Origin of the sequence: Sphaerisporangium sp. NPDC051017, from assembly GCF_040683095.1 — a bacterium.
Taxonomy (GTDB): Bacteria; Actinomycetota; Actinomycetes; order Streptosporangiales; family Streptosporangiaceae; genus Sphaerisporangium.
In genome coordinates this window covers 26332-82314 of the sequence record NZ_JBFBCI010000034.1, presented here as the reverse complement: position 1 = coordinate 82314, position 55983 = coordinate 26332, and the positions used below count along the sequence as shown (strand labels likewise).

The window sequence follows — 55983 nt, the reverse complement described above, 5'->3', positions numbered from 1 at the left end:
TACGGAATCGGTGGTTGCTTGGCCACAGGGGACCTCCGATGAAAGGACGTTCTCGAACTCGAACGTCCCCATCTTGCCCTGGCTATGACCGAGCCTCCGGTACAGCGCCCCGAACCGCCGCGCCGGAGGCGCGGCCATAGGCACAGCTAGGCGTTGTAGGCCGCGAGGACCGCCGTGGGGTCGCCGTCCATCTTGATCTGGCCCTTGTGCAGCCAGATGACGCGGTTGCAGGTCTCTTCGATGACGTCCAGGTTGTGGGCGACCAGGAACACCGTGCCGGCCTCCTCGCGCATCTGGTGGATGCGCTCCTGGCTCTTGCGCTTGAAGTCGCGGTCGCCGGTGGCGAGGGCCTCGTCGATCAGCAGGACGTTGTGGGTCTTGGCCGAGGCGATGGCGAACCGCAGCCGGGCGCCCATGCCCGAGGAGTAGGTGGACATCGGGAACTGGACGAACTCGCCGATGCCGGAGAACTCGACGATCTCGTCGTAGCGCTCCCTGACCTGGGCGGGCGTCATGCCCATCGCGTAGCAGCCGAGCACGATGTTGCGCTCGCCGGTCAGCTCCTTCATCAGCGCGGCGTTGACGCCGAGCAGCGACGGCTGGCCGTCGGTGTAGACCGAGCCCTTGTGCGGGGGCAGCAGGCCGGCGATGGCCCGCAGCAGGGTGGACTTGCCCGAGCCGTTGCGGCCGATGATGCCGATCGCGTCGCCGTGGCGGGCGATGAAGCTCACGCCCTTGACGGCGTGGACCTCCTTCATCTGCGGCCGGCCCTGGCGGCGGACGATGCGCATCAGGGCGTTGGCGGCGTTGCCCTTCTCGGCCTCGCTGGCCGCGCCGAATACGCGGTAGATGATGTGGAGGTCGTCGACGATGACCGTGGGCGCGCCTGGCTCGGCGGCGTCCTGCGGCACGGCGCCCGCCTGGGTCGCCTGCTCGTTGGCCATCTGGGACAGCTCCTTGGTCAGCTCAGCCACGGCCGTACCTCTCTTCGGCCCGCCAGAAGTACCAGAAGCCGCCGATCAGGGCCACCGCGGCCCAGAAGGCAGCGTATAGCCACAGCTGGCCCAGGCTGCTGTGCGGGTAGCCGAACTTGTCGAGATCGCGAGGATACGTCGCGAGGAGCAGGTGCCGCATCAGGTCGATGAAGACGGACGGCGGGTTGAACTCCAGCAGGAAGCGGGCCCAGTCCGGGTTGTCCTTCATCTTCGCCGGGATGCTGTAGAAGACGCCCGAGGTGTAGAGCCAGGTGCGCAGGACGAAGGGCAGCAACTGGTTCATGTCGCGGACGAACGCGCCCACGCGGGCGAGCAGCAGGCTCATGCCGACGTTGAAGATCGTCTGTAGGAGCAGGGCGAACGGGATCAGCAGCCACGCCCACACGAGCGGCTCGCCCGTGACCAGGACGATGACCGCCAGGACGCCCATGGAGATGGCGAGCTGCTGGAACTCCTGGATCGTGTACGCCAGGGGGAGCGCCGCGCGCGGGAAGTGGAGCGCGCGGATCAGCGAGAGGTTCCCCGAGATCGACTTGGCGCCGCCCGTGATCGACCGCTGGGTGTAGGAGTACACGAACACACCGGTGATGAGGAACGCGGTGTAGTTGGTGATGTCCTTCTTCTGCCCCAGGATCAGGCCGAACATGAGGTAGTAGACGCCCGCGTTCAGCAGCGGCGTGAGCACCTGCCACAGCTGGCCCAGCATCGAGTCGGAGTACTTCGAGACGTTACGCGACGTGGCGTACGTCAGGACGAAGTGCCGCCGCTCCCACAATTGACGCAGGTAGACGGGCAGACTGGGGCGCGCGATGGCGCGTCGCAACCCGTGGCGCTCGGCGAGCGCGGACAGCGATTCCTTCCCGTTCTGGGAGGAGCCGCGAGCCCGGTCGCCCGCTCGGGAGTCCGCGACGGCGGTTTCCGGCTGACTCATGGCATGGACTCTATTGGATCCGGGTGAATGACATGCCTACGGTGCCATTCGATCAGGGCGCAGGTCTGGTACACGGGTGCGCGCGGGGGCCTGACGCCGGTCATGCGAGGCATGTCCGCGCAGGTGGGAGCCGGAAGGGGGGATGCCCAGTAGAGATGCCCTGGGTGCGACCATTGCCCAATTGTGTGTACCTTAGTGAGGACTTTGTGCCATATCAAGGCATTGTTGATGGCCTAGATGGTATGCGTGTGACGCCGGACAGGGCCACGTGTGACCGAACTGCAATGCGCCAGAGACTCGCTGGTGAGAAGTAGTGAGGGATGCTCGCGGTCGACTGGCAGGGCGTCAACTGACTTGACCGTGTCCGCGAATTCCAGGGCCGGATCCCCTGGGAGGTGCACGACACGGCGTGGTTCAGTGTCAACGCCCACCTTAGAGGGAGGATTAATCCACGATGCGTGTGACCAAGGGCGCACAGATCGTAACGGCGACCGCGTTGCTCGCGCTGGCGGTTGCGGCGTGTGGCGGTAGCAGTGACAACACCAGCACCAACTCCAGCTCCGCCGCCGGCGGTGGCGCCGCGGGTGCGGTCCGGGTCGAGATCTCTGAGCCCCAGCACGACCTCGTCCCGGGCAACACGACCGAAACGAGCGGCGCCGAGGTGCTGAACGCCCTCTTCGTCGGACTTGTTGACTACGACGCGGACAAGAAGCCGTTCAACCGCGTCGCCGAGTCCATCGAGTCCCCGGACTCCACGACGTGGACGATCAAGCTCAAGGACGGGTACAAGTGGCACAACGGTGAACCCGTCGTGGCCCAGAACTTCGTCGACTCCTGGAACTTCTCGGCGAACGGCGCCAACGCCCAGGAGGGCAACTACTTCTTCGGGAGCATCGTCGGCTACGACGAGATGAACCCGGGCGAGGGCAAGACGCCGACGGCGACCACGCTCAGCGGGCTGAAGGTCGTCGACGACAAGACCTTCACCGTCCAGCTCAAGAACCCGTTCTCCGGCTTCCCGACGATGCTGGGCTACACCGCGTTCTACCCCCTGCCCAAGGCGGCCTTCGAGTCCGAGGGCAAGCTGAAGGCCGACTACGGCTCCAACCCGGTCGGCAACGGCCCCTTCAAGATGTCCAAGGCCTGGAAGCGCGGCACGGACCAGACCATCTCCATGGTCCGCAACGAGGACTTCAAGGAGGGCAAGGCCAAGATCGACGCGGTCGACTTCAAGATCTACACCGACCTCGCGACGGCCTTCAACGACCTGCGCGCCGGCAACCTGGACATCATGGACCAGCTGCCCGCCGAGGCGATCGCCACCGCCAAGACCGAGTTCGGCGACCGCTACATCGAGCAGCCGTCCTCGGGTGTCGGCTACATCGGCTTCCCGATCGAGAACGGCGCCAACTACGCCAAGAGCGCGGACGTCCGCAAGGCGATCTCCATGGCGATCGACCGCAAGACGATCACCGAGACCGTCTTCTCCGGCACCCGCGTCCCGGCCGACGACTTCATCAGCCCGGTCGTCTCCGGCTACCGCCAGGGCGCCTGCGGCGAGGCGTGCACCTACGACCCCGCCAAGGCCAAGGCCCTGTTCCAGCAGGCCGGCGGCGACAAGATGGACGAGATCGTCATCGGCTACAACGGTGACGGCGGCCACAAGGAGTGGATCGAGGCCATCGCCAACAACCTTCGCACCAACCTCGGTGCGAAGGTCACGCCGAAGCCGGTCGAGAAGTTCGCCACGATCCTCGACGACCTGGGCGCCAAGAAGTGGCCCGGCGCCTTCCGCATGGCGTGGATCATGGACTACCCGTCCCCCGAGAACTACCTGCGGCCGATCTTCGGCTCGGGCGGCAGCTCGAACTACTCCGGCTACAAGAGCAAGGAGTTCGACGACCTGCTGACCCAGGGCGACGCCGCCAAGACCCTCGACGAGGGCATCCAGTTCTACCAGAAGGCGGACGACCTGCTCATCCAGCAGCTGCCGTACATTCCGATCTACTTCTACCAGACCAACGGCGCCTACTCGCAGAACGTGAAGAACGTCAAGATTGACCCGTTCGAGCGGATCGACCTGTTCAACGTAGAGAAGGCCTGACGCCGACCACTCCGGGTGGTTCGATACATTCGAACCACCCGGGGTGGACGGCCACCCATGAGGGCAGCTCAGAGGTTGCGGCGGGCTGCCCTTTGTAATGATCGGGAGACTCAATGGGCCGCTACGTCCTACGGCGCCTGCTCCAGGCGATCCCTGTGTTGCTGGGCACCACCTTCCTCATCTTCGCCATCGTCTACGCCCTGCCGGGCGACCCCCTCCAAGCGCTGGCCGGCGAGAAGCGCGTCGACCCCGTCTTCGCGGCGGCGATGAGGGAACAGTTCCATCTGAACGAACCGCTGCTCGTGCGGTACGGGTACTACATCCGTGACATTCTCAGCGGCGACTTCGGAACCACGTTCCGCGGGCTTCCCGTCTCGACCATCTTCGAGGGCAAGTTCCAGGTCACGTTCAAGCTGTCGATGACCGCCCTCATCTTCGAGGCCGTCATCGGCGTCGGCCTCGGATTCTGGGCCGCGCTGCGGCGCGGCAAGTGGGAGGACAAGGTCGTCCTGGCCTTCACGCTGCTGCTCGTCTCGATCCCGACCCTGGTCAGCGGCTTCGTGCTCCAGCTCGTCCTCGGCGTCAAGCTGAAGCTCGGCACGGGCATCGACTTCTTCCCCGTCGCGGGCGTCCAGGACGGCATGCGCAGCTACCTGCTGCCGGGATTCGTGCTCGCCACCATCTCCATCGCCTACCTCACCCGCCTGACGCGGACGAGCCTGATGGAGACCCTGCGCGCGGACTACGTCCGGACGGCCGTCGCCAAGGGCATGCCACGAAGGCGCGTGCTGGGACGCCACGCGCTGCGCAACTCGCTGATCCCCCTGGTGACCTACCTGGGCGCCGACCTCGGCACGCTCATGGGCGGCGCGGTCATCACCGAGACCATCTTCAACCTGCCCGGAATCGGCCAGCAGCTCTTCCAGTCGGTCCACCTGCAGGAGAACTCTGTCGTGGTGGGCATCGTGACGGTACTGGTCCTGATCTACATCGTGGCCAACCTCGTGGTCGACCTGCTGTACGCCGTCCTCGATCCCAGGATCCGCTATGAGTAACGACACCCTGCCCGCGACGGCGCCCGCCGCGCCGCCCGCGAAGACCGCCAAGAAGGACAAACCCGCGAGCCTGTGGTCGGACGCGTGGTACGACCTGCGGCGCAACCCGGTGTTCATCATCGGCGCCGCCATGGTGGGGCTGCTCGTCGTGATCTCCACGGTCCCCGGTGTTTTCGACAGCGTGGGCGTGGACCCCTCCACCTGCAACCTGGCCAACGCGCGCAAGGGCATCACGTCCGAGCACTGGTTCGGCAGCGACAACCTGGGCTGTGACGTGTACTCCCGGGTCATCCACGGCGCGCGGGTGTCGATCCTGGTGGGCTTCATCAGCGCGGCCGTGACCGGCATCGTCGGCGGCGTCCTCGGCCTGCTGGCCGGCTTCTACGGACGCTGGGTCGACGTCATCCTCTCCCGCGTCGCCGAGATCTTCTTCGCCATCCCGTCGATCCTCGGCGCCGTGCTGATCCTGGCGGTGATCGGCCGCGACAACGCCGGCATCGGCACCGTCGTCCTGGCCCTGGCCCTGCTCGCGTGGCCGATGGTCCTGCGCATCATGCGCGCCGCGGTCATCACGGCCAAGCACCAGGACTACGTAGTGGCCGCCCGGGCGCTCGGCGCGGGGCCGTGGCGGATCATGCTCCGGCACATCCTGCCCAACGCGGTCGCGCCGGTGATCGTGGTGTCGACCATCAACCTCGGCGCGTTCATCGCCGCCGAGGCGGCCCTGTCCTTCCTGGGCCTCGGCATCCAGTCGCCGCAGATCTCCTGGGGCCTGATGATCGCGGACGCGCGCAACCGCTTCCTGGAGGCGCCGCTCCCGCTGCTCTTCCCCGCGCTGTTCCTGAGCCTGACCATCCTCAGTGTCGTCATGCTGGGTGACGCGGTTCGTGACGCGCTCGACCCCAAGCTGCGGTAGGAGAGGCACAGATGGTGAAGAACCCGTCAACCGACACGAGCCTGCTGCCCGCGGACACCGGGAACGAGCCCCTGCTCGCGGTGGACGACCTGCACGTCGAGTTCACGACCCGTCAGGGCCTGGTCAGGGCCGTCAACGGCGTGAGCTACACGGTGAACGCCGGCGAGTCGCTGGCCGTCCTCGGCGAGTCGGGCTCCGGCAAGTCGGTGACCGCCCAGGCGATCATGGGCATTCTGGACATGCCGCCCGCGCGGATCCCCAAGGGCGAGGTCCGCTTCCGCGGCACCGACCTGCTCAAGCTGTCGGACCAGGCGCGCAGCCAGATCCGCGGCCAGCGCATCGCCATGATCTTCCAGGACGCCCTCTCGGCGCTGAACCCGGTGTTCACCGTCGGCTGGCAGATCAGCGAGATGTTCCGGGTGCACCGCGGCATGTCCAAGCGCGACGCCATGAAGAAGGCCGTCGAGCTCATGGACCGCGTGCGCATCCCGGCCGCCAAGCAGCGCGTCAACGACTACCCGCACCAGTTCTCCGGCGGTATGCGCCAGCGCATCATGATCGCGATGTCGATCGCGCTGGACCCCGAGGTGCTGATCGCCGACGAGCCGACCACCGCGCTGGACGTGACCGTCCAGGCGCAGATCATGGAGCTGCTCGCCGAGCTTCAGCGCGAGAGCAACATGGGGCTCATCCTGATCACGCACGACCTCGGCGTGGTCGCGGACGTCGCCGACAAGATCGCGGTCATGTACGCCGGGCGGATCGTCGAGAACGCCCCCGTGCACGACCTCTACAAGACCCCCGCGCACCCCTACTCCAAGGGCCTTCTCGACTCGATCCCCCGGGTCGACCAGAAGGGCCAGGACCTGTACGCGATCAAGGGGCTGCCGCCGAACCTGCTCGACATGCCCTCGGGCTGTGCCTTCCACCCCCGCTGCCCGTACCGCCGCGACAACTGCGTGACCGACGTGCCCCCGCTGTACGAGATCAGCGGGACCCGCGGCAGCGCGTGCCACTACTACAGGGAGGTGCTCGATGGCTCCGTCGGCTGAGCCGATCCTCGAGGTCCGCGACCTGGTCAAGCACTTTCCGCTGAACCAGGGCATCGTCTTCAAGCGGCAGATCGGCGCGATCAAGGCGGTGGACGGCGTCTCCTTCGACCTGCACCGCGGCGAGACGCTCGGCGTCGTCGGCGAGTCCGGCTGCGGCAAGTCGACGCTGGCCAAGCTGCTGATGGCGCTGGAGCGGCCGACCTCGGGCCAGGCGAAGATCAAAGGGGTCGACCTGGCCAAGGCGCGCGGCTCCGAGCTCAAGCGGATGCGCCGCAACATCCAGATGGTCATGCAGGACCCGTACACCTCGCTGAACCCGCGGATGACCGTCGGCGACATCATCGGCGAGCCGTTCGAGATCCACGCCGAGGTGGCGCCCAAGGGCGACCGCCGCCGGAAGGTGCAGGAGCTGCTGGAGGTCGTCGGCCTCAACCCCGAGCACATCAACCGCTACCCGCACCAGTTCTCGGGCGGCCAGCGGCAGCGCATCGGCATCGCCCGCGGCCTGGCGCTCCAGCCCGAGATCATCATCTGCGACGAGCCCGTGTCGGCGCTGGACGTGTCGATCCAGGCGCAGGTGATGAACCTGCTGGAGAAGCTGCAGAACGAGTTCGACCTCGCGTACATCTTCATCGCGCACGACCTGTCGGTCGTCCGGCACATCTCCGACCGTGTCGCGGTGATGTACCTCGGCAAGATCGTGGAGCTCGGCAAGGACGCCGACATCTACGAGCGGCCCGCGCACCCGTACACCCAGGCGCTGCTGTCGGCCGTGCCGGTCCCCGACCCCGAGGGCCGGGAAGGACGCGAGCGGATCATCCTGCAGGGCGACCCGCCCTCGCCGGCCGACCCGCCGTCCGGCTGCCGGTTCCGCACGCGCTGCTGGAAGGCGCAGGACATCTGCGCCGAGCAGGAGCCGCTGCTGGAGATCCGCGCGGGCGGTCACCTGAGCGCCTGCCACTTCGCCGAGGCACACGACGTGATCAACGCCTAGACGGGCGCCCCGAACCCGCCATGCCGGAGGGCTCGGCCATGAACACAGCACAGGGCGGTGTCTCATGGCCCGGCCCCATGAGACACCGCCCTGTCGGTCATGCGCGCGAGGGTCAGAGGATGCTGATGTTCCCCACGCCGACGCCCACGAGGCCGCCGTTGCCGACGCCGACGTTCCCGCCGCCGTAACCGCCGCCGTAACCGCCGCCGCCGTAACCGCCGCCGCCGTAACCGCCGCCGCCGTAACCGCCGCCGTAGTAGCCGCCGCCGTAACCGCCGCCGATGAAGCCGCCGCCGTAGTAGCCGCCGCCGTAGCCGACGGCGTAGCCGCCGAAGCCCGGGCCGCACGGCACGACCGTGGCGGTGGGGATGAGAGCCGCGGCGGGGCCGCAGGGGCAGCAGCTGGCCTTGGAGGCCTTGGCGGGACGGGCCGACTTGGCGGAGTCAGCGGAGGCGGCGGCGACGGGGACGACCATGGCGATTCCGACGCATGCCGTAGTGACCAGAAGACGGCGAATCATTCGTACTTCTCCTTGAGAGGACCATCGGAGCATAGGGGCAGGTGTGTACCCGTGGTGCCCTGACAGTTACTTACTGTGACCGCTCAGACAGTACCGAACCCGCGAGCCGGATTGGCGACGTCGAATGGTCAGACGACAGCAATGATTGGCGGGCCTTTACGTGGTCGGGCCGCGCGTTTCCTCCCGCCCGCAGGGAAGAAACGCTAGGTCAGGGCACCTGCCGCCCAGGTCGCAGCCGTCCATGGAACGCTCGTGGAGCGGCTTCGGGCCCCTTCGGGGTTGACCGAAGTTTTGACCGCCGGGCTTTCCCGGCTCCGGGCGGGTCAGGACATTTGGTGCGGCGCCTGGGGCGTCGCCGGCCTCGTCAGCGCGACACCCGGGCGAGCCGCACGTGCGCGCCGGGTGGCAGGCCGAGGCGCTGCGCGGCGTCCCCGGAGTTGACCGCGACCGAGACCATGCCCGCGGAGTCGGTGAAGGCGACGAGGTTCCCGGGCGCGACGGCCGCGTAGGTGTCGCGGAAGGGCACCGTGATCTGCCGCCTGCCCATGGACACCGCCAGCGTGTCGCCGACCTGGATGCCGAGGGTCGCGAGGTCGTCGGCGGTCACGGAGAGCTGGACGTTGCCGTAGCGGTCCAGCGAGAGGACCTCTCCCTCGGCCGCGCCCTCCCCGATGCGGGCGGTCGGCGCGGGCAGCGACAGCAGCCGGTCGAGCGGAATGCGCGGCCCGAGTTCGTCGGGCCTGCGGCCGGCGACCAGGTGGGCCGCCACCGGCGCGTACACGTCGCGCCCGTGGAAGGTGGGCGAGACGGGCGTGAGGAACAACTCCTCGTTGGTGATCTCGTACGCGACCCGCGCGCCGCCCGAGGCGAGCAGGGCCCACGACAGCAGGCCGTTGTCCGGGCCGATGAAGACGCGCTGCCCGGCCTCGACGGCGATCGAGCGCCGGGCGCTCGCCGCCGACGGGTCGACCGCGGCGATGTGCACGCCGGCCGGCAGGTAGGGCAGAGTCTGGGCGAGGATCGCGGCGCCGCGGCGGATGTCCCCGGCGGGAACCAGGTGACAGACGTCGATGATGCGCGCCTCCGGGGCGATCCCGAGGATCACCCCGTGGCAGGACGCCACGAAGCCGTCTTCCAGCCCGTAGTCGGTGAGAAGCGTGATGACTGAGGTCACACTTGGTGACCTTACGTCGTGCGCTCGCGGTGTCATAGGGGCGGCCCACAGGTCTCCCGAAGTGTCATGAACAGCCGCGAATTCCCGACTACCATGGCCACGGGCCGCACGCGCGGCGCGGCCCAGGGTCGCGCTCGTCCGGGCGCACGTTCGCTGGTCTCCCGCTCTCCCCGCCCGGCCTGCCGTCCGCCTCTCCGCGTGCCCGACCGAGGAGGATCTGATGGACACCGCGCCGGATCCCGGTGACAGCGATCCCGAGGAAGGGCCGGCCCCCCGCGTCGCCGGGGAACTGACCGACCGGGAGCGCGAGCTCCTCGCCTTCGAGCGTCAGTGGTGGCGGTACGCGGGCGCCAAGGAGCAGGCGATCCGCGAGAGCTTCGAGATCTCCGCGACCCGCTACTACCAGCTTCTCGGGCAGCTCATCGACCAGCCCGAGGCGCTGGCCCACGACCCGATGACGGTGAAGCGGCTGAGGCGCCTGCGGGCCTCGCGTCAGCGCGAGCGCGCGGCGCGGCGTCTCGGTATGCGCCCCTGATCGATGGGGTAGTGCTCCCCGCGTGACTCATGACCTGTTGCCGGACAACGCCGGTTTAGCGGCCATCACGGCCGATCCCGAGGGGGCCGTGATCGGGCTCGACTTCGACGGCACGCTCGCCCCGATCGTCCCCGACCCCGCCGATGCCCGCGTCGCCCCCGAGGCGGCGGCCGCCCTGGCGCGCCTGGGCGGCCTGGTGCGGGCCGTCGTCATCGTGACGGGCCGCCCCGCGGCCACGGCCGTCGAGTACGGGCAGGTGGCGGGCGGGCCGGGCCTCGCGGACGTCCCCGGCCTGGTGGTGCTCGGCCAGTACGGCCTGGAACGCTGGGAGGCCGGACGGGTGACCTTGCCCCCACCGCCGCCGGAGATCGACCGCGTGCGCGCCGAGGTGCCCGCCCTGGTCGCCTCGCTCGGGTTCACCGTCACCGACGGAACCGAGCCCGGCGTGACGCTGGAGGACAAGGGACGGGCCGTCGCCGTCCACACCCGGCGGGCCCCCGACCCCGAGGGGACGCTGCGCGCGCTGCGCGAGCCGCTCGGCAAGCTCGCGGCGTCGGCGGGGCTGACCGTCGAACCCGGCCGGCTGGTGCTGGAGCTGCGGCCCACGGGCATGGACAAGGGGCACGCCCTCGGAGCCTTCCTCGCCGAGCGCGCCGCCAGGTCCGTGCTCTTCGCCGGGGACGACCTCGGCGACCTCGCGGCGTTCGAGGCCGTGCGCCTGTCGGGGCTGCCGGGCGTCACGGTGTGCAGCGCCTCGGCGGAGGTCACCGAGCTGGCCCGGCGCGCCGACGTGGTCGTGGACGGCCCGGCCGGGGTCGCGGCCCTGCTCACGTCGCTGGCGGACGCGATCACCCCTACCGGCGCGCGCTGAGCGCGATGCCCCCGATGGCGCAGGCGATCAGTACCGGCACCATCAGGAACGCCGTGTGGGTGCCGAAGCCGTCCGCCAGCGCCCCGAGCACGAACGGGCCCGCGCCGACCGCGACCGAGGACCAGATGGACGCGGCGGCGCTCGCCTCGGACGCCCGCCCGCCGGAGGAGGCGATGACCCGGGACAGGCCGAGCGGGAACTGCACCGCGACGCCGAGGCCGCTCAGCACCAGGCCCGCGTAGCACAACAGGGGCCGGTCGCCGAGCCAGAACACCGTCCAGCCCACGAGCGTCACCAGCAGCGCGCCGCCCAGCAGCCGCGTGGGGTCGATCCGCAGAGCCAGCCGCCCGGCCGCGAACCTGCCGGCGGCGATGCCGATGGTGAACGCCGTCAGCCCGGTGGCGGCGGCCGCGGGCGACATTCCCGTCTGGTCCGCCAGCAGTTTGGCGGCCCAGACGTTGAACAGGAACTCCATGGCCACCATGCAGAACAGCACCCCGCACGCGGCGTGGAACCGCCGGCCGTAGGGAGCCTTATGCGGGGCCGGGGCCGGGGCCAGGGCCGGGGCGGAGACCGGGTCCGGCCCGCCGCCGGGGGAGGGCGCGGGCACCCACACCCGGCCCATGAGCACGAGCAGCAGGAACGTCGCCACAGGGGTGACCAGGATGCCGGCGCGCCAGCCGAGCGAGGTGGGCGCCAGCGCGCTGATCAGGTAGGACATGCCGATGCCGGCAGTGACGGCGACCGCGTTGGCCTCGTTGATGGCCGCGGGCGCCGCCGTGCCGTGGTGGTCGCTCAGCACCGACATGCCGATGTACAGCGAGATCGAGCCGCCGCCGCTGGCCAGGCCGTACCCGAGCAGCGTGACGGGCAGCGCCGTCGTGGCCGCGACGAGCAGGACGCCGCAGGTCATCCCGGCGAGGCCGAGCCAGGTCGCCCTGCGCCTGCCCACCTTGGCGATCACGCGGGGTATGGCGAGCCCGGCGATGATGCCGCCCACGGCCATGGCCGTGCCGTGCAGCCCGGCGACGGCCTGCGACACGCCCTGGTCGATGCGCAGCAGCGGGAGCGCGGCCGACAGGCCGTACAGATAGGTCGCGAATGTGGCGAGCTGGAAGTAGATCAGCCAGGTCGGACGGTCACGGGCGAGCGAACGGACGACTGCGGTCGAGCTCACTGATCCCCCGCGCCTCGAAAGCCTCGAATGAGCACGAAAGTATCACCAGGCGGACCTTCGCCGTGATCCACCCAAAGGTCAGAAAGCCCCTACCCTCGGCTCGAACCCCCCTCTCGCCCATGCCGATGACCGCACCCGCCGAGCGGAGCGAGGAGGCCATAGGTACAGCTCAGGTGTCCAGGGCGGCGAGTTGGTCGGCGAACCAGCGGTGGGGCGGCAGGGCGGTCGCCGCCGCGCGCAGGCGGGCCCCGCGCTTGGCGCGCTCCTCCTCGGGGAGCACCAGCGCGTCGTGCAGGGCGTTCGCCGTGCCGGACACGTCGTAGGGGTTCACCATCAGCGCGTCGGCGCCCAGCTCGCTCGCCGCGCCGGCCTCGCGGGACAGCACCAGCGCGCAGTGCGGCGCGAGGATCGGGCCCTCCTTGGCGACGAGGTTCATGCCGTCCCGGATCGGGTTCACCAGCAGGACGTCCGCGATGCGGTAGGCCGCGAGCGAGCGGGCGTAGTCGTCGTTGACGTTGAGGATCAGCGGATCCCAGTCCTCGCCGCCGAACTCGTCCTCGATCTCGGTCGCGCAGCGCTGCACGGCCGCGGTGTACTCGCGGTATTCGGGCAGGTCGTGCCGGGAGGGATAGGCGAATGCCAGGTGCACGACCTTGCCGTGCCACTCCGGATGGTCGGTCAGGAACTGCTTGTAGGCGAGCAGGCCCCGGACGATGTTCTTCGACAGCTCCGTCCGGTCGATGCGCACGATGAGCTTCTTGTCGCCCACGCGCTCGCGCAGCGCCGTCATGTGCGACTCGACGTCCGGCTCCAGCGCGCGGGCCCACAGCGCGTCGCCGTCCACGCCGAGCGGGTGCACGCCGACGTGCGTCGTGCGGCCCTCGTACGCGATGGTGCGCGCGGCGCGGTCGACCCGGGCGCCGAGCAGCACCTCGCAGCAGTCCATGAACGCCGACGCCCACCGCGCGGTGAGGAAGCCGGCGCGGTCGGCGCCGAGGATGCCCGACAGCAGCTCGGCCGAGATGTCGTCGGGAAGCAGCGAGAAGTACTCCGGCGGGGCCCACGGCGTGTGCGAGAAGTGGGCCACGCGCAGGTCCGGGCGCTCCACGCGGAGCATCGCGGGGGCGAGGGTGAGGTGGTAGTCCTGGATCATGACGCGGGCGCCGTGCGCGGCCTCCTCGGCCAGGGCCAGCGCGAACGCGGCGTTGTAGTCCTGGTAGGACTCCCACTCGCGGCGGAAGCGGGTGTCGAACTGCGGAGAGTTCGGCGTGTCGTAGAGCAGGTGGTTGACGAACCACAGCGTGGAGTTGGCCACCGCGTTGTACGCGCGGTGGAAGGTGGCGGGCGGGATGTCCAGCATGCGCACCGCGCCGGTGTCGTAGCCCGCCTGGTCGAGCCGGCCGCCCGGGGCACGGCGCACGGCGCTGCGGTCGCCGTCGGAGAGCGCGGCGCACACCCACAGCACGTCGGCGGCCTTGGCGATCTCGGACAGGCCGGACACCATGCCACCTCCGCCCCTGCGCATGGTCAGCGTGCCGTCGTCGGCGAGCGTGAACGAGACCGGGCCCCGGTTGGAGGCCATGAGAACCGTGTTCATCCGCTTACCACTCCTCGTCCGCCGTGCGGCGGTCGTCCCGCGCCGTTCTTCTTCTCCGTTGGGATGCTCACCTGGCGGCAGATTATTTAAATTTAACGCTCCCAATAAGATGGGCCGGTGGTGGTGGTCAGGGCGAGGCGAGGGCCTCGCGGCCGAGGAGGGCTCCGACATGGCGCTTGACGAGACGACCGAGGAGCTTGCCCGTGCCGCGGCCCAAGGCGACCACCGGTCCCTCGGGGAGCTTCTCCGCCGCATCGAGCCCGACGTGCTTCGCCACTGCGCGCGGCTGCTGCCCTACCACCAGGACGCGGAAGAGGCTTGCCAGGATACTTTGCTGGCGGTCGCGCGCAACATCGGCAGGTTCGAGGGCAGGGCACGTTTTTCCACCTGGTTGCACATCGTCACGGCCAACTGCGCGCGCACGACGTACCGCTCGCTGAAGCGGCGGGCCGCCGAGCAGTCGTCGGAGGAACTGCCCGACCTTCGCGCCGACCCGCGCCGGGTGAGCGTCATCGCCGGGTCCAGGCTCGACCTGCTCGACGCGATGGAGGCGCTGGAGGCCGACAAGCCCGAGCTCGCGCAGGCGCTGGTGCTGCGCGACATCTGCGAGCTCGACTACAACCAGGTGGCCGACCAGCTCGGCATCCCGCTCGGCACCGCCAAGTCGCGCATCCACCAAGCCCGCAAGTACGTCCAGGGCGTCCTCGGCGACGAGTACGGCAGGTTCACCTGAACCGCCCCTCGGCCGTGAGACGTCTCGCCGTTTGAGACGCGGGGTCATCGTCGCTGGGCCGCGAGGTACAGTGATGTCGGCCTGCCTGTCATGACGGCGGGTTCACAACTGCATATTGCTCATCCAGAGGGGTGGAGGGACCGGCCCTGCGAAGCCCCGGCAACCCTCCCGGCTGTGGTCATCGCGTCTCCGAATGTCGCGGCACTAGACCAGTGAGACCGGCCGGGACAGGTGCCAATTCCGGCCCGTGACCAAGGTGGTCCGGGCGAAGATGAGGGAAAGGCCTCGCTTCATGGCGCTCGCAACAGCTGAGATCACCACCTCCAACTCCTTCGGTCCCGCCGTGGCCCTCTCTTGCCGCGAATGCGGTACCCGGTACGACCTCGGCCCCCACTTCGCCTGTATCGAGTGTTTCGGGCCACTCGAAGTGGCCTACACCTGGAACAGCCCGGACTTCGACGGCACCGCGCCGGTCACGCGGGAGCAGATCGCGGCCGGGCCCGCCAACATCTGGCGCTACCGGGCGCTGCTGCCGGTGCCCGTGGACGTCGGCGTCAAGCCCAACCTCGCCCCCGGCTGGACCAAGCTCGTCAAGGCCGAGAACCTGGCCCGCGAGCTGGGGCTGCGCAGCCTGCACGTCAAGGACGACTCCGGCAACCCGACCCACTCCTTCAAGGACCGGGTCGTCGCCATCGCCCTGGAGGCGGCGCGCACCTTCGGTTTCCACACCCTGTCGTGCTCGTCCACGGGCAACCTCGCCGGCGCCGTCACCGCCGCGGCCGCCCGCGCCGGGCTCGACGCCTGCGTCTTCATCCCGGCCGACCTGGAGCAGCCCAAGATCGTCATGGCCTCGGTGTACGGCGGCCGCCTGGTCGGGATCCAGGGCACCTACGACGAGGTCAACCGGTTCTGCTCCGAGCTCATCGGCGACCCGCTCGGCGACCGCTGGGGTTTCGTCAACGTGAACCTGCGGCCGTACTACGCCGAGGGTTCCAAGACGCTCGCCTACGAGATCGCCGAGCAGCTCGGGTGGCGCATTCCCGACCAGATCGTCATCCCGGTGGCGTCCGGCTCCCAACTCACCAAGGTGGACAAGGGCTTCAAGGAGCTGATCAAGCTCGGGCTCGTCGAGGACAGGCCGTACAAGATCTTTGGCGCGCAGGCCGAGGGCTGCTCGCCGGTGTCGGCCGCGTACAAGGACGGGCGCGACGTCGTGCAGCCGGTCAAGCCCGACACCATCGCCAAGTCGCTGGCCATCGGCAACCCCGCCGACGGGCCGTACGTGCTCGACATCGCGCGCCGCACGGGCGGCGCGGTCGAGGACGTCACCGACGCCGAGATCGTGGACTCCATCCGGCTGCTCGCGCGCACCGAGGGCATCTTCGCCGAGACGGCGGGCGGCGTCACCGTGGGAGTGCTGCGCAAACTGCTGGCCAAGGGGCTGCTGGACCCCGCCGCCGAGACGGTCGTGCTCAACACCGGCGACGGCCTGAAGACCCTGGACGCGGTCTCCGACGAGGCCCGGCCGACCGCGGTCATCCGCCCCTCTCTCGACGCATTCCGTACGGCTGTCGTCGAAAACTCCTGAAAGGTCCCGATAAATGAGCGTTTCTGTGCGGATTCCGACGATTCTCCGTACGTACACCGACGGTGCCGCCGAGGTGAAGGGTGAAGGCGCGACGCTTCGCGACGTGTTGCAGAAGCTCGATGCGGACTTCCCCGGAATCGGGGCCCGTATTCTGGACGAAACGGGCAACATCCGCCGTTTTGTCAACGTGTATGTCGGAGAAGAGGACGTCCGTTTCATCGACGGACTTGACACTGTGACGCCCGAGGGCGCCCAGGTCTCGGTGATCCCGGCGGTCGCCGGAGGCTGACCATCGGCGGTGCCGGACGCCCGCGTGTCCCTCGGGATGCGCGGGCGTTCGTGCGTTCTGGGCCCGTGAACGGCCCAGCTATCACAATAGAAGCCTTACTGGGCCATCCCAGTAGTGTAATTGTCAACTAACTAAACGCAAGTATGAAATAGTCACGTACTGCTTAGAGCGAACGTCAAGAAGTAGTTTGGTGTTTGACTCTGTTGCGCCAAGGCATGCCACAGGTATGGTCGAGAACGATCGACGTGGCCGAGGAGTTCGCATGCGTCTCGGTTCCGAAGGTCACGGGCCTCGCGGAGGAGTGGGCGGGGTCCGGAGCCCAGCAAGAGGAGTCGGAAAGTGGCGCAGGGCACCGTCAAATGGTTTAACGCGGACAAGGGCTACGGCTTCATCGCGGTAGACGGTGGTAAGGACGTGTTTGTCCACTACTCGGCGATCCTGTCGGAGGGATACCGTTCGCTCGAACAGGGTCAGCGGGTGGAGTTCGAGATCACACAGGGCCAGAAGGGTCCACAGGCAGAGTCCGTGCGGACTGTGTGACGCGGCCGGCGTAGTCCGGCCCGCGGCGGGAGATCCACTGGTCTACCCACAGTCACGAGTTGGAGGGCCCGGTCCGCGCTTCATCGCGGCCCGGGCCTTCTCTCATCCCGATACCTGCCCCGTCTGCGGATTCCCGCACATGCGATCCTCGCCGATGAGCGCAGATCCAATATTGGGCATACGGTCGGACAAATCGCTGTGCCTCCCAGGTCATAGGGGTGGTCGCTTGCACTCGACCGGGTAGAGTGCTAAACAGTTCGTTGGCACTCTCGTGTGGAGAGTGACAAACCTGGATCGAGGCGTCGGGGCCCGGCTGATCCACGGCGACAGGTGTCGTGGGAACCGGGTCTACATGCCGTCGCGGGCGTCGGCTCGATCCGCCGCAAGCCACCCTGTATCTGGGAGGTCTAGCCGTATGGCAGCCAAGATGATCGCGTTCAACGAGGACGCCCGGCGCGGTCTCGAGCGCGGTATGAACCAGCTCGCCGACGCCGTCAAGGTGACCCTTGGTCCCAAGGGCCGCAACGTCGTGCTGGAGAAGAAGTGGGGCGCTCCCACCATCACCAACGACGGTGTCTCCATCGCCAAGGAGATCGAGCTCGAGGACCCGTGGGAGAAGATCGGGGCCGAGCTCGTCAAGGAAGTCGCGAAGAAGACCGACGACGTCGCGGGTGACGGCACCACCACCGCCACCGTGCTCGCCCAGGCGCTCGTCCGCGAGGGCCTGCGCAACGTCGCCGCCGGCGCCAACCCGATGTCCCTGAAGAAGGGCATCGAGGCCGCCGTCGAGCGCGTCAGCGAGGAGCTCTCGAAGATCGCGAAGGACGTGGAGACGAAGGAGCAGATCGCCTCCACCGCCTCCATCTCCGCCGGCGACACCCAGATCGGCGAGATGATCGCCGAGGCGATGGACAAGGTCGGCAAGGAAGGCGTCATCACCGTCGAAGAGAGCAACGCCTTCGGCCTCGAGCTCGAGCTCACCGAGGGCATGCGCTTCGACAAGGGCTACATCTCCGGGTACTTCGTGACCGACCCGGAGCGCATGGAGGCCGTCCTCGACGACCCCTACATCCTGATCGTCAACTCCAAGGTCTCCGCGAACAAGGACCTGCTGCCGCTGCTCGACAAGGTCGTGCAGTCCGGCAAGCCGCTCGTGATCATCGCCGAGGACGTCGAGGGCGAGGCCCTGGCCACCCTGGTGGTCAACAAGATCCGCGGCCTGTTCAAGTCCGTCGCCGTCAAGGCCCCGGGCTTCGGTGACCGCCGCAAGGCCATGCTGAGCGACATCGCCACCCTCACCGGCGGCCAGGTCATCAGCGAGGACGTCGGCCTCAAGCTCGAGACCGCCACCCTGGACCTGCTCGGCCGCGCGCGCCAGGTCATCATCACCAAGGACGAGACCACCATCGTCGACGGCGCCGGCGACCCTGAGCAGATCGCGGGCCGCGTGAACCAGATCCGCGTCGAGATCGAGAACACCGACTCCGACTACGACCGCGAGAAGCTCCAGGAGCGTCTCGCCAAGCTGGCCGGCGGCGTCGCCGTCATCAAGGCCGGCGCGGCCACCGAGGTCGAGCTCAAGGAGCGCAAGCACCGCATCGAGGACGCCGTCCGCAACGCGAAGGCGGCCGTCGAGGAGGGCATCGTCCCCGGCGGTGGCGTGGCCCTGATCCAGGCGGGCGCGAAGGCGTTCGACAAGCTGGAGCTCTTCAACGACGAGGCCACCGGCGCCTCCATCGTGCGCAAGGCGCTCGAGGAGCCGCTGAAGCAGATCGCCGTGAACGCCGGCCTCGAGGGCGGCGTCGTGGTGGAGCGGGTCCGCAACCTGGAGCCGGGCGTCGGCCTGAACGCCGCCACCGGTGAGTACGTGAACCTGCTCGAGGCCGGCATCATCGACCCGGCCAAGGTGACCCGCTCGGCGCTGCAGAACGCCGCGTCCATCGCGGCCCTGTTCCTCACCACCGAGGCGGTCATCGCCGAGAAGCCCGAGAAGACCCCGGCCGCTCCCGCCATGCCCGGCGGCGGCGACATGGACTTCTGAGCCCTCCGGCTCCCAGTTAACGCGAAAGGGCCATTCCCGGACCTCCGGGAGTGGCCCTTTCGCGTTACGCCTGGCATGGGCGATCGCTTGGGGGTGAAAGTCCCCTCGATTGCGCAGGTGAGGGCGCTCGCTAGTCGAGCTGCTTTCTAATGATCGACATGGGTCATTGGGGATCGGGGCGCGACTGGTGGGAGTCGAGGTGGGTGCTTCCGTCCGGGGGTCTTACCCCCCTGTGCGGTAGCGCGTCCAGGCGATAGCGGCGCCTGCTGCTCGGCGCTGGTAGGCGCGCAGGTTCGGCACTCCTGGGGGATCGGGCTTCCGGCTCATCCGCGTCCAGAACCCGGCGTATGCGGCGGCGTAGCCGGTGATCGCCTCGGCGGGGGCGCGCTCCCAGAACTGAAGGCCGTGCAGTGCCCGCTCAGCGGCATCAGGGGCGTGGCCGGTCATGATCATGTGCGGGATCAGGTCGGTCAGGTCCCGCCACTGGTTGCCCCGGCGGGGTTTGGCCCAGTCGACCACGACCACGGTTTCGTGCGCGGTTATGAGCAGGTTGTCGGGGCGGATGTCGCCATGGACCAGGGCGGGGCCGTCGGCGCGGGCGGCCCATGCCGCCTCCAGCTCGACCAGGAGCGGCAGGTTGTCCCGCTCCCACGCGCCGAGGTCCGCAGGTGGGTCGGTGGCCAGCTCGTCCCAGCCGTGGATCATGGGGACACAGATCGTCGAGGCGCTCGGCACGTCCGGAAGGGGGCACGGCGTCAGCGACTCGGTCATGGCCTCCACGGCGGCGGCAACGGCGGGCACGTCTGGCGACCCGGGCGACAGATCGGGATGACGGCCCTCCACGTCGTCGAAGACCAGAAGTACCCAGCCTTCGGCGTCACGGTGCAGGCGCAGCCTCGGCGCGGGCACCACTGCCGGCAGTGCTTCCGAGGTGGCTGCCTCAGCGCGGTATCGGTGGGCGAGCAGGTGATCGTCAGGGAGTGCTTTGACGAACACCCGCGTACCGTCAGTCAAGATCAGCCGGGCGGCCACGCCGGGAGTGAAGCCGCCCTGCTGGACCTGCGCGCTTGCCACTGGCGAGTCGAGACTGTCGTCGACCAGCTCGCGGAAGGCGGACGGCAGCCGCTCCCAGGGGGGCCTACCGGCGGTGGCGCCGAGCGGGGGCTGATCGGGCTGCTCGGTCATGACGACCCCCAACGTGAGACGGCTCCCGCGTTCTGCGGGCAATTACTTGGACTGTTGCAGGATATGGCTCGGGCCGGTCCGCTGCGGTAGACGTGTGCGGCAAACCGCCCTGCGGATCAGCAGCGTGTAGCGTTCACCCGAGGTGATGGGCCGGACGCCGTGAAGGTACTGGCGAGTGGCAGGGAAGGCGATGAGCGCCCCACGGGCGGGGCGAAGCTCCAGAGGCGGCTCCACGAAGTACAGGTCGCCGCCGCCGTACTCGTCCGGTCCACTCAAGAATAGGAGTGTCGTCAGGTCGCCGCCGATGATGGGCTGGCCGTTAGCCGCCGCACGGTCGGTCTCCTCGGCGGTGACCTCGTCGTGGTGGGTGACGAAGCCGACACCGGGACCGTAACGGTAGATCAGAGCGGGCTGACCGGGAACGGCGCGGGTTTCGACCCCGAAGTAGCCGTCGAGATGCGGCGTCACGGTGTCAGTGACCCTGTCGGCCAGCAGCTGGGGGACCGCGGCGTACGCGCACTTGCGGAGCGACTCGTTCACTATGCCCTGGTAGCTGCGGGGCCGCTGGACGCTGCTGTCGAAGTGCCGGAGCAGTTCCAGGCACAGAGCAGCGGGTAGGACGTTGTCGACGCAGAGGGGGGCGCGCGTGTTCCACGTCGGTGTCGAGGTCATGGCGGTGTTACCTCTCTGGTGAGCTGAGGGGGGAGAGTGTCGCAGGGCGACGGGTGCGGGGGCGTCGAGGGCTTGGCGGGTGCTCCCGGTCAGGGCCGGCCGGGCGGGGGCTTGAGCTGAAGCGTGCGCTGGTAGCGTCGCCGGACCTCCTGGGCGTCTGGTCCGCTGGTGGCAAGCCCCTCGGCCTGGGCGCAGAAACTCTCCAAGGCCCCGACGCGGCGTTCCAGGTCGGCATGACAGGCGGGATCGCAACGCAGCGCCTCGCGCAGCAGCACAGCTTGCCGGGCATCGATGAGCTCTCGGCTGGAGAGCTGGTGGAGCTTCCACTTATTGTTCGGGACGAACAGCCCGGCAGTGGCGTAGACACAGTCGATCACCTCATCGACTGCGCGGTTCAGCAGGAAATGGCCGGCCTCGGGTCCGAGCCTGCGGGCCTGGCGCAGCGACATCTCCCGTACGTCCCAGGTGATGCGATTGGCGAGCCTGTCACGCTCTCGGACGAGCTGGGCCTGGGCAGCTTGGGCCTTGTCGCGTACCAGGGCCTGAAAAGAGCCGTCGCGGTCGCATAAGACGTCACTCTTATGCAGGAAGACATCGCATTTCTCGCCGGTCCAACGGGTTCTGGGGTCGCACTCGTACTGGTAGATCAACTGGTGGGCGTTGACCTCCATCGAGCCCCACGGGACCTGGATCCAGAACGCGAAATCAGGAACCCAGTCAGGGATGCGATCGGCGATCAGCGCACAGGTGTCGTCCAGATGGGGTCGCCACTCGCCGGCCCGCATCGGGACGTCCAAGACGATGGCGACGTCGAAGTCCGACTCCTGGTCGAAGCGCGTCAGGTTGTCCGGGTTCTCGGCGCTGGAGGACAAGATGCACAAGGCGTGCAGTTCGGGCTTGGCGGTCCACTCGGCCAGCAGGGGCGACATCGCTTCGCGGGCCGCGCGAAGGGCGGCGTTGGATATCGGGGACAGGGTCACGACGGCCTCCGGTCGGCGATCAGGGATCTTCCGAGGGCGGCTGCCAGGCCGCCGTGGGAGCGTTGCAGGTTCATGAGGCTGGGGCTGCTGTTACCCTCGATGATCAAGGCCCTCCCGTCCTGGTCCATGGCGATGTCCCAGCCGATGATCGGAGTTTTGGGGAAGTGAACGGCGGCTCGCTCGGCTGTGGCCACGAGCTGGTTGACCGTGGTGATCCGCTGCTCGGCGAAGGTGATGCCGGTCACCGGATGACGACGGTGGCGGTCCAGGGCAGTGGTGTGCGCGATCTCATCGACGGTGCCGGTGGCTGGGTCGACGCGGGCATACAGGCCACCGTTGCAGGCGTTGTCAACCGCATCGACGCCCGTACTGCTCTTGATCAGTACGTATAGGACGTGGGCACCGTCTGGGCCCAGGGCGGTGATGACCCTGAAGGTGTTGAGTGAGTGCGGGTTGAAGGCGGCCAGCTCCCCATGCTGGTGGACGAACGCCTCGATGAGCCAGCCGCCCCATTCCCGGCCGTAGTCAGCCAGGCAGAACGGCGACCCGTCCTGCTGCCTCAGCATCCCGCGCTCGTTGCACACGACCGTGACACCCGCGCCGCCGCTGGTGTATCGGGCGGGTTTGATCACCACTTCGCCGGCTCCGCCTAGAGCGGCATCCAGCGCCGAGGCGGAGCCGGGCGAGACGCGGTCACCGAATCGGTCGAGCCAAAGGCTGCTGCCCTCTCCGGTCATCAGCAGGGGCGGTTGGGGGATCCCGGCGTCGGCGAGGATGCGCTTGCAGGCGACCTTATCGTCCAGCAGTTCGACGGCCCGATTCACCATTGGCAGCAGGCGGCTGTAAAACACCGTGTCGGGCAGGTAGGCCGCGACTTGCGCGAAGCTCAGGGACGGGTCGTACAGCTCGTACCGGAAGTAGTGGAAGGGCAGGCAGCGCCATTTGAGGGTCAGTGCAGCCAGTTCGGCTCCGATCCGGGCGAGCGGCTTGCGTTCGGAGGCCGCGCGGAACCGGGGCAGGTAGACGTTCCTGGCAACCTCGATCTGATGAACCGCCCACAGCGGGGCCGTCACCTTGGGTCCGACCCGGGCGCGGAAGAACTCGTCGAGCATGTGAGAGCGGAGGGTGAACTTCATGGCGGCGTTCTCCTCGTCTTACTCCCGTGGGAGCCTGTCCTTGTGATTCCCCTGCGGAGTTACCAGTCCGGCATGCGCACCCGTAGACCTCGGCGAAGTGGTGAGCGACTCGACGGGCGGTGGAAATCGGGTCGTTGAGGGGCGAGTAGCTGAAGATCTTCTTGCCCTTGTCGGAGTGCCGGCCGGTCCACCACCAGTAGCCGAGCCCCGGGTAGACCCAGATGAGCAGGTCGATCCAGACCGACAACATGGCGACACCGTTACCCACGTGGACGTCCGTGGAGATGTGGTAGCGCTCTAGCGCGTTCTTGAGGTTCATGGCCGCGATTTCGGCCAGTTCGGTCTTTTCCGGTAGTTCGGGAAGTCTCCGCTGGTAGGGGACCAAATCCACCCCGAGTGTCAGACTCATCGTCAGCTCATTCCGTTGCCTATCTCGTCTGGGCTTCCCAGGGTGCTCTCTGGCAACTACTCTCGGTAGAGATTCACCCTGAACAGCACCTCGACAGAATCTGTTTACCTCCACGTTTAGGGCTTCAGGTAGGCTCAAGGAGTAGTGGTGACTCTCCCAAATGAACCGAATTCTGGCGAAAGCCCACGAGTGATTTTTGGTCGTGAGCTGCGACGATTCCGGCGAGAGGCCGGCTTGTCGCAGGAACAGCTCGCGGCTCGGATCGACTACACCTCCGCTCAGATCAGCGCCGTGGAGAATGCGCGGCGGGCCCCGACCGAGGCATTCACCAAGCTCTGTGATGAGGTTCTGGAGCTCGGCGGGGCTCTTCTGCGGCTTTGGCCGGCTGCTTACAACCAGGCCGCGCCGTCATGGTTTCGGCCCTTCCTGGACCTAGAGCGCGAGGCCACCATGCTGCGGAGCTGGGAGCCACTCGTCTTCCCGGGCCTGCTCCAGACCGAGGACTACGCCCGAGCAATATTTCGGGGAGAACCGCGATCGACTTCAGAGATGGTCGAGAAGCAGGTCACGGCCCGCATGGAGCGGCAGAAGATCTTCGGTCGGCCCGAGCCGCCGATGTACTGGGTAGTGCTCGACGAGGGAGTCCTACACCGGATCGTTGGTGATCACGACGTGATGATCGGCCAGCTCAAGCACCTGGAGGAACTGGCGGAGCTGCCGCATATCTCCATCCAGATACTGCCGTTCAGCGCCCGCTCAACAGCAGGATTGGAGGGCGGTTTTGTAGTAGCGCAGACACCAGGCTCTCCCGATACGGGATACATCGAGGCCGTTGGGCACGGTCAGCTTGTTGACCGTGTTGAGGAGGTCCGAAGGATCGTCGCCAAGTACGAAGTCATCCGTGCCGAGGCGCTACCCCGGCGGGCGTCCCTTGTCCAGATCAGAGAGATAAGAGAGGCCATGGAGCAGAACGCGGAATTCACCCAGGCAACCTGGAAGAAGTCCTCCCACTCAGGCGGCAGCGGTGGCAACTGTGTCGAGGTCGCCGGGCTGACAGGAGGGCGTCGTGCCGTACGTGACAGCAAGGACCTCACCGTCCCGGCCATGGTGGTCGAGGCTGGCGCGTGGGCGGCCTTCGTTGAGGGCGTCAGAAACGACAAGTTCTAGTAGCACCCGCTGAGGGGGCCCGTGACGATCGTCGCGGGCCCCCTCAGCGGTACGCCCGGCATGGGCGATCGCTTGGGGGTGGAAGTCCCCTGGAGGAAGAGGTGGTGCTGACTCCGAGCCGGAGGCAACTGCGTCGCTGTGAGGCTGGGTGGGAAGGAAGCCCGAGGCGAAACCCTGCACCGAGGGACACGAACCGCGTATGAGGCATGCCGGTCGGGACGAGCCTGCTGCGTCAGGGACGTCACGCCGTGCCGGTCGCCAGCGGCTTGACCCAGCGGGCGCTGTCGTCCTGGCGCGTGTATCCGGCGGCGGTCCACGCCTGGTGGGCGAGGGTGTTGGCGTGCAGGACCATCGCGTCGGCGCGCGTCCCGCCGAACTCGGCGAAGCGCCGCTCGGCTGGCAACGCTGTATCGGAACGCGATCCCGCGAGCCGAGCACCTGTACGAGATTTACTTGGTGGAGCGGCGTAAGGAGATGAACCAGTGAGCAGCTACCGAAAGTGGCGTGACAGTGATCACCTGGAGCGCGCGATCGAAACCGCGGGGGGACCCGAGCGGTTCGAGGACGAGGTCCAGCAGTTGCGCGAGGAGTCGCAAGGATGGCGACTTGCCGAGATGCGCAAACGCCGCGGCCTCAACCAGCTACAGGTCGCTGAGCGCATGGGTATCTCTGTGGGACGCGTCTCCCAGATCGAGAAGGGCGATGTGTCCACCCGCGAGGTCCTGGACCGCTACGTCGCCGCCCTCGGTGGCGTTCTGAAACTTGTTGCGGACTTCGGTGACGAGCAGTTGAAGGTCAGTTGACCAAGCCCGATCACGTACTGCTGTAACTCTGGGGCGAATCGGTGCGGGTGAGTGACCACCTGGAGGAAGAGGTGGTGCTGACTTCGAGCCGGAGGCAAGGGTGTCATCGTGAGGTGGGGTCTGGAGGAAGCCCGAGCTCCGATCCTAAAAGTGGAGCGGCACCACGGTTGGCGCCGCTCCACGATGGACCTCAGGCCCCGCCGGTGGCCAGCGGCTTGACCCAGCGGGCGGAGTCGTCCTGGCGCGTGTACCCGGCGGCGGTCCACGCCGGGTGGGCGAGGGTGTTGGCGTGCAGGACCATCGCGTCGGCGCGCGTCCCGCCGAACTCGGCGAAGCGCCGCTCGGCGGCGTCCAGCAGGGCGCGGGCGATGCCCTTGCGGCGGTGCGCCGGGTCGACGGCGAGGCGGTACAGGTGGCAGCGCCAGCCGTCCCACCCGGCGATGAGCGTGCCCGCGATCCGCCCGTCCAGCTCGGCGATCATCAAGGCGTCCGGGTCGCGTGCGATCAGCCGGCGCACGCCGCCGGCGGTGTCGTGGCGGTCCGTCCCCTCGGCGGCCCTCAGCCAGAACGCCAGCACGGCGTCCACGTCCTCGTCGACGGCGGTGTGGATGCGGGGGCCCGATCGTCCCTGTTCAGCCATGGCCCCGAACGTAACAGGAGGGCGCCCAGGACCGCGTCCGAATTATCGGCCCGGTGCGCGGTGACCGTCCGTGGTCTGTGGTGCGCTCCGGGGTTCTTCCGGGTGTACGCCCGCTGAAGCTCGCCGACTCCAAGACCTTCACCACGGGCGTCCTGTCCCTGACCTACGAACGCGCCTGACCCTACCCGGCCGCGCCCTCTTCGCCGCCCACGACGGGCGGCGAAGAGGCTGTGCCTATGGCCGCGCTTCCGGCACGGCGTGTCCGGGGCGCCCCTTAGGCCCCGAACAGGTCAGACGTCGCCGGACACCCCGCACTCGCCGTCCGGCAGCTTGGGGGACGCGTCATCGTACGGGTCGTCCTCGGGTCCCTTGCCGCCGCCGCGGCTGTAGAAGTCCGGGCGCAGGAACTCGTCGTCCGGCTCGCACAGAGAGTTGAACGTCTGGTAATTGGTCTCGCCTATCCAGTGCCGCAGTTTCCCCTTGGGGTCGTTCCTCCAGAACTGGAACGTCCCCTTGACGTGCTGCATGGTCCGGTCGATCGGCGTGTTCTTCCCCTTCGGCCGTACGGCGTAGACGATGCGGTAGTCCCACAGGACGTCGATCTGGCGGTCGCCGTCCTCCACCGTGGACACGGCGGACATCGTGCCCTGCACCTTGATGACATCTCCCACCAGATCGACGAATCCGGGCGCGAAGCTGGTCACCCAGCCCCGGGTGTTCTTGCTCGGGTCCTTGCTGTCCAGGTCTTTGAGGAAGTGCTCGCGCTGCTCGGGGTCGAGCATGCCCGCGAAGGTGTCCGTACGGCCGTCGACCACGGTCCGCCGGTCGAGATGGGCCGCGACCAGCAAGTCCTTGCTCGTCTTGTACGCGGCCGGTCGATCCGATGAAAGACCCGCCCGTACAGAGCGGCTTTGTACTCCAGCATGCCGACAAAGGATGACCAGCCCGCGTCATGCACGCTCTTGGCCAGCCGGGTGCGCGCCAGTCCTTTGACCGCCAGATCTTCCACGTAGATCGCTTGGTTCTCGCGAACTATCCGAGTGGACTGCCGGTGGTGGAACTCGCGGCGCGCGTCGGCGACCTTGGCGTGCTGCCGGGCGACCTTCTGCCGGGCCTTGGCCCGGTTGCTCGACCCCTTGACCTTGCGCGACAGCGCTTGCTGGAGCTTCTTGAGTTTCTTCTCCGCCCGGCGCAGGAAACGCGGGGCGTCTATTTTCCGCCCGTCGGACAGGACCGCGAAGTGCCCCAGCCCCAGGTCGATCCCGGTCTCGGACTCGACCGGCGGGAGAGGCCGTTCGCCGACCTCGACGACGAACGAGGCGAAGTACCGTCCGGCCGCGTCCTTGACCACCGTCACGCTGGACGGGTCGGCGGGCAGGGAGCGGGACCAGCGGACCTCCACGTCCCCGATCTTCGGCAGGCGCAACCTCCCGCCTGGCGTGACGCAGAAGCGGGCGTTCTTGGTGAAGCGGATCGCCTGCCGGTTGTCCTTACGGGACCGGAACCGGGGCGGGCCCGCCTTCGGCCCCTTCCGCCTCCCGGTGATCGAGTCGAAGAAGTTGCGGTACGCCTGGTTAAGGTCTGCCAGCGCCTGCTGCAACACCACGGCCGACACCTCGCCCAGCCAGGCGTGATCCGGGGTCTTCTTCGCCTCGGTGATGACCCGCTTGGACAGCTCTGCGTCCGAGATGTACGGCAACCCGGCCGCGTGGGCGTCCTGCCGTGCGCGCAGCCCGTTGTTGAACACCACCCGCGCGCACCCGAACGCCTTGGCCAGCTCGGCACGCTGACCAGCGGTCGGGTAGAGGCGGAAGTTGTACCGGAGCTGCACAGCGCCAACGGTATCCCGGTACCGGACAGGGCGAATGGGTGTTCGAGAAATCCGCGACCACCCGCGCCGCTGCATCGACATCGCCTGCTTCACCGGTGAGCCGGCCATCGCCGAACGCCACGGCGAACCCCGCGCCGTCCTGGTCCGCCACGCCTGGCGGATCGAACGGCACAACCATCTCGACTCCGCCGGGTAACGCCGATCCGCCTTGGCGGCGGATCAGCTTTCCCTGCCCCGCTACGCGGGACAGTCCGCTTCACCCCCGGCCTGAAGGACTCTGTTGGCTAATACGTGTTGTTATGCGATGATCACCTGCCGTAACCCAATGAAGTGTGACGTACGGGTCGGCCCCAGGGGCGTCCCGGTCAGCCAGGCGTCGAGACGGACCAGGTTGATCGCGGTAGCCGTCAGCACACTCTGCAGGTGGGTTTTGGCCAGGCCGATATAGCGGGACCGGCGCTGGCCGTGACCGCGGACCGCCTGCGAGATCGTGCCTTCGACACCGGCGCGGATCTGATAGCGGCGTTGCCAGTCCTCGCCTTGCTGGACGGCACGTGCGCAGGCGAGCGCCTCGTGCTGTTCCCGTGGCCGGAGCGTGAGCTTGCGGGAGGCTGTCGCCGATTTGGTGCACCGGGCGCGGACCGGGCATGGAGTGCAGTGGGCATGGGAGAAGTTCACCTTGATGACCGGGTGCCCGGTCCGGGTGCGCTGGGCCGCCATGGACAGACCGGCGTGCCCCTGCGGGCAGATGACCTGCCCGTCATCCCAGTCGACGTGGAAATCACTGGTCTGGAATGCATTGATGTCCTTGGTCTGCCAGCTGGTGTCGGCTGAAACCGGGCCGAGAATCTCGATCCCGAACCGGTCCCGTGCGGTCACCAACTGCTCGGCGCTGACATACGCGCTGTCGACGGCGTGCTCGTCGGGCAGCACTCCCTGCCGTTCCAAGCCCTCATGAACCAGCGCGGTGACCTCGCTGTCGTCCACCGGAGCGGGCGTGGTCGCCACGTGCGTGACCAGGTGCGGCCGGTCCGGCTCGCACGTCTCGGTCAGATGCACCTTGTAGCCGGTCCAGCCACTGCCACGCTTGACCGCGTAGCGGGCATCGGTGTCATACGGGCCGGCCAGCCGGTCCCGACCAGCGGGCAGATCTTTCTGCTCGCGTAGCCGCACCCCGGTGTGGTCACGGTAGAACTGCTGGACCCAGCATCTGCGCAGGGTCTGCACGGCCTCGATCTGGTAGAGCCATGACGGCGCATCGCTGTGGTAGACGGCTTCAAGGAGCGCATATCCGTCCAGGCCCACCACGGTCGCATGCTCCAAGCGGGCCTGTTCCCCCTTGGGGAGGCGGTAGGAGTCGGCGCGCTGGTCATATCGCTCACACCATTGGACCGCCCCGGCGAAGTTGGAGGCTAGATCAACTGGTTCTCGACCGACACGGGTGCTGTGCCGATGGTCATCGGCTGTACCGTCACGCCGCTGTTCGACGCCCTCGCCGCGTTCCACCGTACGCATCCCGGCGTGGAGATCTGCCTGCTGGAGGACAACTCCGACCGGCTCGTCGAGGGAGTGCGCGCGGGCACCATCGACTTGGCTCTCATCGGGACCGCGACCGCCACGCCCGACGGGCTGGACGCGCTGACGATCATCAGCGAACGGCTCGTCGCGGCAGTCCCGGCCGGACACCCCTTGGCGAAACAGCGGCGGGTCATGCTGCGTGACCTGGGCGCCTACCCGATCGTGTGCATGCCACCCGGCACCGGCCTTCGCACGGTATTCGACCAGGCATGCACCGCACAGAGCCTCCAACCCGTGATCGCGCTACAGGCCAGCGCCGCGGATGCCATCGCCGACCTCGCCGCCCGGGGGCTCGCCGTCGCCATCCTCAGTGACTCGATGGCGGCGCGCTATAGCGACCGGCTCACCGCTCGCACCATCGACGACGTCGAAACACCCGTCCTACTCGCCTTGACATGGAAGAGCACACACAGCCCCGCGGTACGTGAGCTGCTCGTGCACAGCCGGCAAGCCTTCGCCTACACCAAGCCCGCTCCTCGCAAGAAACACCCCCACTGAGACTGAGCAGAGGGGCTGTCCCCACCCTGCCCGACACGCGCACGCTCACCGTTGCCCCGGAGTTGGTCACCCGGGTTGCCGCACACATCCGCGCGTAGACCTCAGCAAGGTCCATAGCGGCGGTAGTGGTTCAACATGGTCGTGTAGTGACGAACTCCAAGCTCACGCCTCAAGGGCATCTATCTCGGCGGCCAACGGGATGGGTGTCGCGTCAGTAGGTACGAGCCTGTAACAGTCGAGCTCCCGCTGATCCCAATCCCAACGGTCGGCCTTCATGCCACTGATGAACGCCTGCCATTCGCGCGACGTGCATATGATCGTCGGCCCGTTGGCACGCTTGCTGTCGCGCACTGCCCTGCCCGCACCCGGGAGGTCGGCCACTTCGACGCAGTTGTCGTTCGCGGCGCTGTAGCTGCTCTTGTACCAGACCAGTGATGACACCAGAACCATGTGTCACGCTCGCTTCCCGAGTTCGTCGACTCGCAGGCTGATGTACTTCGCTGAGTCCTTCGGAGACAGGGCCAGCGCCTGCACTTTGCCGAATATGAGGGTATATCGATGCTTTCCAACCAGAGATTGTCGGTTGCCGTTTCCATGTACACGAGGCTCGGATCGTCGCCGGGTGATGGAAAGCCCACGGCACTGTCCGTCCTCGATGAGATCTTCGCCTGGGCGCGCCGGTTGGAGTCCTCGCGGCTCAGGAAGGACTGCCTGGCCCGATGGGTCACACGAGCTGGGGTGGGAGGTCGGTGGTGTGGAGGACCGTCAGGCTGGTGACGGCGCGGGTGAGGACGACGTAGAGGCGGGCGAGGCCGCGCTCCTCGGCGGCGGCGATGTCGGCGGGCTCGGCGACGATGACGTGGTCGTACTCCAGGCCCTTGGCGAGCGTGGCGGGGATCACCGAGAGGCGTTCGCCGGGGGAGGAGTCGGGGCCGAGGACGTCGTGGCCGACCCCGCGGGTCGTGAGCGCCGCAGAGAAGGCCGGGACGGCGGTGTCCGCGGCGATCAGCCCGATGGACCCCTCTCGGCCGGTCGCTCGTTCCACCGCGGCCGTCACGGCGGATGTCAGGTCGCCGGTCCTGAGGATCGACAGCGAGCCCGCGCCCGGACGCAGGGAGCGCGGCGCGGCCAGGGCGGGGGCGACGGAGGGCAGCAGGCGCGCGGCGAAGTCGAGCACCTCGCGCGGGACGCGGAAGCCCAGCGTGAGCTCGGTGACCATGCCCTCGGCGAACCCCAGGTGGTGCAGCACTTCCTCCCACGAGCGCGCCGACCACGGGGTCGTCCCCTGGGCGAGGTCGCCGAGGACGGTCGCCGAGCCGGTGCGGCAGCGACGTCCGAGGGCGCGCAGCTGCATGGCGGACAGGTCCTGCGCCTCGTCCACGACGACGTGGCCGAGCGTGGGGGTGCGCTCGATGAGGTCGGCCAGCTCGTCCAGCAGCGCCGCGTCGGCGGCCGACCACTTGGCGGACTTCCACGACCGCGGCGGCTTGCGCCACAGCAGTGTCTCGCGCTGCTCGGCGGTGAGGTCGTCGCGGGCGGCGCGGGCCAGGAACTCGCCGTCGGACAGCAGGCGGAACAGCACCTGCTGCGGGGTGACGCGCGGCCAGACGGCGTCCATGAGCTGCTTGACCGGCTTGGACCTGGCCACGGCGTCCTGGACGCGGTCGTCTGGGGACTCGCCGCGCTGCTCCATGCGCACGAGCACGGCGTGGGCCAGGCGCTGGGCGAGCGCCGCGCGGCCGGGGCCGTACCGCGTCGTGCCGCGCAGGGACGCGACGATCTCGCGCACCTCGTGGTCGGGGACGCGGAACCGGTTGACGCCGCGGGTGATCAGCAGGCCCTCCTCGGGCTTGCTGATGTGCAGCCAGAGCGCGCGGCGCAGGACGGGGGCCATGCGCGCGTCGCCCTTGAGCGCGGCGACGGCGGCGTCCTCGGGGGTGGCGTGGTCGCCGAGGATGCCGGCGACGGTGGTCTGGTCGACGCGCACCTCGCCGAGGGCGGGCAGGACCGAGGAGATGTAGGAGAGGAACGCGCGGTTCGGTCCGACGATCATGACGCCCGAGCGCGACAGCTTCTCGCGGTGGGTGAAGAGCAGGTAGGCGGCCCGGTGCAGGCCGACGGCGGTCTTCCCGGTGCCGGGGGCGCCCTGGACGCAGACCGTGCTGCCGAGGTCGGCGCGGACGATCTCGTCCTGGTCAGGCTGGATCGTCGCCACGATGTCGCGCATCGGGCCCGTGCGCGGGCGCTCGATCTCCTCGGTGAGGATGTGGGACTCCTGGAGCGTCGTGCCCTGGTCCAGCGGTTCGTCCTCGTACGCGGTGAGCGCGCCGCCGTGGAACCCGAACCTGCGGCGGCGCCGCACGCCCATCGGGTCGGACGGGCGGGCCTGGTAGAACGCCCGGGACACCGGCGCGCGCCAGTCGATCACCAGGGGACGGCTGTTGTCGTCGTGCACGTGTCGGCGGCCGACGTGGATCGTGAGGGGGAGGTCGTCGTCGCCCGCGCGGTCGAGGCGGCCGAAGAACAGCGGGGTGTCGGGGTGGTCGGCGAGGGCGGCCACGCGCTGGTCGAGCAGGCCCTGGAGTACCTGCTGGGACACCCAGTCGCCCGCGGCGTCGGCCGACAGGGACTGCGCGTGCTCGCGCATCGCCCGCAGCGCGGCGTGGGAGGCCGCGAGGTGGGCGCGCTCGGCCTCCAGGACGTCCGCCGGGTCGGGGGGCTCGCCGGGCCCGTGGGTGGAGGCGATGGGGTGGGAGGGGGATTTGCCGGGTTCGGCGTCGGAGGAATCGGGGTTCTGGTCGGGTATGTCAGGGGCCAGTTGATGTCCGGGCATGCGGACGTACTCCTTCAGGGTCGGAGGTGGTCGTCAAAACGCACGAACCCACAAGCCTAGTACGTCCGGCCCCGCACGCGCCGTGTCGCCAGAGTGACGCGTGTCCGCGCCGGCGTGCGATGTGGCCCTTGCCCCGGAGTTTGCCGAGAGTTGGCCTTTGGGTACGCCGTGGGGGTGACGACGCGTACTCCGGTGGCGGTCTCTCCGGTCATCCCGGCCCTGGCGAACCTGCTCCTCGGCGGGTTGTGGGTTGTCTCCGTCTTCGCGGGCTGGGGTTTCCAGGCGTTCTGCGGCAGCGGTGAGCCGCCCGAGTCCTGTATGGACCGGCTCGGCATGGTTTCCCTGCTCTCCGGTCTCTTCGCGGTGGCCGCCGCGACGTGCACGGCGGCGGCCCTTCTTCCACCCCTATTCCGGAAATACCCGGAAAAGTCCCTCCTGTTGGTAGGGATTGCGACGGCTTCCTGGCTAATCGCGCTGGCCGTGCTTTACGTCGGCGGGTTAGTCGGTCGGTGATCTGGCCGATACGCTGCGTCGCCGTATACCAAAATCCCGAAAAAGCGGGACAATCCCTGTGATTTGGTTAGATCATAGGGTATGTCGCAGTTGGCGCCGTGGGAGCCAATGAGCGAGGGGGTGAGGGTGTTGTCCAGGGGTATTTCGTGGATCTGAATGTCTGTCTCGGCTGAAAGTTTTCTCAAGACAGCATTTGGGGGGGACGGCGGCGTGCCGCTCAGCGTGTTTATTCGCTGGCGCGCACGTCGTCGGCATCGATGATTTGGTAGGCGTAACCCTGCTCGGCCAGAAAGCGCTGGCGGTGCGCCGCGAAATCCTGATCCACCGTGTCCCTGCTCACCACCGAGTAGAACCGCGCGCCTCCGCCGTCCGCCTTCGGGCGCAGCACCCGGCCGAGTCGCTGGGCCTCCTCCTGGCGTGAGCCGAACGTCCCCGATACCTGGATGGCGACCGACGCCTCCGGCAGGTCGATCGAGAAGTTCGCGACCTTCGAGACGACCAGGACCTGGATCTCCTTGTCGCGGAACGCCTGGAACAGCCGCTCGCGCTCCTTCACCCGCGTCTCGCCCTTGATCACCGGCGCGCCGAGGTGCTCCGCCAACTCGTCGAGCTGGTCGATGTACTGCCCGATGACCAGCACCTGGTCGCCCGCGTGCCGCCGCACCAGCGTCTCGGTGACCCGGGTCTTGGACGGCGTCGTCGCGCAGAAGCGGTAGCGCTCCTCCGGTTCGGCCATCGCGTACGCCAGCCGCTCGGAGTCCGTCAGCGTGACCCGGACCTCGACGCAGTCGGCGGGCGCGATCCAGCCCTGGTTCTCCATCTCCTTCCACGGCGCGTCGTACCGCTTCGGGCCGATCAGGGAGAACACGTCCCCCTCGCGGCCGTCCTCGCGGACCAGCGTCGCGGTCAGGCCGATGCGCCGCCGGGCCTGCAGGTCGGCGGTCATGCGGAAGATCGGCGCGGGCAGCAGGTGGACCTCGTCGTACACCACCAGCCCCCAGTCGCGCGCGTCGAAGAGCTCCAGATGACGGTAGGTGCCCTGCCGGCGGGTCGTCATCACCTGGTAGGTGGCGATGGTCACCGGGCGGATCTCCTTCTTGCTCCCGGAGTACTCGCCGATCTCGTCCTCGGTCAGCGAGGTGCGCTTGAGCAGCTCCTGCTTCCACTGGTGGGCCGAGACCGTGTTGGTGACCAGGATCAGCGTCGTGGCCTGCGCGTGGGCCATGGCCGCCGCGCCCACGAGCGTCTTGCCCGCGCCACAGGGCAGCACGACCACCCCGGAGCCGCCGTGCCAGAACGCGTCCGCCGCCTCCCGCTGGTAGGGGCGCAGCTTCCACGCGTCCTCGGCCAGGGAGATCGGGTGGTGCTCGCCGTCGACGTACCCCGCGAGGTCCTCGGCGGGCCAGCCGAGCTTCAGCAGCGCCTGCTTGATGTTGCCCCGCTCGCTCGGGTGCACGGCGACGGTGTCGTCGCCGATGCGCGCGCCCAGCATGGGCTGCACCTTCTTGGACCGCAGCACCTCTTCGAGCACGGCCTTGTCGGTGCTGGTCAGCGTGAGCCCGTGGGGCTCGCTCTTCTCCAGCCTCAGCCGGCCGTACCGGGACATCGTCTCGGCGATGTCGACCAGCAGCGCGTGCGGCACCGGGTAGCGGCTGTGGGTGATCAGCGCGTCCACGACCTGCTCGGCGTCGTGCCCGGCGGCACGCGCGTTCCACAACGCCAGCGGGGTGACCCGGTAGGTGTGGACGTGCTCCGGCGCCCGCTCCAACTCGGCGAAGGGCGCGATCGCCTTGCGGCACTCGTCAGCCCTCTCGTGGTCCACTTCGAGCAGCAGCGTCTTGTCCGACTGGACGATCAGCGGGCCATCAGACACGTTTCCTCTTCTCCCTCGGTTCTCCCTGGTCTCCCCGGGCTCGTACGCGGGCCGCCGGTTCGTACGCCTATCCAACAAGACGGCGGGCCGGGTCAGTCCCGCTTTCCCTCGGCCGGACGTCGTCGTACCACCATACGGAAGGGGGGAAGGTCAGTTCACGTCGGCGACGCCGGTGATGCGGTGCAGCGCGAAGCGGTGGACGGCCGCGCGCGTCTCGTCGTAGGCGGTGAGGTAGCCGCCCTCCATGCGGGCGGGTTCGAGGATGCGGCTGGTGGCCTGGCCCTGGGAGTCCAGGTAGCCGATCCAGACCCGCGAGCCCTGACGGATCGCCTCCTGCAGCAGCGTGACCGTCCCTGTCGAGGGCGTGCGCGGCACCTGCCCGTCGGGCGCCGCGGACGGCTGCCGGCGCGCCTGGTGGGCTTCTTCCCCGGCGCGCATCGCCCGTACGGCCGCCGCCACGAGATCGGCGTCCGGGGCCGAGGCGCCGACCGGGGGACGGACGGACGGCGGGCGCTCCGTGCGCCGCGCGTCGGCCCGGGTCACCAGCACGTCGCCCTCCGCCGACTCGGCGACCGGGGAGTATCCGAACGCGCGCAGCGAGTCGACCACCACCGCCCGGGAGCTGCGGGACGCGACCACCGTGGGCGCCAGGCGGCGCAGCCGCAGCGGGACCGCGCGCTTGTCGGCCATCACCTCGTCGAGCACGGCCGGGTCGTCGCAGCGCACGTACGAGCTGGCGGTGCCCACCCGGACGCGGCCGTGCCGGCGCGCGACGTCGGACACCAGGTAACGCAGCGGCTGGGGGACCGGCGTCGCCGAGTGCTTCTCCAGCATGGACACCAGCTCGTCCCCGCTCGACCCGGCGTCCAGCGCGCGGCGGATCGAGTCCTCCGAGAAGCGGTACACCGTCGCGCCGCCCTTGGACTCCACATCGGCGGCCAGCGCGAGCCAGCGCCCGAGATCGCTGGTCAGCGGCCCCGGGGCGACGGCCGTGAGGTCGGCCTGGAGCAGCACGTGGTCCACCGGTTCGGGCAGCAGCGGCGCCAGCAGCCCGGCGGGGCCGTCCTTGACCTGGGCCTGGCCGGGCAGCAGCGGGCGGCCGAACAGCGACAGCGCGCCGAGGCCGGTCAGCCCGAGCTGCTCGGCCTCGCGCAGCGTGAAGCCCACCAGTTGATCGCGGTAGGAGCCGCGGCGGCGCGGCTGCTCGAACGCGAGCCGCTCGCGCACCGACTCGGCGGACGGCGCGAGTCCCGGCCCGGCCGAGGCCAGTACGCGCAACGTGCGCACCCGGACCTCGGCGGCGGTGGGCCTGCGCAGCTCGGGGTGCAGGACGTTCAGCAGGCGGTCGCGGTCGTCGCGGCCGCCGACCAGGCCGGGCACGCGGTCGCTGGTCAGCCAGGCCATGGCCAGGACCTCCCAGCGGTCCTCGGTGGCCTTCACCCGCCAGGCGTCGTAGGACGTCGTCGGCAGCCACTCGCCGTCCGTGGGGGCGCTGGAGGCGATCAGGCCCGCCGCGTGCGCGGACTCGATGACCAGCGCGGCCGTCCATTCGGGCAGGTCCAGGAGCTGGGCCGTCTTCTTCAGATCGCGTACGGCGAGGCCGCCCGTGCGCAGCGTGCCCGGCGGGTCGACGCCCCAGCGCTCGCACAGCTCCTCGGTCGTGCGGACGAACGCGAACGCCTGCCCGGCCGCCGTGCGGTCGGCCAGGGCCTGGTCGCGGGCCGTCCCGGCGAGCGGCGGCGCGCCCGGGCGCAGGTCGCGGTGCACCCGGCCGCCGCGCAGGACCAGCCCGACCTCGCGGGGCAGCACGACCGACTCTTCGCCGGTCGCGGCGAGCAGGCCGCGGGCGAGCAGCTCCTCGATGGGGGACTGCGCGGTGGCGACGCTGACCTCCCGCCGGGCGTTCGGCAGGCGGCCCGCCGGAGGGCCCCACGCGAGCTCGTCCAGGGCCGCGCGGGCCTGCGGGCCGATGTCCCCCAGCAGGCGCGCGACGATGCCGCCCTCGGCCAGCAGCCCGGCCAGGCGCTCCACCCCGGTCTCATCCCCCGTACGCCCCTGGTGGATCGCCCGGACGAGCTCCTCCAGGCGCTCGGGCGGGTGGTGCCGGAACACCTCGGCGGCCGGGGGGCCGAGCCCGGCCGGCGCGTCGGACACGTCTCGGACGCCCGGCGCGGGACGCAGCGCGTCGTCCGGGCCGTACACCAGGGCCAGGCCGCGGAGCCGGTCGACCGCCTCCCGCAGCGGCCCGTTCAGCGGCCGGGCGTCGGACGGGACGGACCGGGCGATCGCCGCGCGCAACTCGGCGTACGGCACGCCGGGGCCGTCCTCGCTGGTCACGACCAGCAGCGTCTCGACGACCGCCAGGACGAAGCGGTCGAGCCGGTCGAGCGCCCGGCCGGTCGCCGAGGGGCTGGTGGCGCGGATCACGAGCCCTTCGAGGTGGGCGGGGACGGGGGTGATCAGCTCGGGGCGCCCGGCCACCAGCGCGCGCAGCCGCTCGTCCGGCAGGCCGCGCAGCCATTCAGTGAACCGGGTGTCCATCAATCGCCACCGAACCCTCTGTCCACCGTCACCGCAAACGCCCGCTCGCCGTAGAAACCGTTTCCTCCATCGTAGGAGGCCGCGCGTGGTCGCACACCCGGGCGGGCGATCACAAACCCTGGGCTACCGCCTGTTCGACCCGCCGCCCCCGCCGCCCCGGCGGCGGCCGCCCGGGGTCGTGCGCTGAGGAGGGCCCAATTGAGGCCTGTCGATAACTAAGTCCATTCCGCGCGCCCGGGTTCTGTCACCACGGGAAGTGCGCGGGGCCGCGCGGGATTTGGCATCCTTCAAGGGTGTATTCAGTAGGGTTTGATCTTGATCTGACGCTCGCGGACACGCGCGCGGGAATCGCGGCGGTATACGACGAGGTGGCGAGCCGTCTCGGCGTCGCCATCGACAGCGCCGCCGTCGTCGCCCGTCTAGGCCCGCCGCTGGAACAGGAGTTGGCCCACTGGCTGCCGCCCGAGAGCATCCCGGACGCCGCCGCCCTGTACCGCTCGCTCTATCCGGAGATCGCGATCCCGATGACGACGCTCATGCCGGGCGCCGCCGACGCCGTCGCCCTGGTGCGTCGCCACGGCGGCCGCGTCATCGTCGTGACCGGCAAGTACGAGCCGAGCGCCCATCGCACGCTCGCGGCGCTGGGGCTGGAGGTCGAAGAGGTCGTGGGGTCGGTCTTCGGCGAGGCGAAGGGGACGGCCATCGCGTCCTTCGGCGCCGCCGCCTACGTCGGAGATCATCTGGGCGACATCGCGGCGGCGCGGGCGGGTCGCGCGCTGAGCGTCGGAGTGGCCACGGGCGCCTACACCGCCGATGCCCTGCGTGATCACGGAGCCGACGTAGTATTGCAGGATTTGACGGGGTTCGGGCCGTGGTACGACCGCTGGCGTGTCGCCGAAATCGGGGCCGTTTCGACGGTCATCTGATGCCCCGCGTGGGCATAACCTACATCCATTCACCATTCATGACAGTCTGAACGAGGTCACCCTGTGCCTACTGGCAAGGTCAAGTGGTACGACGCTGACAAGGGCTTCGGTTTCCTCACCCGCGACGACGGCGGTGAGGTCTTCGTGCACTCCTCAGCGCTTCCCAAGGGCGTGGAAGCGCTCAAGCCCGGTCAGAAGGTCGAGTTCGGTGTCGCCGAGGGGCGCCGTGGCCAGCAGGCTCTTTCGGTCCGCGTGCTGGAGCAGCCCCCGACGCTCGCCAAGACAGCGAAACCAAAGGCTAAGCGCAAGAAGCCAGACGAATTGGTTGTTATCGTCGAAGACCTGATAAAGCTGCTGGACGACGTCTCCAATTCCTACCAGCGCGGCAAGCACCCCGACGCCGCGCACGCGAGGAAGATCGCGACCGTGCTGCGCGCCGTCGCCGACGACATCGACGCCTGAGACGCCGAGCATTCTCCTCCCCGCCTCACCCGGGCGCTCCACATCGGCCCGGTGCGCGGGAACACATCCCGTACGGGCGGTTCATCCGTGCGGGTTGGTCAGTGGTTTGGTCCCGCCCGGCCTCGGGCCGTCCGCGTACGGCTCGGGGCCGGCGGGGCGCACGTCCGCGGTGTCGGTCCACGCCTCGGGCTCCGGCGGCGGCGCATGCTCTGGCGGGGTGTGCTTTGGCGGGGCGTGCCGCGCCGGGGCGTGCGGCACGGGCCGGGGACGGGCGCGCAGCCGTCGCCGCCGCGTCGTGAGGACCCAGGCGAGCGCGGCGACCAGCGCGGCGGCGACGATCGCCAGCCCGATCGGCCCCGCCGAGCGTCCGGGCGCCAGCGACAGCAGCAGCCCGGCCAGCCCGCCCGCCACCCACGCGATCTGCAGCAGCGCCTCCACCACGCCGAACGTCGAGGACCGGACCTCCTCGCCGATCTCGCGTTGCACGACCGCGTCCAGCGCCAGCTTGCCGACCTCCTGGGCGAACCCGGCGACGAGCGCGACCACGACGGCCGTCCACAGCGAGAAGAAGAACGCCGACGCCGCCGCCGTCACCGTGGCGAGGCCGAGAGCGGACAGCACGATCACCTGCGGCGGGCGTCCACGCACCCAGGACGCCACCACCGCGCCGAGCAGGCCGCCAGCGCCCGCGCCGCCCGCGAGGATCGCGATCAGCACCTCCTGGGGAAGGCCGTTCCCGCGCAGGTGCCCGTCCTTGACCAGGAACAGCAGGAAGAACACCAGGAAACCGGACAGGACGCGCAGCGCGGCGTTGGCGCGCATCGCCTCGCCGACCACCGGGCCGATGCTCAGCAGGGTGCGCCAGCGCGGCCTCGCCTCGCCGGGCTCGCCTTCCTCGGCCTCCTCCAGGTCGGGCGCGTCGACGTGGCGCGGCAGCCGTACGGCCCCGACCCCGGCCGCGATGAAGATCACCATCGTGCCGCGCAGCACCCAGTCGGCGCCGAGCCACGCCGTCAGGCCCGCCGCCACCGGCGCGGCCACCCCCGCCGAGACCAGGGCGAACAGGGCGACCCGTGCGTTGGCGGTGACCAGGCCGATGTCGGCGGGCAGGACGCTCGGCATGGTGGCCGCCCGGGACACGTTGTACGCCTTGGACAGCACCAGGACGGCCAGCGCGGCGGGGAAGAGCGTGAGCCCGTCGGACGGGCCGATCGCGGCGGCCATGCCCCAGCAGAGCAGGCCGCGGGCCAGCAGCGTCCCCGCCATGATGTACCGGCGGCCGGACCGGAACCGGTCGAGGACCGGGCCGACGAAGGGCGCGAGGACGGTGAACGGCACCATCGTGATCAGCAGGTAGAGCGCGACCTGGCCCCGGGCCTGGTCGACCGGCAGCCCGAACAGCAGGGTGCCCGCCAGGGCGACCGTCACGAGGGCGTCGCCGGCGCTGTGGGCGGCGGTCAACTCGATCAGTCGGCCGAGGCCCGTGCGGCCCGCGCCCTGGGCGTGGGTGAGCCTGCGGGTGGCGCGGCCGACGCCCCGGCCCGCGCGGGCCGTCCCCCTGGCGGCGGCGCCTCCGGCGTGGGCGGTCTTCTTCGCGGCCGTGCGCCCGGCGCGGAAGGTGCCGCGCCCGGCCCCGGCCGTGGCGCGGGCGGCGCGTGAGATCGACCTGCGGGCGCGGTCCCAGCCCTCCGCCATCACACGCGCGCGGACAGGGCACCGTGGTCGGTGGCCGGGTCGTCCACGCTCCCTCCTTCCGCGCGCTCACGTCGGATACAGCCGGTTAGTGCCCGTTCTTCCCCTTCGTGATGCTCGCGGTGATCTGACCGGCGACACCATCGTCGGCCCGTCGCGCGTCCCCCCCAAGTTCCCCAAGCCCGCCGCCGCGATCCTTGACGATGGATCTCCGCGATCGTGCCCACCTCTTTGGTTTACAGTCCTACCCGACCAGGAGGCGTGTTGTCCGGTCCCGGCATGGGTGAGAATTGACGTGTGAACCGCACTCGTTCCCGCACCTTTGCCGTCGACCAAGCCTGCGCCGCCGCTGTGGAGCCGGCCAGGGCCGCCGCCGAGGCCATCGCCCGCCCGGGCGAGGTGGGCGAGCACCTCGGCTTCGAGGCCGAGGGCGAGCGCGTCGTCACCCATTTCTTCGCCTGCCTCGACCGCGCCTATCGCGGGTGGCGGTGGGCCGTGACGGTCGCGCGCGCCTCCCGCGCCCGCAACGTCACCGTCAGCGAGACCGTCCTGCTGCCCGGCGGCGAGGCCCTGCTGCCCCCCGCCTGGGTGCCGTGGAGCGAGCGGCTGCTGCCCGGCGACCTCGGCGTGGGCGACCTGCTGCCCACCTCCGACGACGACGACCGGCTCGCCCCCGGCTACACCGCGACCGGCGACGACGACTCCGACCAGCAGATGATCTTCGAGTACGGGCTCGGCCGGGCGCGCGTCCTGTCGCCCATCGGCCGCGACCGCGCGGTCCACCGCTGGCACGCCGGCGACTCCGGGCCGCACACCCCGCTCGCCCACGCCGCGCCCGCGCAGTGCTCCACCTGCGGGTTCTACTGGCCGCTCGCCGGCGCGCTGCGGCTCGGCTTCGGCGTCTGCGCCAACGAGTACGCCCCCGACGACGGCAAGGTCGTCGCCGCCGACCACGGCTGCGGCGCCCACTCCGAGGCCACCGTGGCAGCCACGGGTGTCGAGCACGCGGTGCCGATCCTGGACGATCTGGGCTACGACCTCATGGAAGAGGGCACCCCGGCCGCCGGCTCGGTCGAGGACACCGGGGAAGAGGACACCGAGTCGCTCGGCCATTCCTGACTCCTCGCGGGTTTGCCGGCCGCCGCTTTGGGCGATGGCCGGAAAGTGTCCGAGCGCCGCGCCATGATATCTGCGGAATTCACGCGTTTCCGGCTGTGCGGCAGCCGGCCACCCTCCACCTTGGGACATGACTGGTGACTGACATCTTTGGCACCGAACGCATGCGCACGACGGTCCTGGCCGCCTGGACGGCCTCGCCCGCCCGCTTCCGCGAGGACGCCAACGCCGAGGAGGACTTCGCCCTCGGCGGCTATCGCGACCGCCTGATCGTCGAGCTGGCCCAGAACGCCGCCGACGCCGCCCTGCGCGCCGGCGCCCCCGGCCGCCTCCGGCTCACCCTGCGCGACGGCGTGCTGAGCGCCGCCAACACCGGCGCCCCGCTCGACGCGACCGGCGTCGAGGGCCTGTCCACGCTGCGGGTCTCCGGTAAGCGCGACGAGATCGGCTCGGTCGGCCGGTTCGGCGTGGGCTTCGCGGCCGTCGTCTCCGTCTGCGACGAGCCGCTGATCGCCTCCCGCGCCACCGGGGCGGTCCGCTGGTCGCGGGCCGAGACCGCGGCGCTGGTCGCCGCCGAGCCCACCCTGTCACGCGAGCTGGCCGGGCGCGACGGCCACGTCCCGCTGCTGCGCCTGCCTTTCGAGGCCGAGCCGGTCGACGTGCCCGAGGGCTACGACACCGTCGTACGGCTGCCGCTGCGCGACAAGACCGTCGAGCAGGCCGTGCGCCAGATGCTCGCCGAGACCGGCCCGGCGCTGCCGCTCGCCATGCCCGCCCTCGCCGCGATCGAGATCGAGGCCGACGGCGAGTCCCGCACGATCACCGCCGACGGCTGGCAGGTGGTGGAGGCCTCCGGCGACTTCAGCGCCGAGCAGGTCGCCGAGCTGTTCGCCGACCGCCCCACCGAGGAGCGCGCCCGGCCGTACTGGCTGGTCCGCTGGGCCGTGCCCGACGGCGACGGGCGGTTGCCCAAGGACGTCGCGCCCGTCGTCCACGCGCCCACCCCGAGCGACGAGCCGCTCGACCTGCCCGCCCTGCTGATCGCCACCTTCCCCCTCGCCACCGACCGGCGGCACGTCGCGTCCGGGCCCCTGGCCGACTACCTGGTCGAACGCGCCGCCGAGACCTACATCGAGCTGCTCAAGACCCTGCCGAAGACGCCCCGCCTGCTCGACCTGGTGCCCGGCCTGATGGGCAAGGGCGAGCTGGACGCCGCGATCCGCCGGGCCGTCCTGCGCCGCCTGCCGGACACGCCCCTGCTGCCCGCGATCTCCCCGCCCGCCGACGCCGAGCCCGCGGAGCGTTCCGGCGATCTTTTCGTGGTCTCCGCCCGCGAGGCGTCCGTGGTCGAGGGCCCGGCCGGGTTCCTGGACCGGATCGCCTTCGCCGTCCCCGGCCTGCTGCCCGCCGGCTGGGCCGGCCGCCACCCGGCGCTCACCACCCTCGGCGTGCGCCGGGTCGAGCTGTCGGACGTCGTGGACATGCTCTCCGGCGACGCGGTCGACGACAAGACGGCCGCCTGGTGGCATTCGGTGTACGACGTCGTGCCCGCCGACGACCGCGAGGCCCTCGGCGCGCTGCCCGTCCCCCTGGCCGACGGCCGCCTCGTCCGGGGGCCGCGCGGCACGCTGCTGCTCGGCGACTCCTCCCTCGACGCCTCCCTGCTCGCCCCGCTCGGCCTGCGCGTCGTCCACCCCGAGGCCGCTCACCCGCTGCTGCTGAGGCTCGGCGCCGCCGAGGCCACCCCCGGCAGCGTCCTGGACGACCCGCTCACCCACGCCACCGTCTCCGAGTCCCTCGACAGCGCCGACCCCGAGCCGGTCGCCCAGGCCGTCCTCGCGCTCGTCGAGGCCGCCGGGCTGTCGGCGGGCGAGGCCCCGTGGCTGTCCGCCCTCGCGCTGCGCGGCGCCGACGGCGAGCTGTACCCCGCGGGCGAGCTGCTGCTCGGCGAAGGATCGCTGGCCAAGCTCATCGACCAGGACGTCCCCTTCGGCGTCGCCGCCCCCGACCTGGTCGAGCGGTACGGCACGCACGTCCTGTCCGCGGCGGGCGTCCTGGACGGTTTCGCCGTGGTCAACGACTCCGACGTGCCGCTCGACCCCGACGAGTGCGACCACGAGCTCGACGCCGAGGACGAATGGCTGGAGGCCGTCCTCGACCTCCTCCCCGAGACCCTCGTCCCGCCGGTGGCCCGCGAGTTCACCGCGATCCGCGACCTCGAATACGTCGCCGACTGGCCGTCGGCGCTGGCGCTGCTGTCCCGCCCGCCGCTGCGGGCCGCGCTCCAGCCGCTGCGCGCGCTCGCCGACGGGCAGATCGTCGAGGCCCCCTCGTACACCGCCTGGTGGCTGTCGCGCCACCCCGTCCTGGACGGCCGGCGGCCCACCTCCCTGCGCCTGCCCCACGGCGACCCGCTGCTGTACGGGCTGTACGGCGACGCGCCCGAGGGCCTGGACACCGGCGCGCTCGCGATGATCGGCGTGCGCACCACCCTCGCCGACCTGCTCGCCTCGCACGGCGGCCCGGACGAACTGCTCGATCTTCTGGCCGACCCCTCCCTGGAGGTCGACCGCGCCCAGCTCAGGTCGCTGTGGATCGTCCTGGCCGCCGTCGAGCCGTCCCGCGTGGCCCCGCCGACCGCCGTCCGTGCCGTGCTGAACGGCCGCATCATCGTCGCCGACGCCGAGGACGGCCGCCCGCTCGGCGGCAACGGCCCCGCCGAGACCGACGTCGAGGGCCTGGTCGCGGCGGGCCCGCCGGTCGTCGTCGAGGCGCCCGACCTGCTCGCGCTCGTCGCCTCCCGCCCGCTGGTGCTGGCACCGTTCGACCTCGCCGAGGCGTTGTCGGAGCTGCTCGACATCCCCGTCGCCGGGGAGGAGTTCGGAGGCGAGGTCACCTCGACCGGCGAGGAGCGTCAGGTGCCCGCCCAGGTGCGCTCGCTGCTGCCCTCCGCGCCCGCCACGTACGTCGACCACGCCGAGCTGACCGTCGACGGCGTCCCGGTGCCGTGGCGCTTCTACGAGGGCGCCGTGCACGCCACCGGCGTCGAAGGGCTCGCCCGCGGCCTCGCCTGGGCCGCCGGCCAGTGGGGCGACCGGCTCGCGGTCGCCGCCCTCCTGCGCGACCCGGACGCCGTCCCCCTGCTCCTCGCCGAGGCCGACCTCGACAGCTAGGTGATCCGCGTCCGGCGGGCGGTCCCCCGGGACGCCGCCGCCCTGACCGCCGTCCAGACGGCGTCCTGGCGTGCGGCGTTCCGCGGGCTCATGCCCGATAGGTACCTCTCGCACCTGAACGCCGAGGCGATCCGCGAGTGGTGGCGGGTCGTGCTCGCCGGGCCCGGGTGGCCTCGGTCGGGCACGCTGGCGGCCGAGGACGACGGACGCGTCGTCGGCTACGCGCGTTTCCAGCCTGCCGACGACGCCGACGGCGACGCGCGCTCGGTCGGCATGATCGACGCGTTCGCCACGCTGCCGGAGGTCTGGGGCACCGGGGCCGGCCGGACGCTGATGGCGGCCGTCGTCGCAGCCCTGGCCGAGGCCGGGTACGCGGAGGCCACAGCGTGGGTGTTCGAACGCGACGCGCGGGCGCGGAGCTTTTACCGAGGGCAGGGGTGGAGCGAGGACGGCGCCCGGGACGGCAGCGGCGACGGCTTCGACCTCACGATCGTCCGCCACCGCCGTCCGTTGCCCGCTCGCTGACGCGCGAGGAGCCGTCGCCGGGCCGCGCCCGGTCGCGCGCGGCGGCGCGCCGGTCGCGTCGCCACACGTAGAACATGCCGAACAGGCCGAGGCCGACGCCGGCGACGCACGTCCAGATCCACCAGCGGTCCTCCGGCGGGAGACCGAGGGCGAACAGCACGACCAGCGCGACGACCCACAGGCCCGTGCCCGCGAGAATCGCCGCGGTGTCGTTGGTCTTCAACGGGGCGGGATCCGGGGGGCTCGGCTCGTTCACGCAGTCCAGCCTAGGCGAGAACCTCCGGCGCGGTGTGTCCGGGGGCGGCGACCTTCGCACAGGATCCGAACCGCATACAAGTTGGTCTCGAAAGGACTACGAGCAGCTCAGGGCTCTTCTCGGCCCAGATGACGCCTGTCACTCTGCCCGCGTGAGCGAGATAACTCCCCCCACATCCCAGCCGACCGGCGCCGGCGGCCGGCTCGACCGGTACTTCCACATCTCCGAGCGGCAGTCGACGATGAGCCGCGAGATCCGCGGCGGCCTGGCCACCTTCTTCACGATGGCCTACATCGTCGTGCTCAACCCGCTGATCCTGGGCGGGGTCAAGGACGCCGACGGCCAGTACCTCGGCGACGGAAGCGCGCCCAACTACGCCCTCATCGCCGCCGCCACCGCCCTGACGGCCGGAGTCCTGACGATCCTCATGGGGGTCGTCGCCAAGGTGCCGTTCGCCCTGGCCGCCGGACTCGGCCTGAACGCGTTCGTCGCCTTCGGCATCGCGTCCCGCATGTCCTGGGAAGACGCGATGGGCTTGATCGTGCTGGAGGGCATCGTCATCACGATCCTGGTCCTCACCGGGTTCAGGACGGCCGTCTTCCACGCGATCCCGGCCCAGCTCAAGACGGCGATCAGCGTGGGCATCGGCCTGTTCATCGCGCTGATCGGCTTCGTCGACTCCGGTTTCGTCCGCAAGGCCGCGGGCACCCCGCTGGAACTCGGCATCGGGGGCTCGCTGACGAGCTGGCCCATCTTCGTCTTCGTCGCCGGCCTGCTGATCACCGTCCTGCTGGTGGCCCGCAAGGTCAAGGGCGCGATCCTCCTCGGCATCATCGGCACGACGATCCTGGCCGTCATCGTCGAGGCCATCGCCAAGGTCGGGCCGTCGGCCGGCGGCAAGAACCCGCTGGGCTGGAGCCTCGTCGTCCCCGCGCTCCCGGAGAAGATCTTCGGAATGCCCGACCTGAGCCTCATCGGGCAGTTCAGCCTGTTCGGGTCCTTCAGCAGGATCAGCGTCGTCCTGGCCGTCCTGTTCGTGTTCACCCTGCTCATCACCGACTTCTTCGACACGATGGGCACGATCGTGGGCGTCGGCGGGCAGGCGGGCCTGGTCGCGCCGGACGGCACGCTGCCGCGCACGCGCGAGATCCTCCTGGTCGACTCCATCGCGGCCGCCGCCGGCGGCGCCGCCTCGACCTCCTCCAACACCACCTACATCGAGTCGGCGGCGGGCGTCGGCGAGGGCGCGCGCACGGGCTTCGCGAGCGTGGTCACCGGCGTGCTGTTCCTGCTCGCCGTCTTCCTGTCCCCGCTGGTCAACGTCGTCCCCTACGAGGCCGCGGCCCCCGCCCTGGTCGTCGTCGGCTTCCTGATGATGACCGCCATCCGGGAGATCGACTTCACCGACTACGAGATCGCCATCCCGGCCTTCCTCACCGTCGTCCTGATGCCCTTCACCTACTCCATCAGCAACGGCATCGGCGCCGGCTTCCTCACCTACGTCCTGATCAAGGCCGTCAAGGGCAAGACCCGCGAGATCCACCCCCTGCTCTGGGTCGTGACGGCCCTGTTCGTCGTCTACTTCGCCATCGGACCGATCAAGATCCTCTTTGGCTTGACCTGAGAAGTACCCCGGGGGTCACCTCCGGGGTACACGGACTTGCGAGCCGCCGACGGGGACATATCTGATGAACTGGCCACCTCACTGGCTCCCCCGACAAGCGCGTCCGGACGTGGGACATGACGCGGAGAACACTCTCTGGACTGCTTTGCGGGATGCGCCGGTCGAAGGGGTCACGATCGACAATCTGATGCGCATTACAGGCATGGGTCGCTTGTCGATTACTACCGCTTACAAGAGCACGTCCGGTCAGGACGCGTCGCGCAAGTCAGCCGGGGACACTGGCATGGCGCCCCTGACATCTGACAATCGGTAGTCGTCCACGTCCATGTCCACACGCGCGCCTGCACGTAAAGGGCGACGTGACTGTCCGTGGACGAACGCGTGGGCCATCACGATGCGTGATCAGAGAGGAGGTGACGCCCTAACGACAAGACCCCAGGCAAGAGAGATTCCGTCGCCGGAAGAGTGGGCGCAGGAGCAATTGAAGAACGCACCACCGCATTCCCGAGCGTGGGCACGGCGCGTTGCTCGGATCTACCAACTCCAACTGGTGAGGACGATGAAATCGGAGGAAGCCAATGGGGCCCACGGACTTCACTCCGTGGGCCCTCTTCATAGGCGCAGAGGTACTTACGGGTCATTTTGGCTGAACCCAAACCGGTAATTATGGACCGGCTGGGCGGTGTTCGATGATCACAATAGGATAGCGGATAGGCGCAGATTGCGACTTGTGGTGTTACCGTCCCCTTGTGGGCACCTTAGACACTTCGGCTTGCAAAGAGATGTTCAGTGTCTCTTATGTGCAAGCGTTGGCTTATACGGCCGGCTATGCAGTATTGGTCGATCATGTTGATCATTTCGGTGTAGATCTTGAGATCAAGGATCGTGCCATGCGTATAGATGTGCAGATGAAGTGTACGAACGAGGGGCCGATAGATGGCGACTACTTATCGTATGACTTAGATGTCCGCACATATAATCTTCTCACCGATCCAGGTCGTAACGTGCCTGCTTATCTCTTCGTTGTCGAGGTGCCGGAACTAAGAGAGAACTGGGTAAGCTCGCTGGATGATGGGCTATATCTCCGGAGATGTGGCTACTATGCAAGCATGTCTGCACTTCAACCCACGCTTAATCAGGCAACTAAATCTGTACGCCTGGCGCGGACCAATCGGCTTACGGTCGAATCGCTCGATCGGCTAATGAAGGAAGCTCGGGGCGTGGCATGATGCAGACCGTGGTTCCTTCGTCGCATGTATCACCTGCGGGGTTAAAGGCGTACCTCACGGCCAACTCGTGGCAGCTAAGAGATAAGCCTCTACCTCGGGCTGAAATTTGGGAGCGGGACTCGCATGAGGTTCTCGTTCCACTGAACAGTGAAGCATCGGACTACCCACGGCGTATCCGCAACTTTATCGAGGACATCGCCAGTCAGGGGGGATTATCCGAAGAGGATGTGGCTCGCGAGCTACAATACGTGGAAGATGACGTTATAAACCTTAGATTCGAGGATGCGCGTCCTTATATTCCGCTTGTCGATGCATCAAAAATTCTCAATGGGGCTCGGGACTTCACAATTGCGAACGCATGCTCGACACTCCAGCGCAAGTCTTATCACGGCAGGTCGCGTCCGCCGGCGGCTAGAAAGTATGCCGAGACGGTGGGGATGGGCCACACGCTGCGAGGAAGCTTCATCATTCCAATCGTGAGTCCGATCGGCACCATGCGGCCGGTGTTAGCGGAAAGCGACCAGGATCCACTATTAGACGTCGAATTAGAGAGTGATTATTTTCCGCGACGAGTGACCGGTGTGATGGCCGATGTTCTGCGGCAATTACAGGAGTTAGCTGTAGAGAGGGGTAATATCCCGTCTGCCGATGACCTTCGCCAAGCGGTTTATGGGGGTTTATCTGCTGACGCATGCGCTGCGCTCGCGGTCATGGTCTCGGCCCCGGAGGTAGGCGACTTAGATATCACATTAAGATGGGCACTTACATCTGCCCCTCCGCGAGCGGGAGGGGAGTACCTTAGATTTCCTAAGGAGTCGGCGGGTGCAATCAAGGAGATAGGGCACATACTTCGCAACGATGTGAGAATCTCTGATACGGTCCTGTACGGCTTCGTAAGCTCGCTTGATCGTGATCCGGATGACAATGAAGGAGTAGTTAAAGTCAAAGCGTTGCTGGGCGGTCGTGTGAGGCCAGTAAAGATGACTCTAGGGCCAGATGACTATCACGTCGCAGTAGAAGCAAATGACCTGAAGCTGCGGGTAGTGGTCGCGGGTACTTTATACAAGAGTGGAACGGGCGTGTACTCGATGCCAACGGTCGATCTCTTCCGTGTCGATGATTATCTTCCATTGCAATTCAGGGCCGTCAGCAGCGCCTAGTGTCGGAATAATCCGCTGCTAAATTGGCTCACTCTCGCGAACCACGATCTTCCTTCCAGGCCGGTTCGATGAGACTCGGATCGAACACTCGCTGTCCGGGACGCGTGGGTAGATCACTACGGCCTGTAGGCTCTGGCCGACCGTGGCTTGCCGCTGGTCCAGAGCGAAGCTGGGATCTTTCCATTTATTATCTGCGAGGTTGGCGATTCCCTCAGTACGCCGAACGTGTGCAGTCTGATGTCCGCGCTGGTCGGCTTCGAGCCATCCATGCCATGCCTGATGTGATGGTGAAGTCCATCAGCAACGGCATTGGCGCTGCTTCCGTAACTTCGACCTGCGCAGGCACGCCTACGATCGGATCAAGGCCGAGTTCGGGCTGGCCGCCCAGGCTGCCCAGCACGTGATCAAGAAGGTTGCCGACGCCTACCGCACTCTGCACGCCAACCTGGCCGCCGGTAACCTGGGCAAGCCGGGATCGGCGCGGCGGGTCAAGGCCGGGAGCAAACCGATCACCTTCCGCGTCGGCGCGGCTCAGCCCTTCGACGACCGGTGCCTGTCCTGGCAGCTCCAGGCTCGTACGGTGTTGATCTGGACCGTGGCCGGGCGGCTGCGCGGGGTCGCCTTCGCCGGCTCAGCCGACCAGGTGGCGATGCTGGCCGCTCACCGGCGTGGTGAGTCGGACCTGGTCTGCCGCGACGGCTCCTGGTACCTGATCGCCACCTGTGTGCTGCCCGACGTCCCGGTGACCGCCCCGGATGGCTTCCTGGGCGTGGACCTGGGCATCGTCAACATCGCCACCACCAGCGACGCGGTGCGCCACAGCGGTAAGGGCCTGAACGCGGTCCGCCACCGGCATCGCCGGTTGCAGGCCAAGCGGACCAAGTCCGCCAAGCGGCTGCTCAAACGCCGGGCCCGCAAAGAGGTCCGATTCGCCGCGAACGTCAACCACGTGATCGCCAAGAAGATCGTGACCGAGGCAGAACGCACCTGTCGTGGCATCGCCCTGGAAGACCTCCAAGGCATCCGCGAGAGGGTACGGCTTCGCGGGTCACGCTGCACTCTTGGAGCTTCCACCAGCTGGGAGGCTTCATCGCCTACAAGGCGGCCCGCCGGGGAGTCGCCGTGATCCATGTGGATCCGGCCTACAGCTCCCAGCAGTGCTCGGCCTGCGGGCACGTGGACAAGAAGAACCGGCCGGACCGGGAAACGTTCCGCTGTACCTCGTGCGGCTTCGCTGAGCACGCCGACGTCAACGCAGCCCGCAACATCGCCGCACGCGGTGCGGTGGGCTGGGCAGTGAGTCACGCTGCCTGACGCGGACCAGACCGCCGAAGCCATCGACGGCGAGGAGCTGCAAGCTCGGTCGTTACGGCCGAGAAGCTGACAAGGCTTCCTCCGTTGTGGGGAGCCGGCCATTTCATGCTTCTGCCTTACGACGTCTGATTTCGACCTTCGGCGGCAGGTGCGGCGCGGGGTCAGTGTTTGGTGGCGCGGAGGATGACGAACTTCGGGTCGCTGGCGGCGACCTCGCAGTTGCCGAAGAGGCGGCGGAGCTTCGCGTGGTAGCCCAGGTGGCGGTTGCCGACCACCCACAGCTCCCCGCCGCGGCGCAGGGCGGCGCGGGCGCCGTTGAACATGCGCCAGGCCGTCGCGTCGCTCGTCGCGCGGTGGGTGTGGAACGGGGGGTTGTTCAGGATGAGGTCGACTGATCCGTTCGGAATGCCGGACATGCCGTCGGAGGTGACGAACTCCGCGGGGGCGTCGACGTTCGCCCGCCACGTCGCCTCGGCGGAGGCCACCGCCTGGTAGGACTCGTCCACGAAGATCACCTCGGCGTCGCCGTTGTCCAGCGCCGCGGCCAGGCCGAGCACGCCGTTGCCGCAGCCCAGGTCCACGACGCGCTCGCGGCCCTCGCGGTGGGGAAGGTTGCGCAGGAGGAAGCGGGTGCCGATGTCGAGGTGGTCGGCGCAGAAGATGCCCGCGTGGTTGACGACCGTCCGGCCCGACGCCACTCCGACGTCCTCGGGCAACGCGTAGCTTCGCGGCCAGGGGTTGGGAGGCGGGACGAGCGCCGGGTCGGGGAAGCAGAAGACGAGCCGGGCCTTCTTCACCGCCAGGGACGTCCTGGTCGGACCGATGATCTTCTCGAACGTTCTGAGCGTCGAGGTGTGGATCTCGGTGACCATTCCGGCCGCGACGACGACCGTGCCCGCGTGGAGGTGCGGCGCGAGGCGGTGAAGCTGGTCCTCCAGGAGCACGAGGTTCTTCGGCACCCGGATCAGCAGCACGTCGACCCGCTCGGGCGGAGCGTCCTGGGTGGTCAGGAGCCGTACCGCCCCCGCGTCCACGCCGTTGCGCCGCAGGTTCGCGCGGGTCGCCTCCTGGGTGAGGAACGAGTCGGTGATCTGCACGGGGTGGTGGCCGGCGAGCGCGGTGACCAGGGCGCCCCACCGGTCGCCCAGCGCGACCACGGTGCCCGACAGGTCGACCGGGGCGGCGTCGATTCCGTCGAGGTGACGCAGGAGGTACTCGTCGGCGGCGTCCCAGGCGCGAAGCGGGTCGCGCGGGTCTTCGGGGAAGCGGGCGAGGTCGAGCCCACCCCTCGACGTCGTCAACCGGTTCATCGCGCCCCAGGTTAGCGACTCGCCCGGCACGCCGGGTAATCCCGCCGCCGGGGTTGTGGTCCGGGGGTCCCGCGCGCGGGGCGGTCGGTGCGCGCGGTCACCCCGGGCCGTCGCCGATCACGGCCGGGCGGGCCGTGCCGGACGCGTGAACCCGCGGCGGGCACGTATGCGGCGTGCCCGGCCCCGCTGCGGGCGGGCACGTATGCGGCGTGCCCGGCCCCGCTGCGGGCGGGCACGTATGCGGCGTGCCCGGCCCCGCTGCGGGCGGGCACGTATGCGGCGTGCCCGGCCCCGCTGCGGGCCGCTTTCAGGCGCGGTTCGCCGCCACCCCGGTGACGTACGTCTCGCAGGTGATCAGGGTGGTCGTGGCGGGGGGCTCGATTTGTATACGACTGGACGGGTTCCGGTCCGGCAGGCGCTGCAGGGCCTCCACGTCGAAGGTCATGATTTTCACCTCCTCGCTGGGTCGGTGGGTCCCGCGGCGGGTTCGCCGGGGAGGTCCGAGAGGGCGGGCGCGCGTTGTGCGGGTCGTCATCGGGGATGCCCGTCTTGGGGGGGAGAGCGGGGCGGGGAAGACCGGCAGCCGGCGAGGGCGAGGAGGACACGGGGTGCACCGGGCGGGTTCGGTTATGGTGTGGTGTGGTCGGCAGGGAGCGGCGGACGGTGCCGGTGGAGTTGTTGCCGCACCTTCGGCAGGCGCGTGATCGCATCGACCGCGACTACCGGAGCGACCTCGATCTCGACGGGCTCGCGGCCGTCGCCGGCATTTCCAAGTACTACTTCATCCGCTGCTTCGAGGCCGCGTACGGCGAGACCCCGATGCGCTACCTCGCGCGCCGTCGCCTGGAGCGGGCCCAGGATCTCCTGCGCGTCGCCAACCTGACCGTCACCGAGATCTGCATGGCGGTGGGGTTCACCAGCCTGGGGTCGTTCTCGTCCAAGTTCACGCAGCTCGTGGGCGAGTCGCCGAGCGCGTACCGCGACCGGTGGGCGGCGCGCGGCGGCCCGCACATCCCCGGGTGCTATCTGTTCATGAACGGGGTGCTCGACCTGACGTGCTCGACGGCGCCCGACGCCCCCGAGAGCCCCGAGGATCAGAGCGGCGAGCAAGATCACTGATTGTGCAATTTTGGAGAAGTCGCAGGCCAGGGGTCACGAGTAGCTTCTCCTGCATGATTACGAACATCTCTCTCACGACGATCTACTGCCTCGACCAGGACGCGGCCCGTGACTTCTACGTGAACGTCCTCGGGTTCGCCGCGCGGGAGGACGTCTCCATGGGCGAGGACTTCCGCTGGGTCACCGTCAGCCACCCCGACCACCCCGAGCTCCAGATCACGCTCATGAAGCCCGGCCCGCCGCTGGACGCCGAGGCGGCGGACTTCTTCCGGCGGCAGCTCGAGAAGGGCCAGAGCGGGGGCCTTGGGCTGCAGGTCGACGACTGCCGCAAGACGTGCGAGGAGCTGGGCGCCAAGGGCGTCACGATCCTGCAGGAGCCGCAGGACCGGCCGTACGGGGTCGAGGCCGTCATCCGCGACAACCAGGGCAACTGGCTCGTCCTCGTCGAGCCCCGGTCCTACACCCAGGAGGACGTCAGCAAGGGCTGGTGATCGCGCGTAGGCCCGTGCTTCCCAGAGGAGGCCATGTCGGGAGGGCCGTCGCCGCGGTTCGCCGGGGGGCGGCCCTTTCACGTGCCGGACGGAGGAATGTAATCCGCCATCCCTGAGATGACTCTTCGTCCCGATAAGGGATATGTGGCATATATCGGGAAGCCGGAGGGGTGGGCGCGGGGCTCCAGGCGGCCCAGCTCGGCTGACGTCGCGCGTAAACCGATTGCGACCGCCGGAACCGGCTGACTAACGTCGGAACAGTCTGCCCTCGCACGGATCGGACGATGGCCATGCTGTGGCGCGCCGCCGCCCGCCGCTTCCCGGTGCTCGCGATCCGCGACTTCCGGCTGCTGCTGGCCGACCGGCTGCTCGCCCCGGCGGCCGTCGCGTTCTCGATGGTGGGCGTCTCGTTCGCCGTCCTGGACACCACCGGGTCCACCGCCGACCTCTCGTACGTCCTGGCGGCGCAGATCGCCCCGTCCCTGGTGTTCACGCTGATCAGCGGCGTCATCTCGGACCGCGTCCCGCCGCAGCGGGTGATCGTCGCGGCCAACGTCATGATCGCGGTCGCCGAGGGGCTGCTCGGCGTCCTCGTGCTCGCGGGCGACGCCCGGCTGTGGCAGATGATCGTGCTGGAGACGCTGAACGGCGTCGGCATGGCCGTGTTCTGGCCGGCCTCGCAGGCCCTGCTGCCGAAGATCGTGCCCGATCCGCTGCTGCAACAGGCCAACGCCCTCAGCCGGCTGGCGATGAACGGCGCGCAGATGGGCGGCGCCGCCGTCGCGGGCGTGGTCGTCGCGGCCGTCGGCCCCGGCTGGGCGATGACGGTCTGCGGCGTCGGCCTGCTCGGCACGATCCCGATGCTGCTCGCGATCCGCGCGACCGGCCACGAGCACGCGGCGGGCGAGGAGGCGGGCATGCTGCGCGAGCTCAGGGAGGGCTGGTCGGAGTTCCGCGGTCACTCCTGGCTGTGGACGATCGTCCTGCAGTACGGGGTCGTCCTGATGGCCTGGTACGGCAGCTTCCAGGTGCTCGGCCCGCCGGTCGCCAAGGCCCATCTCGGCGGCCCGGCCTCCTGGGGGGCGATCATGTCGGCCGAGGCGCTCGGGCTGATCGTGGGCGGGCTCGTCTCGCTGCGGTTCACCCCGCGCAGGCCCCTTCTGGTCGTGGTGTGCCTCGGGGCGATCACCGCGCTGTCCCCGCTGTCGCTGGCCCTGCGGTGGCCCCTGGTGGCGATATGCCTGGCCGCGGTGGTGATCGGCGTCGCCATGGAGATCATGGTCGTGCAGTGGAGCGTCACGCTGGCCCGTAACGTGCCGCCCGGCAAGCTGGCGCGGGTCTCCGCCTACGACGCGCTCGGCTCCGTCATGGCGATGCCGGTCGGCGCGCTGATCGCGGGCCCGATCGCGGCCCAGATCGGCCTGTCGGCCACGCAGTACGGCGCGGCGGCGCTGATGATCGTGGCGTCGGGGCTGGCCCTGCTGCCGCGGGACGTGCGGACGCTGCGCTCGCCCGCGCCGGACGACGCGACGGTGCCGCCCGCCGTGTCCCCGTCCTCGGCGCCCTCCACCTGACCGCGCGTCACCCCCTTTCTCCGCGCCCTCGCCTGATCCGCGTGTCCCCGTCCTCCGCGCCGGGTTGAACCCGGCCCGTCTGATCCGGCCCGTCTGATCCGGCCCGTCTGATCTCCGATTGCGCGCGCCGAGCCGTCCGCGCCGAGCCGTCCGTGCTGGGCCGTCCGTGCTGGGCCGTCCGTGCTGGGCCGTCCGTGCTGGGCCGTCCGTGCTGGGCCGTCCGTGCTGGGCCGTCCGTGCT

Annotated in this window: 55 protein-coding genes and 1 riboswitch (1 of these 56 only partly in view); of the genes, 31 read left to right on the top strand and 24 right to left on the bottom strand. The window is 69.2% G+C overall.

The annotated features are described in order from the left end of the window. The 3 genes from AB0M95_RS25100 to AB0M95_RS25090 form a co-directional block, all read right to left on the bottom strand. Nucleotides 1–26: the 5' end (the start) of a YbhB/YbcL family Raf kinase inhibitor-like protein gene (locus tag AB0M95_RS25100; protein ID WP_358527314.1), read on the bottom strand. It extends 508 nt beyond the left edge of the window; the window shows 26 of its 534 coding nt (coding positions 1–26); its start codon is at nt 24–26; the stop codon falls past the left edge of the window. 120 nt (nt 27–146) lie between these two features. Continuing rightward, nucleotides 147–974: an ABC transporter ATP-binding protein gene (locus tag AB0M95_RS25095; protein ID WP_363769079.1), complete on the bottom strand. Its 828-nt coding sequence runs from the start codon at nt 972–974 to the stop codon at nt 147–149. Next, nucleotides 967–1926 carry an ABC transporter permease gene (locus AB0M95_RS25090; protein WP_363769076.1) on the bottom strand — a complete coding sequence of 320 codons (960 nt, stop codon included), beginning with the start codon at nt 1924–1926 and terminating at the stop codon, nt 967–969. The genes AB0M95_RS25095 and AB0M95_RS25090 overlap by 8 nt, the downstream gene beginning before the upstream one ends. 454 nt (nt 1927–2380) lie before the next feature. On the opposite strand from AB0M95_RS25090, the gene AB0M95_RS25085 reads away from it, so the two are divergent. The 5 genes from AB0M95_RS25085 (at nt 2381) to AB0M95_RS25065 (ending at nt 8047) form a co-directional block, all read left to right on the top strand. Further along, nucleotides 2381–4030, top strand: coding sequence for an ABC transporter substrate-binding protein (locus AB0M95_RS25085; protein ID WP_363769073.1), 1650 nt, complete (start codon nt 2381–2383; stop codon nt 4028–4030). A 113-nt stretch (nt 4031–4143) separates the two neighbouring features. Next, the gene (locus tag AB0M95_RS25080; RefSeq protein ID WP_363769070.1) at nt 4144–5085 is read left to right on the top strand and encodes an ABC transporter permease; all 942 of its coding nucleotides are present in this window, start codon (nt 4144–4146) and stop codon (nt 5083–5085) included. Continuing rightward, nucleotides 5078–6001 carry an ABC transporter permease gene (locus tag AB0M95_RS25075; RefSeq protein WP_363769067.1) on the top strand — a complete coding sequence of 308 codons (924 nt, stop codon included), beginning with the start codon at nt 5078–5080 and terminating at the stop codon, nt 5999–6001. The genes AB0M95_RS25080 and AB0M95_RS25075 overlap by 8 nt, the downstream gene beginning before the upstream one ends. Before the next feature lie 11 nt (nt 6002–6012). Next, entirely contained in the window at nt 6013–7053 is a 1041-nt protein-coding gene (locus AB0M95_RS25070; protein WP_358527297.1) for an ABC transporter ATP-binding protein, read from the top strand. Beyond that, nucleotides 7037–8047, top strand: coding sequence for a dipeptide ABC transporter ATP-binding protein (locus AB0M95_RS25065; protein WP_363769064.1), 1011 nt, complete (start codon nt 7037–7039; stop codon nt 8045–8047). Before AB0M95_RS25070 ends, AB0M95_RS25065 begins: the two co-directional genes overlap by 17 nt. Nucleotides 8048–8159: 112 nt before the next feature. On the opposite strand, the gene AB0M95_RS25060 is transcribed toward AB0M95_RS25065, so the two are convergent. Next, nucleotides 8160–8567 (bottom strand): hypothetical protein, encoded by a 408-nt coding sequence (locus AB0M95_RS25060; protein ID WP_363769061.1) that lies wholly within the window; start codon nt 8565–8567, stop codon nt 8160–8162. 364 nt (nt 8568–8931) lie between these two features. Then, on the bottom strand, nt 8932–9741 hold the full coding sequence (locus AB0M95_RS25055) for an SAM-dependent chlorinase/fluorinase (protein ID WP_363769058.1): 810 nt from the start codon (nt 9739–9741) through the stop codon (nt 8932–8934). A 220-nt stretch (nt 9742–9961) separates the two neighbouring features. On the opposite strand from AB0M95_RS25055, the gene AB0M95_RS25050 reads away from it, so the two are divergent. Both AB0M95_RS25050 and otsB read left to right on the top strand, forming a co-directional pair. Beyond that, nucleotides 9962–10276: a DUF3263 domain-containing protein gene (locus AB0M95_RS25050; protein ID WP_363769055.1), complete on the top strand. Its 315-nt coding sequence runs from the start codon at nt 9962–9964 to the stop codon at nt 10274–10276. Nucleotides 10277–10298: 22 nt separating this feature from the next. After that, a complete protein-coding gene (otsB, locus tag AB0M95_RS25045; protein WP_363769052.1) occupies nt 10299–11147 on the top strand; it encodes a trehalose-phosphatase in 849 nt (282 codons plus the stop codon). Here otsB and AB0M95_RS25040 read toward each other — a convergent pair. Together AB0M95_RS25040 and AB0M95_RS25035 are read right to left on the bottom strand one after the other, a co-directional pair. After that, nucleotides 11131–12324, bottom strand: a complete 1194-nt coding sequence (locus tag AB0M95_RS25040) for an MFS transporter (protein ID WP_363769049.1) — start codon at nt 12322–12324, stop codon at nt 11131–11133. The genes otsB and AB0M95_RS25040 overlap by 17 nt on opposite strands. Nucleotides 12325–12493: 169 nt before the next feature. Then, the gene (locus tag AB0M95_RS25035; RefSeq protein WP_358526840.1) at nt 12494–13921 is read right to left on the bottom strand and encodes a trehalose-6-phosphate synthase; all 1428 of its coding nucleotides are present in this window, start codon (nt 13919–13921) and stop codon (nt 12494–12496) included. A gap of 169 nt (nt 13922–14090) precedes the next feature. Here AB0M95_RS25035 and AB0M95_RS25030 point away from each other — a divergent pair, with 169 nt between their 5' ends. The 5 genes from AB0M95_RS25030 (at nt 14091) to groL (ending at nt 19112) form a co-directional block, all read left to right on the top strand. Further along, nucleotides 14091–14654, top strand: coding sequence for an RNA polymerase sigma factor (locus AB0M95_RS25030; RefSeq protein ID WP_358526838.1), 564 nt, complete (start codon nt 14091–14093; stop codon nt 14652–14654). A 116-nt stretch (nt 14655–14770) separates the two neighbouring features. Further along, nucleotides 14771–14932: riboswitch (SAM riboswitch) on the top strand. A gap of 14 nt (nt 14933–14946) precedes the next feature. Further along, nucleotides 14947–16242 carry a threonine synthase gene (gene thrC / locus AB0M95_RS25025; RefSeq protein ID WP_363769111.1) on the top strand — a complete coding sequence of 432 codons (1296 nt, stop codon included), beginning with the start codon at nt 14947–14949 and terminating at the stop codon, nt 16240–16242. A 13-nt stretch (nt 16243–16255) separates the two neighbouring features. After that, nucleotides 16256–16531: a MoaD/ThiS family protein gene (locus AB0M95_RS25020; RefSeq protein WP_358526834.1), complete on the top strand. Its 276-nt coding sequence runs from the start codon at nt 16256–16258 to the stop codon at nt 16529–16531. A 339-nt stretch (nt 16532–16870) separates the two neighbouring features. Continuing rightward, nucleotides 16871–17071, top strand: coding sequence for a cold-shock protein (locus tag AB0M95_RS25015; protein WP_354845365.1), 201 nt, complete (start codon nt 16871–16873; stop codon nt 17069–17071). A gap of 415 nt (nt 17072–17486) precedes the next feature. Next, nucleotides 17487–19112 (top strand): chaperonin GroEL, encoded by a 1626-nt coding sequence (gene groL, locus AB0M95_RS25010; protein ID WP_363769043.1) that lies wholly within the window; start codon nt 17487–17489, stop codon nt 19110–19112. A gap of 222 nt (nt 19113–19334) precedes the next feature. Here the strand turns inward: groL and AB0M95_RS25005 are convergent, their stop codons facing one another. The 4 genes from AB0M95_RS25005 to AB0M95_RS24990 all read right to left on the bottom strand — a co-directional run bounded on the left by AB0M95_RS25005 (nt 19335) and on the right by AB0M95_RS24990 (nt 23085). Further along, on the bottom strand, nt 19335–20297 hold the full coding sequence (locus tag AB0M95_RS25005; RefSeq protein ID WP_363769040.1) for a phosphotransferase: 963 nt from the start codon (nt 20295–20297) through the stop codon (nt 19335–19337). Between the two features lie 42 nt (nt 20298–20339). Then, nucleotides 20340–20969: a 2OG-Fe(II) oxygenase gene (locus tag AB0M95_RS25000; protein WP_363769037.1), complete on the bottom strand. Its 630-nt coding sequence runs from the start codon at nt 20967–20969 to the stop codon at nt 20340–20342. A gap of 89 nt (nt 20970–21058) precedes the next feature. Further along, on the bottom strand, nt 21059–21949 hold the full coding sequence (locus AB0M95_RS24995; RefSeq protein WP_363769034.1) for a hypothetical protein: 891 nt from the start codon (nt 21947–21949) through the stop codon (nt 21059–21061). Next, on the bottom strand, nt 21946–23085 hold the full coding sequence (locus AB0M95_RS24990; protein ID WP_363769032.1) for a sugar-transfer associated ATP-grasp domain-containing protein: 1140 nt from the start codon (nt 23083–23085) through the stop codon (nt 21946–21948). The genes AB0M95_RS24995 and AB0M95_RS24990 overlap by 4 nt, the downstream gene beginning before the upstream one ends. 553 nt (nt 23086–23638) lie before the next feature. Between AB0M95_RS24990 and AB0M95_RS24985 the strand changes: the two genes are divergently transcribed. Further along, nucleotides 23639–24661: a Scr1 family TA system antitoxin-like transcriptional regulator gene (locus AB0M95_RS24985; protein ID WP_363769029.1), complete on the top strand. Its 1023-nt coding sequence runs from the start codon at nt 23639–23641 to the stop codon at nt 24659–24661. A 241-nt stretch (nt 24662–24902) separates the two neighbouring features. Here the strand turns inward: AB0M95_RS24985 and AB0M95_RS24980 are convergent, their stop codons facing one another. Beyond that, a complete protein-coding gene (locus AB0M95_RS24980; protein WP_363769026.1) occupies nt 24903–25064 on the bottom strand; it encodes a hypothetical protein in 162 nt (53 codons plus the stop codon). A gap of 79 nt (nt 25065–25143) precedes the next feature. Between AB0M95_RS24980 and AB0M95_RS24975 the strand changes: the two genes are divergently transcribed. Next, entirely contained in the window at nt 25144–25464 is a 321-nt protein-coding gene (locus AB0M95_RS24975) for a helix-turn-helix transcriptional regulator (protein ID WP_363769023.1), read from the top strand. 190 nt (nt 25465–25654) lie between these two features. On the opposite strand, the gene AB0M95_RS24970 is transcribed toward AB0M95_RS24975, so the two are convergent. Further along, entirely contained in the window at nt 25655–26104 is a 450-nt protein-coding gene (locus AB0M95_RS24970; RefSeq protein WP_363769020.1) for a GNAT family N-acetyltransferase, read from the bottom strand. 53 nt (nt 26105–26157) lie between these two features. On the opposite strand from AB0M95_RS24970, the gene AB0M95_RS24965 reads away from it, so the two are divergent. Next, nucleotides 26158–26283 carry a hypothetical protein gene (locus AB0M95_RS24965; RefSeq protein ID WP_363769017.1) on the top strand — a complete coding sequence of 42 codons (126 nt, stop codon included), beginning with the start codon at nt 26158–26160 and terminating at the stop codon, nt 26281–26283. A gap of 111 nt (nt 26284–26394) precedes the next feature. Here the strand turns inward: AB0M95_RS24965 and AB0M95_RS24960 are convergent, their stop codons facing one another. Both AB0M95_RS24960 and AB0M95_RS24955 read right to left on the bottom strand, forming a co-directional pair. Next, nucleotides 26395–26886, bottom strand: a complete 492-nt coding sequence (locus tag AB0M95_RS24960) for a hypothetical protein (protein ID WP_363769014.1) — start codon at nt 26884–26886, stop codon at nt 26395–26397. Beyond that, on the bottom strand, nt 26805–27935 hold the full coding sequence (locus tag AB0M95_RS24955) for a transposase (RefSeq protein ID WP_363769011.1): 1131 nt from the start codon (nt 27933–27935) through the stop codon (nt 26805–26807). The genes AB0M95_RS24960 and AB0M95_RS24955 overlap by 82 nt, the downstream gene beginning before the upstream one ends. 34 nt (nt 27936–27969) lie before the next feature. On the opposite strand from AB0M95_RS24955, the gene AB0M95_RS24950 reads away from it, so the two are divergent. Next, nucleotides 27970–28131 (top strand): hypothetical protein, encoded by a 162-nt coding sequence (locus AB0M95_RS24950; RefSeq protein ID WP_363769008.1) that lies wholly within the window; start codon nt 27970–27972, stop codon nt 28129–28131. 101 nt (nt 28132–28232) lie between these two features. Here the strand turns inward: AB0M95_RS24950 and AB0M95_RS24945 are convergent, their stop codons facing one another. Continuing rightward, nucleotides 28233–29243 (bottom strand): transposase, encoded by a 1011-nt coding sequence (locus AB0M95_RS24945; protein WP_363769005.1) that lies wholly within the window; start codon nt 29241–29243, stop codon nt 28233–28235. A gap of 144 nt (nt 29244–29387) precedes the next feature. On the opposite strand from AB0M95_RS24945, the gene AB0M95_RS24940 reads away from it, so the two are divergent. Further along, the gene (locus tag AB0M95_RS24940) at nt 29388–30011 is read left to right on the top strand and encodes a LysR substrate-binding domain-containing protein (protein ID WP_363769002.1); all 624 of its coding nucleotides are present in this window, start codon (nt 29388–29390) and stop codon (nt 30009–30011) included. Between the two features lie 162 nt (nt 30012–30173). Here AB0M95_RS24940 and AB0M95_RS24935 read toward each other — a convergent pair whose 3' ends face one another. Beyond that, a complete protein-coding gene (locus AB0M95_RS24935) occupies nt 30174–30452 on the bottom strand; it encodes a DUF397 domain-containing protein (RefSeq protein WP_363768999.1) in 279 nt (92 codons plus the stop codon). Nucleotides 30453–30735: 283 nt separating this feature from the next. Beyond that, entirely contained in the window at nt 30736–32844 is a 2109-nt protein-coding gene (locus AB0M95_RS24930) for an AAA family ATPase (protein WP_363768996.1), read from the bottom strand. A gap of 174 nt (nt 32845–33018) precedes the next feature. Between AB0M95_RS24930 and AB0M95_RS24925 the strand changes: the two genes are divergently transcribed. After that, nucleotides 33019–33357, top strand: a complete 339-nt coding sequence (locus AB0M95_RS24925; RefSeq protein WP_358526820.1) for a hypothetical protein — start codon at nt 33019–33021, stop codon at nt 33355–33357. Between the two features lie 226 nt (nt 33358–33583). Here AB0M95_RS24925 and AB0M95_RS24920 read toward each other — a convergent pair whose 3' ends face one another. Next, nucleotides 33584–35230 carry a DNA repair helicase XPB gene (locus AB0M95_RS24920; RefSeq protein ID WP_363768993.1) on the bottom strand — a complete coding sequence of 549 codons (1647 nt, stop codon included), beginning with the start codon at nt 35228–35230 and terminating at the stop codon, nt 33584–33586. Between the two features lie 150 nt (nt 35231–35380). Further along, entirely contained in the window at nt 35381–37771 is a 2391-nt protein-coding gene (locus AB0M95_RS24915) for a helicase-associated domain-containing protein (protein WP_363768990.1), read from the bottom strand. Between the two features lie 293 nt (nt 37772–38064). Between AB0M95_RS24915 and AB0M95_RS24910 the strand changes: the two genes are divergently transcribed. Beyond that, complete coding sequence (locus tag AB0M95_RS24910) at nt 38065–38697, top strand: haloacid dehalogenase-like hydrolase (protein WP_363768987.1); 633 nt, start codon at nt 38065–38067, stop codon at nt 38695–38697. Between the two features lie 63 nt (nt 38698–38760). Beyond that, on the top strand, nt 38761–39159 hold the full coding sequence (locus AB0M95_RS24905; protein WP_358526815.1) for a cold-shock protein: 399 nt from the start codon (nt 38761–38763) through the stop codon (nt 39157–39159). An 81-nt stretch (nt 39160–39240) separates the two neighbouring features. On the opposite strand, the gene AB0M95_RS24900 is transcribed toward AB0M95_RS24905, so the two are convergent. Further along, the gene (locus AB0M95_RS24900) at nt 39241–40854 is read right to left on the bottom strand and encodes an MFS transporter (protein ID WP_363768984.1); all 1614 of its coding nucleotides are present in this window, start codon (nt 40852–40854) and stop codon (nt 39241–39243) included. 294 nt (nt 40855–41148) lie between these two features. Between AB0M95_RS24900 and AB0M95_RS24895 the strand changes: the two genes are divergently transcribed. The 3 genes from AB0M95_RS24895 (at nt 41149) to AB0M95_RS24885 (ending at nt 45665) form a co-directional block, all read left to right on the top strand. Beyond that, a complete protein-coding gene (locus AB0M95_RS24895; RefSeq protein ID WP_363768981.1) occupies nt 41149–41970 on the top strand; it encodes a DUF3027 domain-containing protein in 822 nt (273 codons plus the stop codon). 134 nt (nt 41971–42104) lie between these two features. Next, nucleotides 42105–45140, top strand: a complete 3036-nt coding sequence (locus tag AB0M95_RS24890) for a hypothetical protein (protein WP_363768978.1) — start codon at nt 42105–42107, stop codon at nt 45138–45140. After that, nucleotides 45141–45665, top strand: coding sequence for a GNAT family N-acetyltransferase (locus AB0M95_RS24885; RefSeq protein WP_363768975.1), 525 nt, complete (start codon nt 45141–45143; stop codon nt 45663–45665). On the opposite strand, the gene AB0M95_RS24880 is transcribed toward AB0M95_RS24885, so the two are convergent. Continuing rightward, nucleotides 45625–45921: a DUF2530 domain-containing protein gene (locus AB0M95_RS24880; protein ID WP_363768972.1), complete on the bottom strand. Its 297-nt coding sequence runs from the start codon at nt 45919–45921 to the stop codon at nt 45625–45627. The two genes, AB0M95_RS24885 and AB0M95_RS24880, sit on opposite strands and share 41 nt — an antisense overlap. A gap of 241 nt (nt 45922–46162) precedes the next feature. Here AB0M95_RS24880 and AB0M95_RS24875 point away from each other — a divergent pair, with 241 nt between their 5' ends. From AB0M95_RS24875 to AB0M95_RS24855, 5 genes are all read left to right on the top strand, one after another. Further along, complete coding sequence (locus tag AB0M95_RS24875) at nt 46163–47545, top strand: NCS2 family permease (RefSeq protein WP_363769108.1); 1383 nt, start codon at nt 46163–46165, stop codon at nt 47543–47545. A 749-nt stretch (nt 47546–48294) separates the two neighbouring features. Continuing rightward, on the top strand, nt 48295–48774 hold the full coding sequence (locus tag AB0M95_RS24870; protein ID WP_363768969.1) for a DUF4365 domain-containing protein: 480 nt from the start codon (nt 48295–48297) through the stop codon (nt 48772–48774). Next, entirely contained in the window at nt 48771–49934 is a 1164-nt protein-coding gene (locus AB0M95_RS24865) for a hypothetical protein (RefSeq protein ID WP_363768966.1), read from the top strand. Before AB0M95_RS24870 ends, AB0M95_RS24865 begins: the two co-directional genes overlap by 4 nt. Nucleotides 49935–50334: 400 nt before the next feature. Continuing rightward, nucleotides 50335–51060, top strand: coding sequence for a transposase (locus AB0M95_RS24860; protein ID WP_363768963.1), 726 nt, complete (start codon nt 50335–50337; stop codon nt 51058–51060). After that, nucleotides 51057–51248, top strand: a complete 192-nt coding sequence (locus AB0M95_RS24855) for a transposase (protein ID WP_363768960.1) — start codon at nt 51057–51059, stop codon at nt 51246–51248. Before AB0M95_RS24860 ends, AB0M95_RS24855 begins: the two co-directional genes overlap by 4 nt. Before the next feature lie 161 nt (nt 51249–51409). On the opposite strand, the gene AB0M95_RS24850 is transcribed toward AB0M95_RS24855, so the two are convergent. Together AB0M95_RS24850 and AB0M95_RS24845 are read right to left on the bottom strand one after the other, a co-directional pair. Next, the gene (locus AB0M95_RS24850; RefSeq protein ID WP_363768957.1) at nt 51410–52558 is read right to left on the bottom strand and encodes a methyltransferase; all 1149 of its coding nucleotides are present in this window, start codon (nt 52556–52558) and stop codon (nt 51410–51412) included. 307 nt (nt 52559–52865) lie between these two features. Continuing rightward, nucleotides 52866–53003 carry a hypothetical protein gene (locus tag AB0M95_RS24845; RefSeq protein WP_363768954.1) on the bottom strand — a complete coding sequence of 46 codons (138 nt, stop codon included), beginning with the start codon at nt 53001–53003 and terminating at the stop codon, nt 52866–52868. A gap of 194 nt (nt 53004–53197) precedes the next feature. Here AB0M95_RS24845 and AB0M95_RS24840 point away from each other — a divergent pair, with 194 nt between their 5' ends. The 3 genes from AB0M95_RS24840 (at nt 53198) to AB0M95_RS24830 (ending at nt 55742) form a co-directional block, all read left to right on the top strand. After that, complete coding sequence (locus AB0M95_RS24840; protein WP_363768951.1) at nt 53198–53677, top strand: AraC family transcriptional regulator; 480 nt, start codon at nt 53198–53200, stop codon at nt 53675–53677. Nucleotides 53678–53730: 53 nt separating this feature from the next. After that, nucleotides 53731–54168 (top strand): VOC family protein, encoded by a 438-nt coding sequence (locus tag AB0M95_RS24835; protein ID WP_363768948.1) that lies wholly within the window; start codon nt 53731–53733, stop codon nt 54166–54168. A 284-nt stretch (nt 54169–54452) separates the two neighbouring features. Beyond that, on the top strand, nt 54453–55742 hold the full coding sequence (locus AB0M95_RS24830) for an MFS transporter (protein ID WP_363768945.1): 1290 nt from the start codon (nt 54453–54455) through the stop codon (nt 55740–55742). The last annotated feature ends 241 nt before the right edge of the window (nt 55743–55983 follow it).

Excerpts from the sequence above, each read along its gene's own strand:
- AB0M95_RS25090 (WP_363769076.1), bottom strand. The coding sequence starts at position 1,926 with ATGAGTCAGCCGGAAACCGCCGTCGCGGACTCCCGAGCGGGCGACCGG.
- AB0M95_RS25085 (WP_363769073.1), top strand. The coding sequence starts at position 2,381 with ATGCGTGTGACCAAGGGCGCACAGATCGTAACGGCGACCGCGTTGCTC.
- AB0M95_RS25080 (WP_363769070.1), top strand. The coding sequence starts at position 4,144 with ATGGGCCGCTACGTCCTACGGCGCCTGCTCCAGGCGATCCCTGTGTTG.
- AB0M95_RS25075 (WP_363769067.1), top strand. The coding sequence starts at position 5,078 with ATGAGTAACGACACCCTGCCCGCGACGGCGCCCGCCGCGCCGCCCGCG.
- AB0M95_RS25070 (WP_358527297.1), top strand. The coding sequence starts at position 6,013 with ATGGTGAAGAACCCGTCAACCGACACGAGCCTGCTGCCCGCGGACACC.
- AB0M95_RS25065 (WP_363769064.1), top strand. The coding sequence starts at position 7,037 with ATGGCTCCGTCGGCTGAGCCGATCCTCGAGGTCCGCGACCTGGTCAAG.
- AB0M95_RS25060 (WP_363769061.1), bottom strand. The coding sequence starts at position 8,567 with ATGATTCGCCGTCTTCTGGTCACTACGGCATGCGTCGGAATCGCCATG.
- AB0M95_RS25050 (WP_363769055.1), top strand. The coding sequence starts at position 9,962 with ATGGACACCGCGCCGGATCCCGGTGACAGCGATCCCGAGGAAGGGCCG.
- AB0M95_RS25035 (WP_358526840.1), bottom strand. The coding sequence starts at position 13,921 with ATGAACACGGTTCTCATGGCCTCCAACCGGGGCCCGGTCTCGTTCACG.
- AB0M95_RS25030 (WP_358526838.1), top strand. The coding sequence starts at position 14,091 with ATGGCGCTTGACGAGACGACCGAGGAGCTTGCCCGTGCCGCGGCCCAA.
- thrC (WP_363769111.1), top strand. The coding sequence starts at position 14,947 with ATGGCGCTCGCAACAGCTGAGATCACCACCTCCAACTCCTTCGGTCCC.
- AB0M95_RS25020 (WP_358526834.1), top strand. The coding sequence starts at position 16,256 with ATGAGCGTTTCTGTGCGGATTCCGACGATTCTCCGTACGTACACCGAC.
- groL (WP_363769043.1), top strand. The coding sequence starts at position 17,487 with ATGGCAGCCAAGATGATCGCGTTCAACGAGGACGCCCGGCGCGGTCTC.
- AB0M95_RS25005 (WP_363769040.1), bottom strand. The coding sequence starts at position 20,297 with ATGACCGAGCAGCCCGATCAGCCCCCGCTCGGCGCCACCGCCGGTAGG.
- AB0M95_RS25000 (WP_363769037.1), bottom strand. The coding sequence starts at position 20,969 with ATGACCTCGACACCGACGTGGAACACGCGCGCCCCCCTCTGCGTCGAC.
- AB0M95_RS24990 (WP_363769032.1), bottom strand. The coding sequence starts at position 23,085 with ATGAAGTTCACCCTCCGCTCTCACATGCTCGACGAGTTCTTCCGCGCC.
- AB0M95_RS24970 (WP_363769020.1), bottom strand. The coding sequence starts at position 26,104 with ATGGCTGAACAGGGACGATCGGGCCCCCGCATCCACACCGCCGTCGAC.
- AB0M95_RS24960 (WP_363769014.1), bottom strand. The coding sequence starts at position 26,886 with ATGCTCGACCCCGAGCAGCGCGAGCACTTCCTCAAAGACCTGGACAGC.
- AB0M95_RS24950 (WP_363769008.1), top strand. The coding sequence starts at position 27,970 with ATGGGTGTTCGAGAAATCCGCGACCACCCGCGCCGCTGCATCGACATC.
- AB0M95_RS24940 (WP_363769002.1), top strand. The coding sequence starts at position 29,388 with ATGGTCATCGGCTGTACCGTCACGCCGCTGTTCGACGCCCTCGCCGCG.
- AB0M95_RS24930 (WP_363768996.1), bottom strand. The coding sequence starts at position 32,844 with ATGCCCGGACATCAACTGGCCCCTGACATACCCGACCAGAACCCCGAT.
- AB0M95_RS24915 (WP_363768990.1), bottom strand. The coding sequence starts at position 37,771 with ATGGACACCCGGTTCACTGAATGGCTGCGCGGCCTGCCGGACGAGCGG.
- AB0M95_RS24900 (WP_363768984.1), bottom strand. The coding sequence starts at position 40,854 with ATGGCGGAGGGCTGGGACCGCGCCCGCAGGTCGATCTCACGCGCCGCC.
- AB0M95_RS24875 (WP_363769108.1), top strand. The coding sequence starts at position 46,163 with ATGAGCCGCGAGATCCGCGGCGGCCTGGCCACCTTCTTCACGATGGCC.
- AB0M95_RS24865 (WP_363768966.1), top strand. The coding sequence starts at position 48,771 with ATGATGCAGACCGTGGTTCCTTCGTCGCATGTATCACCTGCGGGGTTA.
- AB0M95_RS24850 (WP_363768957.1), bottom strand. The coding sequence starts at position 52,558 with ATGAACCGGTTGACGACGTCGAGGGGTGGGCTCGACCTCGCCCGCTTC.
- AB0M95_RS24845 (WP_363768954.1), bottom strand. The coding sequence starts at position 53,003 with ATGACCTTCGACGTGGAGGCCCTGCAGCGCCTGCCGGACCGGAACCCG.
- AB0M95_RS24835 (WP_363768948.1), top strand. The coding sequence starts at position 53,731 with ATGATTACGAACATCTCTCTCACGACGATCTACTGCCTCGACCAGGAC.
- AB0M95_RS24830 (WP_363768945.1), top strand. The coding sequence starts at position 54,453 with ATGGCCATGCTGTGGCGCGCCGCCGCCCGCCGCTTCCCGGTGCTCGCG.